56 protein-coding genes (1 of these 56 running past the window's edge) are annotated in these 57,671 nt (G+C 40.4%); 13 read left to right on the top strand and 43 right to left on the bottom strand.

Annotated elements, in window-relative coordinates; translation table 11 throughout:
• From IAE20_RS13920 to IAE20_RS13800, 25 genes are all read right to left on the bottom strand, one after another.
• Window positions 1-1,137: the 5' portion of an MMPL family transporter gene (locus tag IAE20_RS13920; protein WP_200482546.1), read on the bottom strand. It extends 1,194 nt beyond the left edge of the window; only the first 1,137 of its 2,331 coding nucleotides appear in the window; it begins with the start codon at window positions 1,135-1,137; the stop codon falls past the left edge of the window.
• A complete protein-coding gene (locus tag IAE20_RS13915; protein WP_413784501.1) occupies window positions 1,106-1,729 on the bottom strand; it encodes a LolA family protein in 624 nt (207 codons plus the stop codon). The genes IAE20_RS13920 and IAE20_RS13915 overlap by 32 nt, the downstream gene beginning before the upstream one ends.
• Window positions 1,730-1,764: 35 nt before the next feature.
• Entirely contained in the window at window positions 1,765-2,196 is a 432-nt protein-coding gene (locus tag IAE20_RS13910; protein WP_200460598.1) for an acyl-CoA thioesterase, read from the bottom strand.
• Window positions 2,186-3,745 (bottom strand): HAL/PAL/TAL family ammonia-lyase, encoded by a 1,560-nt coding sequence (locus IAE20_RS13905; protein WP_200460655.1) that lies wholly within the window; start codon window positions 3,743-3,745, stop codon window positions 2,186-2,188. Before IAE20_RS13905 ends, IAE20_RS13910 begins: the two co-directional genes overlap by 11 nt.
• A gap of 28 nt (window positions 3,746-3,773) precedes the next feature.
• Window positions 3,774-4,697 (bottom strand): acyltransferase, encoded by a 924-nt coding sequence (locus IAE20_RS13900; RefSeq protein ID WP_200460599.1) that lies wholly within the window; start codon window positions 4,695-4,697, stop codon window positions 3,774-3,776.
• A 2-nt stretch (window positions 4,698-4,699) separates the two neighbouring features.
• Entirely contained in the window at window positions 4,700-5,440 is a 741-nt protein-coding gene (locus tag IAE20_RS13895) for a glycosyltransferase family 2 protein (RefSeq protein ID WP_227611082.1), read from the bottom strand.
• Window positions 5,437-7,110 (bottom strand): AMP-binding protein, encoded by a 1,674-nt coding sequence (locus tag IAE20_RS13890; RefSeq protein WP_200482547.1) that lies wholly within the window; start codon window positions 7,108-7,110, stop codon window positions 5,437-5,439. Before IAE20_RS13890 ends, IAE20_RS13895 begins: the two co-directional genes overlap by 4 nt.
• On the bottom strand, window positions 7,094-7,657 hold the full coding sequence (locus IAE20_RS13885; protein WP_200482548.1) for a septation protein IspZ: 564 nt from the start codon (window positions 7,655-7,657) through the stop codon (window positions 7,094-7,096). Before IAE20_RS13885 ends, IAE20_RS13890 begins: the two co-directional genes overlap by 17 nt.
• Window positions 7,654-7,908 carry an acyl carrier protein gene (locus IAE20_RS13880; RefSeq protein WP_200460602.1) on the bottom strand — a complete coding sequence of 85 codons (255 nt, stop codon included), beginning with the start codon at window positions 7,906-7,908 and terminating at the stop codon, window positions 7,654-7,656. The genes IAE20_RS13885 and IAE20_RS13880 overlap by 4 nt, the downstream gene beginning before the upstream one ends.
• A 3-nt stretch (window positions 7,909-7,911) precedes the next feature.
• Window positions 7,912-8,172 carry a phosphopantetheine-binding protein gene (locus tag IAE20_RS13875; RefSeq protein ID WP_200460603.1) on the bottom strand — a complete coding sequence of 87 codons (261 nt, stop codon included), beginning with the start codon at window positions 8,170-8,172 and terminating at the stop codon, window positions 7,912-7,914.
• A complete protein-coding gene (locus IAE20_RS13870) occupies window positions 8,169-8,966 on the bottom strand; it encodes a lysophospholipid acyltransferase family protein (RefSeq protein WP_200482549.1) in 798 nt (265 codons plus the stop codon). Before IAE20_RS13870 ends, IAE20_RS13875 begins: the two co-directional genes overlap by 4 nt.
• Window positions 8,960-9,571 carry a beta-ketoacyl synthase chain length factor gene (locus IAE20_RS13865; RefSeq protein ID WP_200460605.1) on the bottom strand — a complete coding sequence of 204 codons (612 nt, stop codon included), beginning with the start codon at window positions 9,569-9,571 and terminating at the stop codon, window positions 8,960-8,962. Before IAE20_RS13865 ends, IAE20_RS13870 begins: the two co-directional genes overlap by 7 nt.
• A 164-nt stretch (window positions 9,572-9,735) precedes the next feature.
• Window positions 9,736-11,145, bottom strand: a complete 1,410-nt coding sequence (gene der, locus IAE20_RS13860; RefSeq protein ID WP_200460606.1) for a ribosome biogenesis GTPase Der — start codon at window positions 11,143-11,145, stop codon at window positions 9,736-9,738.
• 181 nt (window positions 11,146-11,326) lie between these two features.
• Window positions 11,327-12,475, bottom strand: a complete 1,149-nt coding sequence (gene bamB / locus IAE20_RS13855; protein WP_200460607.1) for an outer membrane protein assembly factor BamB — start codon at window positions 12,473-12,475, stop codon at window positions 11,327-11,329.
• Entirely contained in the window at window positions 12,475-13,176 is a 702-nt protein-coding gene (locus IAE20_RS13850; RefSeq protein WP_200482550.1) for a YfgM family protein, read from the bottom strand. Before IAE20_RS13850 ends, bamB begins: the two co-directional genes overlap by 1 nt.
• A 29-nt stretch (window positions 13,177-13,205) precedes the next feature.
• Window positions 13,206-14,498, bottom strand: coding sequence for a histidine--tRNA ligase (hisS, locus tag IAE20_RS13845; protein ID WP_200482551.1), 1,293 nt, complete (start codon window positions 14,496-14,498; stop codon window positions 13,206-13,208).
• Between the two features lie 3 nt (window positions 14,499-14,501).
• Window positions 14,502-15,620 (bottom strand): flavodoxin-dependent (E)-4-hydroxy-3-methylbut-2-enyl-diphosphate synthase, encoded by a 1,119-nt coding sequence (gene ispG / locus IAE20_RS13840; protein WP_200460610.1) that lies wholly within the window; start codon window positions 15,618-15,620, stop codon window positions 14,502-14,504.
• Between the two features lie 24 nt (window positions 15,621-15,644).
• Window positions 15,645-16,427 carry a helix-turn-helix domain-containing protein gene (locus IAE20_RS13835; RefSeq protein WP_200460611.1) on the bottom strand — a complete coding sequence of 261 codons (783 nt, stop codon included), beginning with the start codon at window positions 16,425-16,427 and terminating at the stop codon, window positions 15,645-15,647.
• Window positions 16,418-17,170 carry a type IV pilus biogenesis/stability protein PilW gene (gene pilW / locus IAE20_RS13830; protein WP_200460657.1) on the bottom strand — a complete coding sequence of 251 codons (753 nt, stop codon included), beginning with the start codon at window positions 17,168-17,170 and terminating at the stop codon, window positions 16,418-16,420. The genes IAE20_RS13835 and pilW overlap by 10 nt, the downstream gene beginning before the upstream one ends.
• Before the next feature lie 67 nt (window positions 17,171-17,237).
• Window positions 17,238-18,464 (bottom strand): 23S rRNA (adenine(2503)-C(2))-methyltransferase RlmN, encoded by a 1,227-nt coding sequence (rlmN, locus tag IAE20_RS13825; RefSeq protein ID WP_200460612.1) that lies wholly within the window; start codon window positions 18,462-18,464, stop codon window positions 17,238-17,240.
• 121 nt (window positions 18,465-18,585) lie between these two features.
• A complete protein-coding gene (gene ndk / locus IAE20_RS13820) occupies window positions 18,586-19,017 on the bottom strand; it encodes a nucleoside-diphosphate kinase (protein ID WP_004994861.1) in 432 nt (143 codons plus the stop codon).
• A 111-nt stretch (window positions 19,018-19,128) separates the two neighbouring features.
• Window positions 19,129-19,329, bottom strand: coding sequence for a Fe-S cluster assembly protein IscX (gene iscX, locus IAE20_RS13815; protein WP_004992669.1), 201 nt, complete (start codon window positions 19,327-19,329; stop codon window positions 19,129-19,131).
• Between the two features lie 105 nt (window positions 19,330-19,434).
• A complete protein-coding gene (locus IAE20_RS13810) occupies window positions 19,435-19,986 on the bottom strand; it encodes a phosphatase PAP2 family protein (RefSeq protein ID WP_200482552.1) in 552 nt (183 codons plus the stop codon).
• Between the two features lie 29 nt (window positions 19,987-20,015).
• Complete coding sequence (locus IAE20_RS13805) at window positions 20,016-21,293, bottom strand: glycosyltransferase family 4 protein (RefSeq protein ID WP_200482553.1); 1,278 nt, start codon at window positions 21,291-21,293, stop codon at window positions 20,016-20,018.
• 145 nt (window positions 21,294-21,438) lie between these two features.
• Entirely contained in the window at window positions 21,439-23,631 is a 2,193-nt protein-coding gene (locus IAE20_RS13800; RefSeq protein ID WP_200460616.1) for a carboxy terminal-processing peptidase, read from the bottom strand.
• Window positions 23,632-23,825: 194 nt separating this feature from the next.
• On the opposite strand from IAE20_RS13800, the gene nagZ reads away from it, so the two are divergent.
• Window positions 23,826-24,845 carry a beta-N-acetylhexosaminidase gene (nagZ, locus tag IAE20_RS13795; protein WP_200460617.1) on the top strand — a complete coding sequence of 340 codons (1,020 nt, stop codon included), beginning with the start codon at window positions 23,826-23,828 and terminating at the stop codon, window positions 24,843-24,845.
• Between the two features lie 107 nt (window positions 24,846-24,952).
• The gene (locus tag IAE20_RS13790) at window positions 24,953-25,810 is read left to right on the top strand and encodes a class I SAM-dependent methyltransferase (RefSeq protein ID WP_200460618.1); all 858 of its coding nucleotides are present in this window, start codon (window positions 24,953-24,955) and stop codon (window positions 25,808-25,810) included.
• 110 nt (window positions 25,811-25,920) lie between these two features.
• Here the strand turns inward: IAE20_RS13790 and IAE20_RS13785 are convergent, their stop codons facing one another.
• Entirely contained in the window at window positions 25,921-27,255 is a 1,335-nt protein-coding gene (locus tag IAE20_RS13785; protein WP_200482554.1) for an alpha/beta fold hydrolase, read from the bottom strand.
• A 342-nt stretch (window positions 27,256-27,597) separates the two neighbouring features.
• Between IAE20_RS13785 and IAE20_RS13780 the strand changes: the two genes are divergently transcribed.
• The 4 genes from IAE20_RS13780 to pta all read left to right on the top strand — a co-directional run bounded on the left by IAE20_RS13780 (window position 27,598) and on the right by pta (window position 33,079).
• Window positions 27,598-28,863 (top strand): glutamate-5-semialdehyde dehydrogenase, encoded by a 1,266-nt coding sequence (locus IAE20_RS13780; RefSeq protein ID WP_200482555.1) that lies wholly within the window; start codon window positions 27,598-27,600, stop codon window positions 28,861-28,863.
• A 111-nt stretch (window positions 28,864-28,974) separates the two neighbouring features.
• Window positions 28,975-29,382 (top strand): hypothetical protein, encoded by a 408-nt coding sequence (locus IAE20_RS13775; protein ID WP_200460621.1) that lies wholly within the window; start codon window positions 28,975-28,977, stop codon window positions 29,380-29,382.
• Between the two features lie 277 nt (window positions 29,383-29,659).
• Window positions 29,660-30,859 (top strand): acetate/propionate family kinase, encoded by a 1,200-nt coding sequence (locus IAE20_RS13770; RefSeq protein ID WP_200482556.1) that lies wholly within the window; start codon window positions 29,660-29,662, stop codon window positions 30,857-30,859.
• Between the two features lie 81 nt (window positions 30,860-30,940).
• Window positions 30,941-33,079, top strand: coding sequence for a phosphate acetyltransferase (gene pta, locus IAE20_RS13765; RefSeq protein ID WP_200482557.1), 2,139 nt, complete (start codon window positions 30,941-30,943; stop codon window positions 33,077-33,079).
• Between the two features lie 64 nt (window positions 33,080-33,143).
• On the opposite strand, the gene IAE20_RS13760 is transcribed toward pta, so the two are convergent.
• From IAE20_RS13760 to IAE20_RS13750, 3 genes are all read right to left on the bottom strand, one after another.
• Window positions 33,144-33,527: a hypothetical protein gene (locus tag IAE20_RS13760; RefSeq protein ID WP_200482558.1), complete on the bottom strand. Its 384-nt coding sequence runs from the start codon at window positions 33,525-33,527 to the stop codon at window positions 33,144-33,146.
• An 11-nt stretch (window positions 33,528-33,538) separates the two neighbouring features.
• Complete coding sequence (locus IAE20_RS13755) at window positions 33,539-34,159, bottom strand: M17 family peptidase N-terminal domain-containing protein (protein WP_200482559.1); 621 nt, start codon at window positions 34,157-34,159, stop codon at window positions 33,539-33,541.
• A gap of 90 nt (window positions 34,160-34,249) precedes the next feature.
• Entirely contained in the window at window positions 34,250-34,864 is a 615-nt protein-coding gene (locus IAE20_RS13750) for a class I SAM-dependent methyltransferase (protein WP_200482560.1), read from the bottom strand.
• 158 nt (window positions 34,865-35,022) lie between these two features.
• On the opposite strand from IAE20_RS13750, the gene IAE20_RS13745 reads away from it, so the two are divergent.
• Entirely contained in the window at window positions 35,023-36,549 is a 1,527-nt protein-coding gene (locus IAE20_RS13745) for a fumarate hydratase (RefSeq protein WP_200482561.1), read from the top strand.
• A gap of 88 nt (window positions 36,550-36,637) precedes the next feature.
• Here IAE20_RS13745 and IAE20_RS13740 read toward each other — a convergent pair whose 3' ends face one another.
• The 3 genes from IAE20_RS13740 to IAE20_RS13730 are packed head-to-tail and all read right to left on the bottom strand — an operon-like array spanning window position 36,638 to window position 39,558.
• The gene (locus IAE20_RS13740; RefSeq protein WP_200460628.1) at window positions 36,638-38,092 is read right to left on the bottom strand and encodes an NAD(P)(+) transhydrogenase (Re/Si-specific) subunit beta; all 1,455 of its coding nucleotides are present in this window, start codon (window positions 38,090-38,092) and stop codon (window positions 36,638-36,640) included.
• A gap of 12 nt (window positions 38,093-38,104) precedes the next feature.
• A complete protein-coding gene (locus IAE20_RS13735; protein ID WP_200460629.1) occupies window positions 38,105-38,419 on the bottom strand; it encodes a proton-translocating transhydrogenase family protein in 315 nt (104 codons plus the stop codon).
• A gap of 11 nt (window positions 38,420-38,430) precedes the next feature.
• Window positions 38,431-39,558 (bottom strand): Re/Si-specific NAD(P)(+) transhydrogenase subunit alpha, encoded by a 1,128-nt coding sequence (locus IAE20_RS13730; RefSeq protein ID WP_200482562.1) that lies wholly within the window; start codon window positions 39,556-39,558, stop codon window positions 38,431-38,433.
• A gap of 239 nt (window positions 39,559-39,797) precedes the next feature.
• Here IAE20_RS13730 and IAE20_RS13725 point away from each other — a divergent pair, with 239 nt between their 5' ends.
• Window positions 39,798-40,724, top strand: a complete 927-nt coding sequence (locus IAE20_RS13725; protein ID WP_200460631.1) for a DMT family transporter — start codon at window positions 39,798-39,800, stop codon at window positions 40,722-40,724.
• Here IAE20_RS13725 and soxR read toward each other — a convergent pair.
• Window positions 40,721-41,206 carry a redox-sensitive transcriptional activator SoxR gene (gene soxR, locus IAE20_RS13720; protein ID WP_200482563.1) on the bottom strand — a complete coding sequence of 162 codons (486 nt, stop codon included), beginning with the start codon at window positions 41,204-41,206 and terminating at the stop codon, window positions 40,721-40,723. The genes IAE20_RS13725 and soxR overlap by 4 nt on opposite strands.
• 73 nt (window positions 41,207-41,279) lie before the next feature.
• Here soxR and IAE20_RS13715 point away from each other — a divergent pair, with 73 nt between their 5' ends.
• Complete coding sequence (locus tag IAE20_RS13715; RefSeq protein WP_200482564.1) at window positions 41,280-41,696, top strand: RidA family protein; 417 nt, start codon at window positions 41,280-41,282, stop codon at window positions 41,694-41,696.
• Between the two features lie 14 nt (window positions 41,697-41,710).
• On the top strand, window positions 41,711-42,904 hold the full coding sequence (locus IAE20_RS13710; RefSeq protein ID WP_200482565.1) for an MFS transporter: 1,194 nt from the start codon (window positions 41,711-41,713) through the stop codon (window positions 42,902-42,904).
• Between the two features lie 2 nt (window positions 42,905-42,906).
• Here the strand turns inward: IAE20_RS13710 and IAE20_RS13705 are convergent, their stop codons facing one another.
• On the bottom strand, window positions 42,907-43,557 hold the full coding sequence (locus IAE20_RS13705; protein ID WP_200482566.1) for a hypothetical protein: 651 nt from the start codon (window positions 43,555-43,557) through the stop codon (window positions 42,907-42,909).
• A gap of 203 nt (window positions 43,558-43,760) precedes the next feature.
• Between IAE20_RS13705 and dusA the strand changes: the two genes are divergently transcribed.
• From dusA to IAE20_RS13690, 3 genes are all read left to right on the top strand, one after another.
• The gene (gene dusA, locus IAE20_RS13700; RefSeq protein WP_200482567.1) at window positions 43,761-44,765 is read left to right on the top strand and encodes a tRNA dihydrouridine(20/20a) synthase DusA; all 1,005 of its coding nucleotides are present in this window, start codon (window positions 43,761-43,763) and stop codon (window positions 44,763-44,765) included.
• A 169-nt stretch (window positions 44,766-44,934) separates the two neighbouring features.
• Window positions 44,935-45,360: a hypothetical protein gene (locus tag IAE20_RS13695; protein WP_200482568.1), complete on the top strand. Its 426-nt coding sequence runs from the start codon at window positions 44,935-44,937 to the stop codon at window positions 45,358-45,360.
• Window positions 45,361-45,537: 177 nt separating this feature from the next.
• Complete coding sequence (locus IAE20_RS13690) at window positions 45,538-46,017, top strand: hypothetical protein (protein ID WP_200482569.1); 480 nt, start codon at window positions 45,538-45,540, stop codon at window positions 46,015-46,017.
• Between the two features lie 33 nt (window positions 46,018-46,050).
• Here the strand turns inward: IAE20_RS13690 and IAE20_RS13685 are convergent, their stop codons facing one another.
• The 9 genes from IAE20_RS13685 to IAE20_RS13645 form a co-directional block, all read right to left on the bottom strand.
• Window positions 46,051-46,821 carry a ThiF family adenylyltransferase gene (locus IAE20_RS13685; protein ID WP_200460639.1) on the bottom strand — a complete coding sequence of 257 codons (771 nt, stop codon included), beginning with the start codon at window positions 46,819-46,821 and terminating at the stop codon, window positions 46,051-46,053.
• Window positions 46,822-46,941: 120 nt separating this feature from the next.
• Window positions 46,942-49,698, bottom strand: a complete 2,757-nt coding sequence (acnA, locus tag IAE20_RS13680; RefSeq protein WP_200482570.1) for an aconitate hydratase AcnA — start codon at window positions 49,696-49,698, stop codon at window positions 46,942-46,944.
• Between the two features lie 118 nt (window positions 49,699-49,816).
• On the bottom strand, window positions 49,817-50,638 hold the full coding sequence (locus tag IAE20_RS13675; RefSeq protein WP_200482571.1) for a TatD family hydrolase: 822 nt from the start codon (window positions 50,636-50,638) through the stop codon (window positions 49,817-49,819).
• Between the two features lie 3 nt (window positions 50,639-50,641).
• Complete coding sequence (locus IAE20_RS13670; RefSeq protein ID WP_200482572.1) at window positions 50,642-51,637, bottom strand: RsiV family protein; 996 nt, start codon at window positions 51,635-51,637, stop codon at window positions 50,642-50,644.
• Window positions 51,638-51,724: 87 nt separating this feature from the next.
• Entirely contained in the window at window positions 51,725-52,543 is an 819-nt protein-coding gene (locus IAE20_RS13665; RefSeq protein ID WP_200482573.1) for a hypothetical protein, read from the bottom strand.
• A 76-nt stretch (window positions 52,544-52,619) separates the two neighbouring features.
• Window positions 52,620-54,209 carry a peptide chain release factor 3 gene (locus tag IAE20_RS13660; RefSeq protein WP_200460644.1) on the bottom strand — a complete coding sequence of 530 codons (1,590 nt, stop codon included), beginning with the start codon at window positions 54,207-54,209 and terminating at the stop codon, window positions 52,620-52,622.
• A 681-nt stretch (window positions 54,210-54,890) separates the two neighbouring features.
• Window positions 54,891-55,829, bottom strand: coding sequence for a hypothetical protein (locus IAE20_RS13655; protein WP_200482574.1), 939 nt, complete (start codon window positions 55,827-55,829; stop codon window positions 54,891-54,893).
• 108 nt (window positions 55,830-55,937) lie between these two features.
• Entirely contained in the window at window positions 55,938-56,876 is a 939-nt protein-coding gene (locus tag IAE20_RS13650; protein WP_200529624.1) for a hypothetical protein, read from the bottom strand.
• Window positions 56,877-57,334: 458 nt separating this feature from the next.
• Window positions 57,335-57,589: a hypothetical protein gene (locus tag IAE20_RS13645; protein ID WP_200482575.1), complete on the bottom strand. Its 255-nt coding sequence runs from the start codon at window positions 57,587-57,589 to the stop codon at window positions 57,335-57,337.
• Window positions 57,590-57,671: the final 82 nt, after the last annotated feature.

Here is a 57,671-nt window from a genome sequence, read left to right as displayed (position 1 = left end):
TACGGCGATCTGTTTAAACCCAGGAAATGGTGTGAAACTCAAAAATACATAAGCAACCACGGTGGTCATCAGGCCCATAAACAAACTCGGCAATAGCGGACGTAGCACCTCAAAGCCACTCAGTTTGCGATGCTGTGATTGCATGGCCATAAAGTAAAATGAGAAATCGACACAGACACCAATTAAGCTTGCACCAAAGACCAATGTCATCAGGTGAATTTCACCAAATATCCAATGAGTGGCAGCGAAAGCCACTAAACAGCCTGTAGAAACAGCAACAAACTCTGTCAATAAAGGCCGCAACGAACGAAAACCAAACCAGACCAACAAAATTAGCCCTAGACTTGAACCTACGCCGATGGTCGAGATTTCCTGTTTGGCAGACTGCGTACCATAATTGGAGAATAGTAAAGTGCCCGTCCAATGACTTTGAACCTGCATTTTGGCAAGGTGCTGCGTTGTCGCATCTATCCATGCCGAGGCTTGTTCCTGATAATCAATGTTATAAGGACTTTGTTTTAATTTTAGGGTAAATAACCGTGAGATTTTGTCATGATCATGAATCGTAGCAAAACCATCTTCCAGTTCCACATTGTTATGCTGTACCTGTTGACTCACCCCAAGCAAATAACGGCTAAATAACATCAATGGATCTTGCTTTAAACTATCGGCACTTACAGGCAAACCTGGCGTAAACAGTTGCATCAAACTTTTTTCAGTTAGACTTGTATACTCTTTTTGATCAAGTAACTGTTGGTCGTCCTGACTGAGTAAACCAGCACGATGCTGATATAAAATTCGGCCTAATTGTTCAGTGTCTACTTGAGTTTGTAAAGGTTCAAACACATTACTTTGACTAACTGCACCTTGCAAATAATCCGTTGCCTGCTGTAACTGCTGACTATTTTTCGCATCAATAACGACAAAAATAGTGTTGTTTAGCTGCTCACTCACATAATTTTGCGTCTCGGCTAAATGAGTATTCTGATTGAGCTTAGGCAACAAGGCAAAAATATTAGTCTGAATATGAATCTCTTTTTTTAGCCATGCTACGCCCATCATCAGACTGATCAGCATAAGCATGATCAACCAGACAACGCTACATTTATTTTGCCAGTTGGAAAAGTACTTGTTCATCAGTCGTTAGTGCCGCGGGTTGTGAGTGTTGCTGGCTAAAATTGATCACGGTCGTATTACTACCTTGTTCTGCAATAATAATTTGATTTACATACTGTTGCCCTTGTACATCGACCTGTACAAATAACTTTTTAAATAAGCTACTTTTAGGACGCAGACTCATTGACCAGCCTTGCGCTGTGATAGTGGTTTTACTGACCGTAAAATGTTGATCCAGAAGTGCTGAGTTACCCGACATGATTTGTAAAAATAACGTTGCAACCGAACCATATGGTGACTTGCTAACATCAAGCTGACTCATGGTTTTTGCAGTTTTTTGTACCAGTTTTTTTGGAGTTACCACGAGATCTGCCTGTACCGGACGTTGTAACTGCCAAAGTACTCCGTTCGTTTTGGAAAAAACTACATCGCCATTGGACACAAAGGTTTTTTGTAGCGATGCCAATTTTTTCTTTTGTTCAAATTTGGCTCGTACCAGCGTGGTTTGAGAAAGTTGCTTGAAAATCTGTTCTGCCTGTGGCGAAGCTGCCCGTACAGAAGCAGACAAACTCAACACAAAAAGCATGAATGTCGCCAGTAAAACGAAAGTCATCCCTTTTTTATGTACATTTAAAATAGAAGACATTGCTATCGATCCTCCTGCGCGGGGTGAAACTCAGACCATGCATTCAGACAATCAAACAAGACTTGCGGAGACTGAAAACACATTTCTCGTGTTTGAATTTCAACAGCTACTTGTGTGGTATAACCTTTGGTCAGTCGTTTTCCAGTAGCCTCATCAAAAATCACATAATCGATTTTTAAGCGATTTTCCCATTCTTTTAAAATCGCACGTACCCGAATTTTTTGCTCAAACTGGATACCCTGTGCATAGCGTACATGGCTTTCTATCACAGGCCACGCATAACCTGAAGCTTGCATTTGCATATAGTTATAATGAAACTGATCCAAAAGCTTGCAGCGGGCGATTTCGAAATATTTGAGATAATGCCCATGCCAAACCACATTCATAATATCAACATCATGAAAAGGAACGTCAATGATGACTTCAGCTTGCATAGATTTGCTCCTGTTGCAGCATCCATTCTGTATTAGACAGCTCAAAATTGGCAAAACGATCAATCATTTGTTGTAATTCAGTTTGTAATGGTCGGTCTTCCACCACCAATGCAAAACTTTGTAACGTCCAGTTCATAAATGCCCCAAGCACTGGCGAGAGCTGTTGGCTCAGCCCTTTTAAATGAATCGCCTGCACACTGGCACAGCATAAAGCAGCGACCACTTGTTCAGTCAGTATAATCACGCGCTCGGCGTCTCGTGCAGCAATAGTCCCCATGCTGACTTTATCCTGATTATGACATTCGGTCGAACGTGAAAAAATTGAGGCGGATAAAGTCTGTTTCAGCGCTTCAGCTGTCCATGCAGACACGCCAATTTGTACCGCTTTAAAACCATGATTTAGAGCTAAACGTTCTGCTGTGGCACCTGTTAAATTACGTGGTAAACCATGATTCATTTTATGATCAACCAATTGTGCTAATTGGCGATCCAGTAAATCGGCAATATTGGCAATCATGATTTTTAAACTATCCATCGCCTGTGCAATATGTCCTCCATAGAAATGCCCACCATGTAAAACACGCAGGTTTACTGGGTCGATCAATGGATTATCGTTACTCGAATTCAATTCATTTTCAATAAATTGACGTAACCAAACTTTAGAATCTTCAAAAACACCAATAATATGTGGCGCACAGCGTAATGAATAACGATCCTGCAAACGCGGACTTTGGGGTGCTGTCTGGACTTCACTTTCTAGCCAGTCACGTAATTGTGCTGCAACTTTCTGTTGTCCAACATGTGGCTTTTGTGCAAATAGTACCTCATCAAAATGAGTCGGATTACCCTCTAACGCCAACACATTTAAAGCGGTAATTAGCGTCGCAGTATGAGCCACTTGCTCGGCACGTTTATAATTTAAACATGCCATCGCAGTCATCACCGCAGTCCCATTCATCAAAGCCAGTCCCTCTTTAGGACGTAGGGTCAACGGTGCGATACCTTTTTCTTCATAAACCTGATGTACAGGTACAATTTGTCCTTTGTAATAAACATCTCGCTCACCCACCAACACACCTGCAATATAGGAAAGCGGGGTTAAATCACCACTTGCGCCGACAGAACCTTCGGAGGGAATTACGGGAATCACATTTTCATTGAGTAACCAAACTAAACGTTCTAACAATGCCAATGAAACCCCTGAATATCCTCTTGCCAAAGAACATAATCGCGTTACCACCACAGCACGAGCTGTAACCAGTTCCAAATTTTTACCCAAACCACAACCATGAAAACGAGAAAGGTGTAAGGGCAATTCATTAACCTGATGTGCAGGAACTTCAACAAGACAGGAATCGCCATAACCTGTCGTTACTCCATAGATAACACCTTCCTGTTCTAATAACTCATCCAGAAAGTCAGCGCCTTTTTGAATAAAATCATGCCATGCTGGCTGTTGGGGTAAAGTAACTCGATCATGTCCATGTGCAACACGTACCACATCTTCAATACTTAATGGTTCAATTCCTACGGTGATTAACTGTCCGATAGCCGTATTTGATATACTGTTATTCAACTTATTTCGTCCAAAAATGATAAAAATTAAACCATTGGTAAGGTGCGCGTAAGCAATGCTGCTCAAGCAAAGTCACATATTTTCGGGTCACGGTTTGCATGGCATGTATACGATTTTTTCTTGGTAAATCAATAATATCTGTAATTTTATGAATATGAACTTCAAAGTGTTGATGCTGTCGATAACAAAACACGGCCAGAACAGGAACTTTGAGCAAACTTGCTAAAATCCATGCCCCTTGCGGCCATACTGCTTCCTGACCGAGAAAATCAATATGTTGAACGCGATTCGAATGCACTGGCGCACGATCCGCCGCCACAATGACCCATTCACCGTGTTGCATTTTTTCTTCTAATAAAATGGCTGTTTCTAATCCTAATTCATCCACAGAAATCAAATTAATATCTGCCTGATCATTGAGCTTTTTCAGAAAAGTATTAAATTGCGTAGCATGTTTTTGATAGACCAATACATTAATTTTCTGAGAATGCTGAGATTTGACAGCGCGCAATAATTCAATATTGCCGAAATGAGATACGACCAATAATGCGCCTTTCTGATAGGTTTGTTGAAAATGCTGATGACCAAATAATTGCAACTCTTGTTCAGGGATATGCCCAAGCCAGCCTTCCATTTTGTCCAAAATACTCGTCCCAAACTGGATAAAATGCTGATAGCTGTTTGCCAATGAAGGTCCATTTGGAAATGGAGAATTTACACCTGCGAACAAATGTAATTGACGCATATAATTGAGTGATGCCTGCCGTGCAGAGACTGCAAATAGCCAGTACCACAAAATAACAAAGTACAATACGATCCTACATAACCAACGTCCACCCAAGCGATAAAAATATAACACCAACGTCAGCAGACCCAGTCCACCGCGCTCTTTACTATTGCTCCAGTTAGAAGATGGGCGCTGCATGTCTAACCTTGCATTTTTTGTTTGAGGAGTTTGGGTAACCGCCAAAGCATACCCGCAAATAATCGTGCATGTGCTTGACTCATACCCAAGTTGTCGCGCCAGACATTAAAATGAGAAATTCCATGCTCTGGATAAATAACGGGGGTTGGAACATTAATAAATGCAATATTTTCCCATTTCAGACGGACTAGAATTTCACTGTCGAAACCCATGCGTGGCTGGAATTTTGCTTGTTTTAAAATCTTCAAAGTTGGCTCTAAAGGATATACTCGAAAACCACACATGCTGTCTTTAATATCAAAGGACAAACTGTTGATCCAGACCCAGATATGCGTCAAATAACGTCCATACAAGCGTTTCTTGGGGACTGATAAATCAAACATAGGTTGCCCAATCACAACAGCATGAGGTTGTTGCTGAGATAATTGCAAAAACTTATCAATGTCAGCCCAGTGATGTTGTCCATCAGCATCTAATTGTAAGGCATGGCTGAGACCCATTTGCCCTGCATAGTTCAAGCCAGTAATCACGGCCTGACCTTTGCCTTGATTCTGATCATGCTCGATTAAATGAAGCTGTGAATAATCCTGATCCAAAGCTTTCAATTGCTTTGTACATTCAGCATTACTGCCGTCATTCACCACGATCATAGGCAAATTATACTGGTTCAAGGTTGCTATAAGCTTATTGAGATAATGGGGATGATTAAATACTGGAATAACAAAACCATAAGCGTGCATCATATAGTCTCCCGATCCAAATCTTTCAATACAAACAACAAACGGCCAGAAGCCAGAGTTTGCTCTGCATCAGATAACTGAAAACTCACTTTATGCTGTTTACGTGTCAGCTTTAATTCAATGACATGATAAGGGCGAATCAGATGCTGAAATTTAAGTTGTTCATAACCATTACACCAATCCAGATCAGCCCAAATGTGTTTGGCAAATGTTTGAATAAATCCAATCTGCCCAACACCAGGATAAATGGGCTGGTTTGGAAAATGCCCTTTAAAACATAGTAGTTCAGGGGTAAATTCCAGTTTCATTTGACGGCATTCATCTACCTGCGAACGTGATAGAATCACAGGTTCTAACATAGGTTGAAACAAACTTTTTAAATATTGTTTATCCAGCTTAGACTGACTATTTTGTGGCAGTTCCGTCAGAAATCGCCATAAACGTGGAGTCGCAATATTTTCCAACTGACCATTCAATTGTTGTTTTAACCCAGATACAAATGCCTGTTTACCTATTTGTTGCAAGTGTTGATGTGCAGCATCGTGCAACACCACGATACAAGCCAAAAACTGACGCTGTTCCTGCTCTATTAATAGAGCATGACATTGTTTTATCTCTGCTAAGGTTTGGATGGTTTGTTCAATCGCATCCAGACTGAGGCGTTTTTCTTCTAGCTTAATCAAACGATCTGCACGCCCAAGCAATTTAAATCCTGATGCTAAATCAGTAACATCATGCCATTCCGCTAGATCGCCTGTTTCAATCCAATCTGTGCTAAATGCATGCTCAGTTTGTACTTTTAAACTTTGTTGCTGAATTTCAACTTTGACATCTGCAAAGGCTTGCCATGCACTTTCATCTTCAGTCCGATAGGCAATTCCACCCGTCTCTGAACTTCCAAAAATCTCAGTGATTGACTGATTAAGCAAAGGTCGGACGCCTTTTTCCAACTTACCGCCAGAAGAAAAAACTGCCAGACTGTTGACTAGCTCCAAATCCAATGTCCAGCGTTTGAGCAAAGCTGGACTTGAAATCACATAGTTTACTAATCCTTGTTCGGCAAAGTGCCTTTGTAGGCCAATCACATCTTCTGGGAAAGCCAGTTGTGGGCTATAAAAACTTCGCCCTGTAAGTAATGGCCAAAGCACTTTAAACAATAAACCGTAAATATGCTGATGACTTACGGTTGCTAATGCAATAACGGCTTCAGGCAATGAAAAAGTTTGATTCAGCCCTTTGACCTCATTGAATAATTGAAGGAGAGTACGCTGAATATGTTTTGGTTCACCTGTCGAACCAGAAGTGTAAAAAACGATCTGTGCTTGATCAATAAACTGATCGCTAAAATCAAGTGCAAAGCTAGGCGTAACTTCAGCCGAAGTCTGACGTGATAAAAAGTAAATATTTTGTGCAGCTAAATTCTGCTCAAGCTGTGCAACCCGGTGCGGAGGCAACAATATTCTTTTTTTTGCTTGAAGTGCAGCAAACAACAATACCAGAAACTCATAACTGTCTTGTTGCCAAAGCGCCCAAATGCTTTCAGGGTTTAAAGAAATCAATTGCGCTTGCTGCGACACATCCTGCCAAAAAGCAGCAAATGAAATGTGCTGCTGATCAGCAGTAATCGCTAAAGTCTGATGCGACTGAATAAAGGAGTTAAAAAACTTGTTCATCGTTATTGTTCAAACGCTGATGGCGCTTTCTTAAAATAAATTCACCGAGTAAAAGAATGCCCATTAAGACATAAGAAATAAAACCGTTATACAGTACCCAAATCTGTGTAGATGTATAAACAATGGTACACCATGCAATAGCAGCATTTCCAAGGAAAAAACCACACCACACCATAGTGACTTTCCGCGTCCATTGTACGCCAGATTCAGGCAAATCAGGCTGCATGATTCGTGCAAATCGCTCAATCATGGACGGTGGTCGCCATAATGTCGATGCAAATATACCCAAAGCTCCGAGGCTTATCAGAACTGGATAAAATTTAAGCCATGCATGGTCATTCAATATCACGCTTAAGCCGCCACATAAAATGGCAAACATGGCCAGTGGCCATAGCAATGCATTAGATTTAAACACCAGACGCGATAAACCCAAAGCCACTAGCAATATGCTGACGGCAAAAAAATGGCCGTGTGCTAGACTCCAGCCCACAACAAAAGGATAAGCGATAAAAAAGATCGCTGTGATCCATTTCAAAAGTTGATTCATTCCGTTGTCATGTTTTGAATCACAGTCACGACATCATGAACTGTTCTGACATTTTTAAAATCTTCTGGCTTCACTTGCTTACCAGTTAACTCTTTAATTTTTACAATTAAATCCACTGCATCGATGCTATCAACATCTAAATCCGAATATAGATTGGATTCGAGTTGAATAGTTTCTGGTTCAATTTCGAATAAATCTTCCATCCATTCACGCAAGGTAGAAAGAATATGTTCCTGACTTAACATAGTCACCTCTTATACTTTTTGTTGAGCTTCAACCAAAGTCACCAGACTTTGGATTGAGCGAAAATGCTGTTTGGTTTCATCCGACTCAGCATTTAAATGAATGTTGTAACGTTTCTTCAGGGCAAGTCCTAACTCCAAAGCGTCAATTGAATCCAGTCCTAACCCCTCTCCAAATAATGGTGCCTGATCATCAATATCCTCAATAGCGATGTCTTCAAGCGCTAAAACATCAATAATCATTTGTTTTAATTCGTTGGCCAAATTGCTCATTTAGATAACTCTTGTTTAAAAAAGTGGTGTAAATACTGATTGAGAACGCGAACATTTTTAGGACTGACCGTCAAATCAGAAAGTATCTCTGAAATATGGATGGCATCCAAAACTTTAATCTCAATATGAAAAGGTTTTGAAGGAATGTGATACCACTTTTCATTTTTGGTTAAGGTGGTAGGCGTACAACGAATTAACACAGGTCGAATCGGAACATCGGCACGAATGGCAATATTGGCGGCTCCACGTTGGAACTCATTAATCTGTTCATCTTTTTGTGTCCTTGTTCCTTCAGGAAAAATGATTAACGATGCAGCATTAGGCTGCTGCAAGCGTGTAACACAATCATGGATAAATTGATTAGATCCTGCATTTAAAATGTAACCCGCACTACGTACAGGCCCACGTGTAAATGGGTTTGACCAAAGTGACTGTTTCACTACACAATTGGCTTGCTGCATGAGTCCAATTAATATCACTACATCAATTAAAGTCGGATGATTAGCTATGACCAACTCTTTTTGGCTTTGCTGTAGTTTTTCCAAACCCTCCACCGAATAAGTCATAATACCCAGTTTGACCATCATCTCGGTAAAGCCCTTAAAACTGGTACGAATCACCTGCTGGGCGCGTTGTTGGCGAGTCGCCTGATCATGTGCAGTTAAATTCATTAACGGGGCAACTACCATTGCGATTGCCACGCCCCCAATCCCAAAACTGGCAAAGCTAAAACCTGTTGCCCCGACACGCCAAATATAATTGATTTTATTTTTTAATGATGCCCGATTTAACATTTTTGCCATCCTAGCAGTTTTGTCTGATGCTTATCTTGCCAAAACGCATAAAAATTCAGCGCGTCAATTTGTTGAGTCTGCTCAACGGCACTCAATTCAACATTGGCATGTTCCAGACGAATTAAGGTCGACATTGCAAATGGTTCAAAAACGTGTTGATCCTGATAAATGTCAGGCAAAGGCGCATCATAGTAAACCAGCAAAACTGTTTTGATCTGAGGCTGACTTTTTAAAATGGCATAGGCTTCGATCAATGCTTCTGACCAACCACAACTTAAACTGGTCGAAATGGTATCGTCTTTACATAGAATAGAATAAAGGCCCGCAATTGCATTATGAACCGAGGTTGAAAATTGTGTAGGTGACGGCGTTTGACTGGTTAAAACATCCTGCAAAATAGCCAGTGTTTTTGTTTCATCGCCATAACGCGAGACCCAAACAATATACTCAACAGGGTTCTGCTCTAACGTTTGCATGGCTATATTGATCGCCATTTTTGCCAAAGGCGAAAGTCTTCTGCGCTGCATGGCAGGCAAAGACTCTAGCGCCGTACACTCATCTTGTGTACAGCACAGTCGAAGCGCAGATAGATGAAGTCTGATCATGCTGAATGCGAGCCTATGACAAAGGGGGAAGAAATTGGTGCAAAATTATAGCACCAGTCTCCAAATTAACAAAAAATTACATTTTATCTGAAATAACAATGAGATGCAGTGCTTTTAAATAAAAAAACCCCGAAACTGAATCGGGGTTTAAAATTATGGGGAATTTAACGTTTAAATTTTTTCTCTGCTTTTTTGAATTTCTGAATATAACGACGACGACGTGCAGCCACACGTTCATCCAATTGCGACTTACGTCCTTCAAATGGGTTTTCAGAGGTTTTAAAATCAATTCGAACCGGAGTACCTTCAAGTTTATACACTTTACGGAACACATTCTCCAGATAACGACGATAATCAGCTGGCGTTTTGTCTACTTTATTTCCATGAATGACAATAGTGGGTGGATTTTGTCCACCCATATGCGCATAACGCATTTTTATTCGGCGACCACTGATCATTGGTGGCTGATGTGCTTCTGTCGCATCATTTAAAATCTGGGTCAATTTTGCTGGCGAAACTTTTAAATTCGCCGACTCATAAGCACGGTGAATCGATGGGTAAAGTTCACCGACTCCAGTTCCATGTAAAGCAGAAATCAAATGAATTTTTGCCCAAGGGATAAAGTCAAAACGACGTTCAACGTCCAGTTTACATTGTTTGCGATCGTATTCAGTCATGTTGTCCCATTTATTAATGGCGATCACCATGGCACGACCTGCTTCAAGCGCGTAACCAATTAAATGTAAGTCTTGTTCTACGATCCCATCACGAGCATCTGCTACCACCACAACAACATGCGCATCTTTCATCGCCTGTAACGTTTTCACGACTGAGAATTTCTCAATCATTTCATCAACTTTACCTTTACGACGTACACCTGCGGTATCGATCAACGTGTATTTACGACCATCACGCTCAAACGGAATATAAACCGAATCACGTGTAGTTCCTGGTTGGTCAAATGCCACCACACGATCTTCACCCAATAAGCGGTTGACCAACGTAGACTTACCGACATTTGGACGACCAATAATGGCTAAACGCAAGCCCGTATTTTTATCGTGTTCTTCTGAACTTTCATCCTCTGGTACATCTGCAAGCACATCTTCAAGCATCTGGGCTACACCACGCCCATGACTCGCGGCAACGTGTAAAGGTTCACCAAAACCTAGTTTATAAAACTCAACCACTGCCGCTTCCGCATGCACACCATCTACTTTATTTGCGACCAGATAAACTTTCTTGCCAAGACTACGTATTTCACGCGCAATTTGTTCATCTGAGGCTAAAAGCCCTGCACGTGCATCAACCACAAAAATAATAATATCGGCTTCATTGATGGCAGTTTTCGATTGCTCAGCCATGTAGGCGTCAATCCCCGCTTCACTCTCACCGATACCGCCAGTATCAACCACAATAAATGATTTATTTTGGTAAACGGCATCACCATATTTACGGTCACGAGTAAGTCCCGCAAAATCGGCAACAAGTGCATCACGACTCTTGGTAATCTGGTTAAATAGCGTTGATTTTCCGACGTTGGGACGACCAATGAGCGCAATAACGGGTTTCATAAATTAACCTACATTCAAGATCAGCCATTTTTTGGCATGAACAAGGAAATAATAAGGAAGATTTTAGGTCAAGGACCTGAATAAAAAACAACGGGGTTTTGAATATTGTGTATTCAAACACCCCGACGAATATGAAGCATAAAATTCGCTAGCTGCTAGTTTAGCACAAGCACGTCTAAAATTAACGATTTTGCCAAACAGTAAATGCACCTTTGCGTGTTGATACATAAAGCTGATTATCCACCACACGCAAAGTACGCACTTCACCGCTAGTTTTGGATCGGCCAACAAGCTCTCCACTGTTTGGATCAATCAGATGCAAATAACCATCCAAATCACCTACCACTAAGTCGGAACCTAACATCACTGGATTACTCAGTTGACGATGCATCAGAACATCACTTTCCCATGCTTTTTCGCCTGTGGTCAGGTTATAGGCCACCAGTTTTCCATCGGTTTGTGCCACGAATACTCTGTCATTGCTGACCTCAGCACGTTTATTACTGCTTGCATCTTCGCTCCAAACGACTTGCTGTGCAGCAACATCAATCACAGTAACTTGCCCCTGATAACTGGTCGTCACGAGAAACTGACCCACGACTACTGGATCACCATCGATATCAATCAGACGTTGTACATCTGAACGCCCTTCACTGACTGCAACACGGCGCTGAAAACGTGGGACACCACTAATCACATCAATCCCATAGACATATGCATTAGCAGATGCAACTATTACAGTATAATCATCCAACATCACAGGTGATGGCTGTCCACGCAGGCTGAATTGCACATTCGGCATTTTATAGGCCCAAAGCTGCTGCCCAGTTTTTACATCATGCGCAAATACCGTGCCATCATTGGCAATAGTAATCGCACGTCCATCATGCACCAGAGACGGACTAAGCAAAGCTCCACTTAGTTGAGCTTGCCATTTTTGTTGACCCGTTGCCTGATCCAGAGCAAACAATTCACCTTTGGCAGTTCCCACTAGCACTACGCCTTCTTTAGCTTCAACACCTGACGTCAAGCCGTGTTTATTTACACGAGTTTCCCATAGACGTTGTTTACCACGATAGGCAGAGACTTCACCTTTTGGATTGACAATAAAATTCACGCCATTATCAGAATCAAGCTGCAAACGTAGTGGATCTGCTTCGTTTGTTGAAGAAACACTTTGTGAAAATACTGGAACCAGCGTTTTTGCCTGTGCCAGTTTTGGCAAAGGATTCGGTTTCGGCTCTTCCACCTTAAGTTTATTACTTGAGCAACCAACTAAAGCTGCTGCAACCAATGCAAGCGCAAACGGGAGCGTAAATTTTCTATCCATTAAGACTTATCCACCTGTGTGTCTAAAATCGGGCGTTCAATCTCAGGATCATCTACTAAAACGCCAACACTTTCGAGTTTAATTTGTAAAATTTGACGCTCTTGCTTGCGCTTTAATAAATCATCCCATGCGCTTTGATACGCTTTTTTTGCAGAGGCAATATCTTTTTTAGCGACATAAATATCGCCACGAGCCTCTTCAGCCGTCGCTTTGAATGCAGGATCAGTGACTAAAGCCAATGTTCTCAAGGCATCATCATATTTATTTTGTGCAAGTTGAGCGTAAGCCAGACGAAGTTTAACCAGTTGTAATAAACCATCATCATTAAGTTTTGAGTTTTCAACTTTCTTCAATGACTTTTCTGCTGCTGCATAATCGGCTTTGTCATACGCCACTTTCGCCAGCATCAGTTCAGTTTGAATCGCTTGTACTGAATCTGGCGCATCTTTGGTAATTTTATCTGCTGACGCATATAAATTACTTAGAGCATCTGGGTTTGATTCAGCACCTTGCGCCTGATCTATTAACTGCTGTACTTTTGCAGTACGCACCTGATTTTCAGCTAGTGTTTTTTTCTGCCAATATTGCCATCCAAAAAAGGCGATGAGCGCAATTAAAATACCGCTAATAATGGCAGAGCCATATTTTTTCCCGAACGACTTTAAATGATCCAGTTGTTCTTCTTCAGTTAACGCACTCATCTACGTTCCTTATCCTTCAGCTTTTTCGCTTATTTTGCCAATTTTTCAGTTAAAAATGAAACCAGTTGATCAATCGCTACATTGGATTGTTCAGCTGTTGCCAGCTCTTTTACATTTAATTCACCAGCTTCCCATTCACGCTCGCCCAAAATCATGGCGTACACGGCACCTGACTGGTCTGCTTTTTTCATCTGGCTTTTCATACTACCCTGAGAACCCGTTTTGAGACGAAGCTGGCTATTAATTACTTCAAGCTGATCACGCAATTGTTCTGCCAAAATCAACGCACGTCCCTGATACGCAGGTTCAGCTACCAAAAATACGTCACAATCACGCGTTTCCTGAGCGTGTTCTACTTGTTCTAGAAGCAACAGTAAACGCTCCATTCCCATAGCAAAACCAACAGCAGGAACCGATTGATCCACTTTACCTTTCAACTGACCAACCAAACCATCATAACGTCCACCTGCACAAACCGTGCCCTGTGAACCGAGTGCTGTAGTCGTCCATTCAAAAACGGTTTTATTATAATAATCCAGACCGCGTACCAATTTTTGGTTAATCACAAAAGAAATACCCGCATCACTTAAATACTGTTGCAGTTGTTTAAAGTGATTCATGCTGTCTTCTTTAAGAAAGTCATGCAATTTCGGTGCATTTTCCAGAATTTTTTGAGTTGATTCAATCTTTGAATCTAAAATCCGTAAAGGATTGGTCGTCAAACGGCGTTGTGAATCTTCATCTAGCGCGTCTTTATGTTGGGTCAAAAACTCCACCAAGGCAGTGCGATATTCTGCACGCTCGTCCATCTCGCCCAGAGTATTCAGTTCCAATTGAACTTTATCTGCCACGCCCATACGTTTCCATAAACGTGCTGTCAATAAAATGACCTCAGCATCAATATCAGGCGTTGCGACCCCAAAGGTTTCCACACCAAACTGATGAAACTGGCGATAACGTCCCTTTTGCGGTTTTTCATAACGAAACATCGGTCCAAGATACCAGACTCGTGGAGTTGCACCCCGCAATAAGTTATGTTCTAGCATCGCGCGAACGCAACCTGCAGTACCTTCAGGGCGCAAGGTCAATGATTCAGGCGGAGTTCCTTTGTCAAAAAAGGTATACATTTCTTTTTCAACAATATCGGTCGCATCACCAATGGCGCGTTTAAATAAACCTGTTTGTTCAACTATCGGCAATCGAATTTGCTGATAGCCATAAGTATCCATTAAAGATGCCAGATGTTGTTCTAAACGTCTCCACGCAGCCGTCTGACTTGGAAGAATATCGTTAAAACCTTTAATTGCAACAATTGAACTCATGACCTACTCAAAACTTGTACGGATAATTTCTTTAGATTTAGCTTCTTCTAACGCTTTCACACGTTCACGAACCATCGATTCGATTTCTTCAACCAATTGATCGGTGTCAATCAAATGGCTTTTTTCACCATTGCGATAGACCAGTGAGCGAGGAGACGCGCCTACCACCCCAATATCTGCCTCTTTAGCTTCGCCCGGTCCATTGACTTTACAACCGATCACGGAAACATCCATAGGCGTACGCACATCTTCAAGACGCTCTTCCAACATCTGCATCACTTTAATCACATTAAATTCTTGACGTGAACAGCTTGGACAAGCAATAAAGTTAATGCCGTTAGAACGTAATCCCAATGATTTTAAAATATCAAAGCCGATTTTAATTTCATCTTCTGGCTCGGCGGCAAGTGAAATACGCATGGTATCGCCAATACCTTCCATGAGTAAACCACCTAACGCGATCGCGGATTTAACCGTACCTGTACGGTAGATACCCGCTTCCGTCACACCGAGATGTAAGGGATTATCAATCTGCTGGGAAAGTAGGCGATAAGCATCCATCGTCAGAAACACATTAGAAGCTTTGACGCTGACTTTAAACTCGTGAAAATCCAGTCGATCCAGAATATCAATATGACGTAGTGCAGATTCAAGCAATGCTTGTCCTGTAGGTTCGCCATATTTTTTCTGTAGATCTTTTTCCAGAGATCCTGCATTGACCCCGATACGAATTGAAATGCCATGATGGCGCGCAGCAGCCACTACTTCACGAACTTTCTGATCGGAACCAATATTTCCTGGGTTAATACGCAGACAATCAGCACCATAATCTGCAACTGCCAGTGCAATTTTATGATCAAAATGGATATCGGCAACCAAAGGAACCGTCACTCTTTTACGAATTTCACCAAAAGCTTCTGCTGCTTCCATCGAAGGCACAGACACACGCATAATGTCCGCACCCGCATCAGCACAGCGTTGAATCTGCGCTACAGTAGCATCTACATCACAAGTTTCAGTATTGGTCATGCTTTGCACACTTATAGGTGCATCGCCACCGACATAAACTGAACCAACACGAATTTTTCGTGTTGGTCGACGCTTGATTGGATTCTCGATCATTGTTTTTCTCTCATTTACTCTTCATTAACGAGATAAACGGAAATCTGCTTTCCCATTTACCGTATATGGAGACAATGAAATCGGTTCTTGGTTTAGGCTTAATGACACAGCAGCTGCATCATCCAGACGAATTTGAAATGGTGATTGACCATTTAGGCTTAAAGTAGATGCCTGACGACCAGTTGCCAGTACTTTTCCGGTTGAATCAACAATGTGTACTGAAGTCGGACGATTAAAATTAAGCACCAACTCATCTCCAGAAGTTGCTGCTCCATTATTTAATGGCAATACTTCAACACTTGAGCTTTGTGGCGCAACTGCATTCGTTTTCTTGGCCGACCAGTTTTGAAACATCGTTACGATAGTCCCAATAATGATCAAAGCTACAATCAAAATAAGGCTACGCTTTAACCATTTTCGATTACGATCACTTTTTGAACCTGGCAATTTCCCCATAATTTTAATGGGAGAATTGGTTAAGGCATGATTTGGTAATAGGCCTGTATCATTGGCATAAATTTCATCAAAACGCTGAATAATTGCAGTCGCATCCGTTTTTAAGTATTTCGCATAAGAACGATAATAGCCTTTGATAAACGCAGGTTCTGGCAAGCTTTTATAATCATCTTGTTCCAAAGCAGTCAATGTCTTAGGCGGCATATTTAAATCAGATGCCACATCATTCAGCTCAAGTTTCTGGCCAAGACGAATCTGGCGTAAGTACTCACCTGGACGTTGAACATTTCCTAATGCTGAAGTAGGTGAACTTGAGCCAGTTGGCTGCTGTGAATTAGGATTTATTTCCATACGGCCTCAGTACTGTACTGTAATTGCAAATAACGTTTATATTCTGAACTGTCAGGGAATAAAGCACGAAGTTGATTCACCAGTGCCTGCATTCCTAGTCGATCACCATTGGCTCGTGCAACACGAATACCGACCCAAAGCGCACGTGCACCTTGGTTGGTCTGCCCCACTGTACGCACATATTGTTCATACATTTGTGTTGCCGCTGGTATTTGCTGTTGCAAATAAAAAATCTCTGCCAACTCTAACATAGATACGTAAGAGTCGCGGTTTGCCTGTAAAGCTTGTTTGAACGACTTTTCAGCATTCACACGATCTTCAAGCAATACATATATACGCCCCAGATTTTCAAGGGCACGATAACGCTGATCATACCCAAGTGTTGCCCCTGCAATAGTGAATTGTTCAATCGCATCATTATAACGTTGTTGTTGATACAAGTACGTACCATAATTATTACGAGCCTGTGCATTATTCGGATCTTCCGAGATTGAACGTTTAAAATACGTCTCCGCTCGCTCCCGATTGGTTGCACTGCCTTCTTGTTGTAAGAGTACGCCCATCATCATATTGGCCATGGAGTCACGAGAATTAACTTCCAATGCCTGATCAAGTGAGCGCTTGGCAGCATCCAGATCACCTGACTTAATATATTCAGCAGCCAGTTGTGTCCGTACTTGCACAGCTTTTTTAGGGTCTTTGTTTGTTTTTTGAGATTGGCATCCCGTTACCAGCAACGCCATTAAACATGCTGCAATCCAGACTGTGGAACGTGAAGTAAATCTACTCAACAACTCTACCCCCAATGTATTATCCCTGTGAACGAATAATCTCTTGTCGCTCTGCGACTTTCTTTTTCCATTGTTCAGCACGACGGGTTCGATCTGCAACCTGTCCTACCAGTTGACCACATGCCGCATCGATATCATCACCACGTGTCTGTCGAATCGTACACACAAATCCAGCATCAGACAAAGTTTTTTGAAAGGCAATAATCCGATTTCGACTAGAACGACCATATGGTGCATGTGGAAACGGGTTAAATGGAATCAAATTTATTTTACTTGGTAAATTTTTTAATAATTTAATCAACTGCTGTGCATGTTCAGCATGATCATTTACGCCATCCAGCATTACATATTCAATGGTGACATGTTTACGCGTGCTTTCATTGCCATCTTTGGCCAAATAACGCTGACAGGCTGCGATTAATTGCTCAAGTGGATATTTTTTATTAATGGGAACCAACTCATTACGCAACTCATCATTGGGTGCATGTAATGAAATGGCAAGTGCCACATCAATATCCTGTGCCAGTTGATCAATCTTGGGAACGACACCAGAAGTGGATAAAGTCACACGGCGTTTGGACATGCCATACGCAAAATCATCCAACATTAACTGCATTGAGCTGAGTACGGCATTGTAATTTAACAATGGTTCACCCATGCCCATCATGACGACATTCGTCACAGAACGCTCACGTTCTGCCACAGGCACTTCTTCCATATAGGAATAGTTTGCCATCCAAAGCTGTCCAATAATTTCATCAGGTGTTAAATCACGTTGAAAACCTTGCTTACCCGTAGAGCAAAATGAACAATCCAGCGCACAACCTACTTGTGAAGAAATACATAGAGTTTTACGTGAACCTGTCTTATCTTCGGCAGGAATCAACACAGTTTCGACTAATGAACCTGCACCATCACCGACACGGAACACCCATTTACGGGTTCCATCTTTGGAATAGTGACGATGTACGACTTCAGGCGCTTTAATTTCACACACCTGTTCAAGTTTAGTGCGCAATTTACCAGAGATATTGGTCATCTCAGCAAAGTCAGTCACAAAATACTGATGAATCCACTTCATCACCTGACCCGCACGAAACTTTTTCTCTCCTAATTGTTCAAAAAATCCCTCTAGTTCTGTGCGAGACATACCCAATAGATTGACTTTGGCACGGACAGTATTTTGCACTGCATCAACAGGCTGTGCATGTTCTGTTGGTGCTGGGAGATCTATTACAGAAGTCATGAGATTACCTAAACCATAGAAGTGGCGAAGAAATATTGCCTAATATTTCAGCAAATTTATTCAGAAAAAAATAAAAAACCAGATAAGTATAATACCACTTATCTGGTTTGGATGCTCTCGATTAACGAGTGCGTGGGAAGATCTCTTCAGCAGCGAAGAAATATGCAATTTCACGCTCAGCAGATGCTACAGAGTCAGAACCGTGTGCAGCATTTTCATCGATGCTAGTCGCGAAATCAGCACGGATTGTACCTGGAGCCGCTTCTTTCGGGTTAGTTGCACCCAAAATTTCACGGTGAGCAAGAACTGCATTTTCACCTTCAAGCGCAGATACAACAACTGGACCAGAAGTCATGAATGCAACTAGGTCAGCAAAAAAACCACGTTCTTTGTGCTCTGCATAGAAGCCTTCAGCTTCTGCTTGAGACAAATGCTTGTATTTGATTGCAACTGGTTTCAAACCAGCTTTTTCAAAACGTGCAATGATTTCACCAATGTGGTTTTTACCAACTGCATCTGGTTTGATGATTGATAAAGTACGTTCGATTGCCATGAGTGGCTCCTCGCTTAAAATTTTAAACGTAAAAAATTGGGCGCATTATACCGATGTAAACAGTAATAATCAGCCTTGAATATGTAAAAGTTATAAATTTCCGATGATTTTTTAACGAACTTCGTCAATCCATGCCATTTGAATGGCTTCTAGCAGCCCTTCAGTCGATTTGGCAGGATCATCAGAGAAATCTGGCAAAGCACAAATCCATGCATGTAAATCAGTAAAACGGACCCATTGTGGATCAACATCTGGGTGTGCATCACTCAGCTCAATTGCAATATCAATGGTATCCGTCCAGCGTAAGCCCATGGTATGTCCTGTTGTCTCAATCAAATGAATGCTACTTTAGCAAATTTCAGACGAAGCGAACACGTGAACTGTTTGATTTATGAATGAGGTGATACTTCTTCAAATTTATAAATGAATACTCATTAAAGGTGCTGCAAAAATAATCCCGCAACCTACCACTGTCCCAATAACAGCACCGACGATCACATCGCTGGGATAATGTAAACCAAGCACCATACGCGACAAAGCCACCAAAATGGTAAATGGCAGCATAATAGCCACCAGAATAGGCTGAATATAACCCAACGCAATGCTTGCCATAACTGCATGCAAAGTATGGCCTGAAGGAAAGCTAAAATGATCCAGCGGACGTTCGCCCAACACAATCACTTGATGCACCTGATAAGGGCGTGGGCGTGTCGTTTTATGTTTTAAAAATTTGTAAATTCCGGTGCCTACGGAACCACCCAACAACAAGTAAATGATTTGTAAACCATAAAATAGCCCTTGTGATAGCCAAACCATAAACAGCATGACGTACCAAAATAGACCATCGCCGAGCCGGCTAATGATTTTAAAAAATTGGGCAATTCGCTGTGAATGCGAAAAATGGTTGAGATACAAACAACCTTTTAAATCCAAATCCAGTATTCTAATTTTAGCGTTTTTAAAATTCATGGTGACACTCCTCTCGCTTAAACGGAGATTTATACCCGGTAGAACTCTTTAACGACCTGATATAAGGCTTGTTCCATTTGATATACAGGTTGTTGCCAACCACTTTGCCGAACATGCTGAAGTGCATGTATTCCCATCTGCTTTAGCTGCTGTCGTGCCGGTAGCTGGTATAAAGCCTGAATAAATGCATTTACTTGACCTAACGGACTTAACCAGCCACTGATCCCATGCTCAACATACTGACTAGCACAAGCATAATCATAAGCAACCACAGGCAAACCACTCGCCATAGCTTCCAGTACAACATTACCAAAGGTTTCGACCTGACTTGCAAATACAAAAACATCAGCACTTGCATAAGCAGTTGCAAGATTCTTGCCAGTTAAACTTCCTGTAAAAATAACCTCACAATTTTCTGCTAATTGTTTTAAACGCATACGATCAGGCCCATCACCTACAATCACCAGTTTAAATTTACGATGCAGCATACGCTGTATACTGGCATAACTTTGAATTAATAACTCAATTTCTTTCTCAGGAGACAAACGTCCAACATACAACATAACAGTTGTATCACCAGAGGCATCCCAACTTGCTCGTAATTTCTGACAGCGATATTGCGGTGAAAACCTTTCTGTATCGACCCCACGTCCTACGATACTTAATGGACAGGTAATGCCAAAACCACGTAAGGCTTTTTCAGTATCCTTACTGGGTACACAAGTCATATCCGTACTGTTGTGAAACCAGCGTAAATAGCCCTGAATCGGTTTGAGCAAAAATGCGAGATCAAAGAATCGGCTAAAATCCTGAAAAGGAGAATGAAAGCCACTAGACACGGGAATATTTCGGGCTCTGGCTGCATGCAGTGCTGTTAGTCCCAACGGCCCCTCTGTCACAATATGTACTACATCTGGCGAGAATGTAGCAAAAGCCTTACTCACTTTTACATATTGAGGCCAACCAAATTGTAAGCCAGGATATTTAGGTAGGGTTTGTGATATCACTAGACATTCTTTATTAGGTGAAAATTCTTCACACTTCAGGCGTTGCTGTGGTCGTACCAGTAAAATTTTATGTCCCTGCTGCTGTAAACCCTTACACAATTGCAGTAAAGATAGTGCCACTCCATTAATTTCAGGTGGCCATGTCTCAGTGACAATAGCAATTTTGAGTTTAGGACGTACCAACTTATCTAGTTCATGCCAATCCTGTCTAATTTTTGTATGTCTGTTTTTAAAGTAGAATTTAAAATTTTCAGGGAAATTTTCTTGTTTTAGCAGCGTTGTAGCGAATGAACCTTGCATACAACTATCCATTTGATTTATTTTCATAGCTCAAATATTAGACAGCTGTTTTGACATTTTGATGATAATGGGATGACAGTTTTTTGACAGAAAAAAAAGAGCATATCGAAATATGCTCTTTTTATTTATTCAACTTGCTTAAGCATTATGGATGATTTTGCAATTTGGCATAATCCAGCAATACATTTGCCGCTTCATTTACAAAGGTTTCTTCCTCAGGCAAAGGCGGACGCGCATTAATCTTCATTTTGGCACGAGATTCGCTCAATGCATCTAAAGAAGCCTGATAACTTTCCCAATTACTAAATGGTTTTAGGCCTGTTGCTGCACGGCGCTGATTTTCAGCATCTAATGTTTGTTTTTCCAGTCTTAAAATTTCTGCCTTACGTTGATCAATATCTAAGACGATACGCTTTTGATCTTTGGTTTCATCAGCAATGGCACGGCGTGCTTCAAGATATTTGAATTGTGGATCGACCGCAACGCGAACTTTTGATTCCTGAGACAACTTTTCAACATAAGGCTGAATCGAACCTTCACGCTTAAATGGTGCAGTTGGAATAGTATCCCATTTCAACGCATTTTTAGCCTTACGTTCGCCAAACTCTTCATCATAAATATCGACCAGTTTAATGTCTGGAATCACCCCTTTATTTTGGGTACTTCCACCAGTAATACGATAGAATTTACGTTGGGTCAATGTTGCCTGACCATGAGCCAGTGTATCTAATTGAACCTGCGCCGTTCCCTTGCCCGTCGTGGTACTACCAATCACAATACCACGTTCATAATCCTGAATCGCGGCTGAGTAGATTTCACTGGCAGAAGCAGAAGCTAGATTCACCAAAATTGCGAGTGGACCCGCATAAGTCTGAGCGCCGCCATCATTATCTTCAAATACGCTCACATTGCCATTACCGTCACGAATTTGTACCACTGGCCCTGATTTAATCACTTGCCCCAACATACGTGCCACTTCTTCAAGTGAACCACCTGGGTTGTTACGCAAGTCAATAAGAATACCATCAACATTTTTAGCAGAAAGTGACTTCAAGGCATTATTGGTATCTTCAGAAACCGAACGATACTCCGTTCCCGCACGGCGCGCACGATAGTTTAAATAAAATGACGGGATTTCAATCACACCAAATGTATGTTTTTTACCATCACGCATAATGTCAATAGTACGTGAACGCACGCCGGCATCTTCTTCCTGAATCACATCACGTACCAGACTGACGGTACGCGCCTGACTCATGGATGCGCCCGGCCCTAGCAACTTAATGGTAACCTTCGTGCCACGCTTACCACGAATTAACCCGACAATTTCAGCACTTGACCAGCCAATCACATCGACCATTTTATCGCCATCTTGAGCAACCCCAATAATGCGATCACCAGATTTAACCTGCCCCGATTTACTCGCTGGGCCACCTTCTACGATGGTTTCGATTTTAATGTAGTCTTCATTTCCACGTTCAGGACGAATCGAAACGCCAATCCCCTCTAACTGTAAAGTGGTTTGACGATTTAACTCCATTGCATCAATCGGAGGGTAGTAATTACTGTGTGGATCGTAAGTTGCCATCATGGCATTCAACGTTTTGTCCAGCACATCGTCACTCTTGACACGACTAATGCGCTCAAGTTGACGGGTATAACGTTTTGTGAGGGTTTGAACAGGCGTTAAATCTTCGGGACTCGTTAAATCCTGACCATTTGCCAACTCTGGGTTGTCTTTCAAGGCTTTTTGTTTAGCCAGATCTTCTTCTTTACTAATGGTGAGGTTAATTAACTGCGACACCAACATTTTACGCCAGTAATCCTGCTGTTCAGCCGTATTTTTAAAATACGCTGCTTTTTCACGATCTGTGTCAATAAAGACATTAGGCTGATGCAAGTTTTGTGGTTTTTTCAATTCAGACAACATGTACTCATAGAAAGCACGTAAACGTTTACGATATTGATCATGAATTGCATAAGGCCCCGTCAAATTACCCGCTTTAAGCGCGGCACCGAACGTTGAACCATATTTTGTTTTGTAATCTTGAACTTCTGAAGCCAGAAATAAGGAATGATCAGGATCTAGACTGTCCAGATACATATCTAAAATACGATTGGACGTATTAGCATCCAAACGCATATTTAAATAATGCTGACGGTCTACTAAGGTCGCTAACTGGCGAGACACTAGCGCTTGTTCCTGAGTCGGTTGAATGGTTTGAGAGATGGCCGCAGGTGCAGTATCAGTTGCCGCAATTGCTTCGTTTATCGCATGTGTGAAGAACAATCCACCAGTCGCGACTGCAACTGCACAAGCTATCATTTGAAGTTTCATAAATTTTTAATACTTCCTTGGATTTTCCAATATTACATGCTGTGCCATCGACCCCGAATGTCACAGATTCAACATGTTACCCAACTTAATTTGTGTATGTCGTGTAGTTTTATCATATTCTATGCTGGCAGAATGTAGCAAATCATTGCAAAATTCAGCTATTGTTTTATCCAGAAATTAGACGAGCAACCTTTATGATCGGCGCTTTGATGCTAGACATTGCTGGCACAGAACTTACACAAGAAGATATTGAACTCTTACGCGCTCCGCAAGTCGGTGGCATGATTTTATTTGCAAGAAATATTGAATCGCCACAGCAAGTGCGTGCATTAACAGATCACATGCGTCAAATCCGTCCCGATATTTTGGTTGCAGTCGATCAAGAAGGTGGTCGTGTACAGCGCTTAAGAACAGGATTTACTTTATTACCAGCCATGGGACGTTTTGGTGAGTTATATCAACATCAGCCAGAACAAGCGATCCAACTAGCACAACAATGCGGTTGGTTAATGGCAACCGAAGTTTTAGCAGTAGGCATTGATTTTAGTTTTGCTCCTGTTTTAGACATTAATGATATCAGTGATGTAATCGGTGATCGTGGTTTTGCCAAAAATTCACAGGATATCGTGCCATTAGCAGCTGCATTTATGAAAGGGATGCAACACGCTGGTATGGCAACTACAGGCAAGCACTTCCCTGGTCACGGTTCAGTACAAGCGGATTCTCATGTTGCCGCGGCTGTTGATTCACGTAGTTATGATGATATTTATCAAAAAGATATGCAAACCTTTATCCAGTTGATGCCGCAACTGGACGCATTGATGCCTGCGCATGTAATTTATGAACAGGTTGACCCGAACCCAGCAGGTTTTTCTCCATTCTGGATTCAAGAAATCTTGCGTAAGCAATTAGATTTTGATGGGGTATTGTTCTCTGATGACCTGAGCATGCAAGCGGCCTGTGTTGCTGGAGGAGCAGATGCACGTTTACAGGCTGCGCTCTCAGCAGGCTGTGATATGGGTCTAGTATGTAATGACCGTTCATCGGCTTGTATAGCCCTAGATGCAATTAAACATCTGGCTTTACCAAATCAGGAACGCTTAGAGCGTATGCGAGGTAAGATTCCTGAGTTAGAAATAGGAAGTCAACTTTCGTTAGGATCTATCTGGCAGTCTCATAAAATGCAGATTGAGAAATTCAAAGATAGCTTTTAAAGTATTGAAGGTTATAATAAAGTCACTTTTACATCATGACTATACGGGTATATTCATGATGTCTAAAATCAAACATGGATGATAAATAAAATAATAGGCTCAGGAATATGACCCAACCCCTTTCAAAACATCGACATATCTCTTTTACAGCCCACTACACAGGTTATATCTGGTATCAAATGGGGATCTCCCATCAAGCATTTGCGACAAAGAAAGGAAAGTCTTTAGCCGCGCTTGTCCATCCGCTGGAAAGTTGGGCAGAAAAATATGTTGGTGGCAGTATGCGCAGCACTCTGAAACAGCGGCATACTTTACTGGATGATCAGCTCAAAACGCTAATTGAACAACACCCTCAGTTACAGGTATTAGAAATTGCCAGTGGTCTTTCACCACGAGGCTGGTGGTTTAGACAACATTACCCTAAGATTATCTATCGTGAGCTAGACTTACCGGATATGGCTCAAACCAAGCAGGCTGCATTGCAACAAATCGAAACCAATGCACCCGAAATGCTATCCGTTGATTTATTTACCGAAGAATTTAAACAGGCCTTTGATTTATTTAATCCCTCCTTTCCTTTGGTAGTGATTAGTGAAGGACTGATTAATTATTTTGAGAAACCTTTACTAGCTCAATTAGTACAATCAATTGCTCAATATGGGAATCAGTTTCAAGAACTCCATTATCTCACGGACTTATACCCTGAACCTGTCAAAAATAAACTGGCAAATATTATCTGGAGTAGCAGTAAACTTCTAAAATGGATGTCACGTAGCGCTTTTAGCTTTCACTTTACCACACCAGCGGATGTAGAGAAATTCTTTGCAGATAATGGCTTCAATGATGTAGAAGTGACACAGCCAAAAAGTTATTTTGACTCTGAAAGCACCCACCAACCTCATGCTGATGAGCATTTAGGCGATTTAGTCTGGACAATTCATGCCAGCAATAAAAATCAGCATTAAAAATGCTGTTTTACCCTCCATCTTTCCAATAAAAAACAGCGTCAAAAACGCTGTTTTTTATCCCCAAAATAACGCGGCAAGATATGGCTTCTTAGATACCCCTATTCGCGTTACACCACCTCAGCGTACTGAAGTTGATGTTCTTTTTGCCGCGCAACATAGCGCAGCAAACGATCAGCGACAGCAAAACTGCCATGCTTAAAGATCGCTCTCACTCCTGATGTATCAACCTGAAAAATCAGACATTCGATACTAAATACACCCTCTTCATCTTCTAAATGTAAAGCCAAGTCTCGTGGATAACCTTCAACACGTTGGGCTTCACTTGGCTGATCAAGTTGTAGTAATACCCCAAAGAAGCTTAAGTCGCTAATTGTCACATTAAACTGTTCTGACAAGTAACGATGCGTCAGTTGAGTATGTGGCTGCATAACCTCTATACGCTCTTCTCCACGACGATCCATATTTTTTATTTGTTCACGTGTCATTGGAATAATCCCATCCAAAGCGTGAATGGACTCACCATTTAAATACGTTGCAAACAAGTGCATGGTTTCTTTACGGCGTTGCAGTTGGGGTACGTGGTCGGCATTGGCAATCAACGCGAACTGCATATCAGGACATTGCAAAGCAAAATTGGCATTTTCAAAAGGCAAAGTAAAACTATCGTACTGACCTGCAGCCACTAAAGTTTTGCATTGTGGAATTGGTACATCTTTTAAACGCAATAGACGATTACAATTGATCTCATAACGCAAACGTTCAGTTTTGGTAAATTCAGCCATTTGGCGGAAAAACAAACGTCTGGCTGTCGGTGACATACGGGTTTTATCCATTTTGGCATGATTCACCAAATATAAAATCACCGCTTGACCAAATTCCTCCATCCGATCTTCTTGCATCAACTTAAGTGACTCTTCCAGAATCATACGCCAGCTTTTACGCGTCTTTTGCATGACTCCCATCAGCACCATACGATCAACCAGTTCAGGTCGCTGATGAGCAAATGAAGAGGCGACAACTGAGCCAAGTGACATTCCCATCATAGAGACTTTGGAAATCCCCACAATATCCAGCCACTCACCCAACATTCTAGATAAGTCTGACAGCTCAAGTGTTCCCGCAGAAACAGCCGTATCACGATTAGTGATTTGTTGATTAGCTCCCATCGAAGGTAAATCAATTAAAATGACGGGCCCACAAGCAAAAAGTTGCTCTACACAGTATTTATAAGAATTAAAATTTTGAAAAGCACCACCCACAATCACAATGGGCGTTTGATGAATTGTGCGTACATCAGCCATGGCCATGTACTCAACTTTCCATCCATCAATCCACGTTTCGCGAGCAGATTGTTTAAAAATATCTTTATGATAAAGATCAAAGAAACCAAAAGGTGAACCTGCTTGGTGAAGATCCGCGTCCATCTGGATAATGGAATTCATTTCCTGCCTCCTGCCTGCGTTGTTTTTTATCTATGCAAGCTCCGTTCCATGCGACACAACGGCTATGTATCCTTACTCAATATTTTTGTATAACGTCAATAGCCTTATTGTTTCATTCTATACAGATGTGACTTTTTTAAGCAACCCGTTTCATAACCGCTCATCTAGTTTCGTGATTTTTTCAAGTTTCAAAATATGAATGAGCACAGTAAACATGTCACATTTTTTTATAAAATAATTAATTTGCTCAAAGTTCCAGCCTGATGATGACTATACCAATCTAGCCATAGCCTGTTACTATGCATAATACTCTCATAGATTTTTAAACGATCAAAGACTGCTATGCACGATTCAATTGAACAATATATGCAAACAGTGGGTCAACATGCGCGTCAGGCTTCACGTCTGCTTGCCAGTGCATCAACCCTAGTCAAAAACAATGCGCTTTCCGCCATTTTTACAGCACTTGAAGATCGTCAACCGCAAATTTTAGCGGCCAATGTGATCGACATGCAAAAAGCGCATGAAAACAACTTGGATTGTGCCCTACTTGATCGTTTAGAACTTACCCCCGCGCGCTTTAAAGGTATGTTACAAGGCTTAAAAGATGTAATTGCCCTCAAGGATCCTATTGGTGAAATTACCGATATGTCTTACCGCCCAACTGGTATTCAACTTGGTAAAATGCGAGTTCCTTTGGGTGTGGTCGGAATGATTTATGAATCACGTCCCAATGTGACACTTGAAGCAGCATCTCTGGCACTGAAATCTGGTAATGCTATTATTTTACGTGGTGGCTCAGAAGCGCTTGAATCAAATAAGGCAATTGCAGAAGCAATTCAACATGGGCTAAAAAAAGCAGGCTTATCTGAACATGCGGTTCAAGTGATTGCAACATCTGATCGTGCCGCAGTTGGTCAATTAATTACCATGACTGAATATGTGGATGTGATTATTCCACGGGGTGGCAAAGGCTTGATTGAACGGATTACCCATGAAGCACGTATTCCTGTAATCAAACATCTTGACGGAAATTGTCACGTTTTTGTTGAAGCAGAAGCAGATTTACATAAAGCACTGCCAATTGCTCTAAATGCTAAAACTCACCGTTATGGTGTTTGTAACGCGATGGAAACGCTATTGGTCGATGAAAACATTGCCGAGGAATTTTTACCACGCATTGCAGAACTCTATGCAGAAAAACATGTGGAGCTGCGTGGCTGCGCAGAGACACGCCGTATACTCGGTGAAAATGTGAAAGTAGCGACAGAAGAAGACTGGTATACGGAATATTTAGCCCCCATTCTTGCCATTAAAGTGGTTTCAGGGATTGATGAAGCGATTGAACACATCAATAAATATGGGTCACACCATACAGATGCGATTATTACTGAAAATTATTCTCTAGTTCGTAAATTTCTGGCAGAAGTGGACTCCAGCTCAGTCATGATCAATGCATCTACCCGTTTTGCCGATGGTTTTGAATATGGTCTGGGTGCAGAAATTGGTATCTCCACCGATAAAATCCATGCACGTGGCCCTGTGGGCTTAGAAGGCTTAACTTCTCAAAAATGGATCGTATTTGGTGACGGGCAAATCCGCCAATAAATCACTAAATGCTAAGATATGCTGAGGGTTTTGTAGCAAAAGCGGCAAAACCCTTTTATTTGAATATGTATAATAAAACTCTAATAGTAAAAACAACAAACAGGTAAATTTATGTTTTTTTATCTCATTATTTCCACATTTGTTCTGGCAATCATCGTGTCTTTATTGGTGATGAAAATTTTTTCCAATTCTATTAACAGTATATTGGCCCGAATTATTCATGATCCCATTTATACCGCTTGGGCACGTTATACCAAATTTGCTGGAATGGTAGTGGGCGTATCTTCGGGTATCCGAATTTATGATATGGAAAAATATATTACGCCACTGACATATACTGGCAAAGATGAAAAGAATATTGTACTGCCATTAACCCATGAACGCTGGTTTCTGGAAATTTATCGTACCATCATTGAAACCCTACAAGGTCTGGCATGGATGATGCTGGTTTTTTTCATGGTCTCTTTGATTGCCTATGTGATCGTACGCTGGTCAGAAATGAAATATCAAATTAAATAAATTGCAACACACCCACGCTATAAAAGCAAAATGCTTCACGCTATATTGAGTTTGGAAAAAATAAAATTAGGTTGGAAATTCGTTGGTTTTAACTCATGAATGCTAACGATAAATTAAGTATTGTTCGATAGTGCTTAAGTCTAATCGGCTAAAGTCTAGCTTGGACAGAAAAACGACGCATGTTACAACATGTCACATTGATGATCAGACTGATAAAATCGGCCCTGAAAATCAATGTATTAGGGAATACAATTTACAATACTTTGGGTACAACACCGTGTCTACATCCGTTTTAGTTATTAACTGTGGTTCTTCCTCTATCAAATATGCCTTGGTTTCAGATCGCCGTGAAAATCGTATTTACGGTTTGGCTGAAAATCTGGGTACAGCAGAAGCTCGCATTAAAGGTATTACGGTGGGTGGTGAACCACTTGAACTGTTTATTCCCTATGCAGACCATGAAAAAGCATTGGAAACACTTCTGGCACGTTTAGCCAACTATAAGCCGCAGGCCATTGGACATCGCGTAGTACATGGCGGCACATTAACTAAAGCTGAATTACTTACTCCAGAAATTATTGAGCGTATTGTCTCAGCAACACCACTGGCACCTTTGCATAATCCTGCACATTTAATTGGGATTGATGCCACCATACGCTTGTTCCCTGAATTACCACAAGTGGCTGTATTCGATACTGCATTTCACCAAACAATGCCAGAACATGCTTATCGCTATGCGTTACCAAAGTTCTTTTATACCGAACACAATATACGCCGTTATGGTTTTCATGGCACCAGCCATGCTTATGTCTCAGACCGTGCAAGTGAACTGGCGGGTCAGTTTCAACAAGGGGGTTGGTTAACAGCACATTTAGGTAATGGTAGCTCGACCTGTGCTGTATGGAATGGTGAAAGTATCGACACCTCAATGGGATTAACCCCACTTGAAGGTATCGTCATGGGAACCCGTAGCGGTGATGTAGACCCTAGTATCCACAGTTTTATCGCCAATAACTTAGGTTGGGATATCGACAAGATTGATAAAATGCTGAATAAAGAAAGTGGCTTACTAGGTCTGTCTGACAATCTTTCCAATGATATGCGCACACTGATTGAAGCATCTGAAAATGGCAATGAAGACGCAGCACTTGCAATCGAAGTATTTAGCTACCGTTTAGCGAAGTCTCTGGCTGGATTAAGCTGTGGTTTGCCTCAAATTCATGGCCTGATTTTTACAGGGGGCATTGGTGAAAATTCGGCTTACATCCGTGAAAAAACCATGGCGTACTTGCCTCACTTTGGTTTCAGCCTTGATAAAGATCAAAACAATACACTTCAACGCGGTACTGAAGGTCGTATTGATGCGGGCCAAGGTCCACAAATCTGGGTAATTCCTACAGATGAAGAAGGTCGTATTGCCAAAGAAACTGAACAAGTGGTGCAGCAGGCAAAAAAGCTTGATGCCGTTATTGGCTAATCTAGGATTTATTGAGATTGAGTTAATTCTCGAAAAAAACTGAACAATTGTTAAAAATATAATTTTTTATTTAAGGTCATTATGAATACAATTTTAATGATTCCAACAGCTGAGGGCGTCGGTTTAACCTCAGCCTGTCTTGGCATGGTTTATGCATTAGATTGCAATGGAATTAAAGCGGGATTCTTAAAACCATTTTCTCAGGAAAATCCAAATCAGGTTGACCGTACCACTTCGCTTTTTCATCATCTATTTCAACGCAATACAGTTCAATCCATTTCACATGAAAAGTTACTGCAATACATCTCCGCAGGTGAAATGGATGACTTACTTGAAGAAGCAGTCAGCTTGCATCGTACCATTGCAGCACAGCAGGATGTGATTATTGTTGAAGGATTATTGCCCAACGGACAAGATCATTTTGCCAGTGAACTTAATGCATCTCTTGCACAGGCACTTGATGCCAAAGTGATTTTGGTCAGCACCGCAGACATTCAAAACCCACGTAAAACCGCTGAAAAGGTTGAAGCACATTTGCGTCAGTTTGGTGGCGTAAGTTCAAATCGGACCGCTGGCGTACTATTCATGCGTACTCGTGGCTTGCCTGAAGAAACAGCACAAATTCCTCTCACCATTGATCCCACATTGCGCTTAAGTGCTGAAATTGAAAAATTTAGTCTTGAACTACAAAAGTTTAATCGTCATTTAGGTACTAAAGAATTACCAATTATTGGTATGGTTCCTTTTAGTAATACCTTAAGTGTACCACGTACACTAGATATTTCTTCTGTCATAGATGGTGAATGGGTTCATTTAGGTGAGGCCAAACAGCGACGTATTTTACATTCCAGTTTAATTGCATCTAGTATCGAATACGAGCTTAATAAATTTGTGGCGGGCGAATTAATTATCAGTGCCTCAGAGAGAACTGATGTTTTACTTGCCAGTAGTTTGGCAACCAGTAATGGTATTCCACTAGCGGGTTTGGTGCTTACTGAACGCTCAGCTCCACAAACGCAAATTCTGGATTTTTGCCAACATGCCATCAAACGTGGCTTGCCTATTTTACACACCCAACTCAATACACTGGAAACAGCACAACGTCTGGCTGATTTTGGTAATGAAATTCCTGTAGATGATACCGAACGCGCAGAACAGGTCACGCGTTTCGTCTCTAGTCACATTGACACCGAATGGCTCAAAGTGCAAGTGAACGGAAATGTTCGTCCGCGCTTATCGCCTTCTGCCTTTCGTCATGAATTGGTACAAAAATCAGTTGCTGCTAAAAAGCGCATTGTCTTACCTGAAGGCGATGAACCACGTACTGTACAAGCGGCGGCTATTTGTCAGTCACGTGGACTTGCACATTGTATTCTCTTAGCCAAACCAGATGCTGTAATGGATGTCGCTAAAGCACGTGGAATTGAACTTCCTGATGACCTAGAAATTATTGATCCAGATACCATCCGCGATCAATATGTCGCCCCTATGGTGGAATTGCGTAAAGGTAAACTCAATGAGTTACAAGCCAAAGAACAACTTCAGGACACGGTTGTTTTAGGCACCATGATGTTGGCATTGGATCAAGTCGATGGTTTGGTTTCAGGTGCAATTCACACGACTGCCAATACCGTACGCCCAGCATTTCAGTTAATTAAAACGGCGCCTGAATATTCACTGGTTTCCTCTATTTTCTTTATGTTGTTACCTGATGAAGTTTATGTGTATGGAGATTGTGCGATTAACCCAGATCCAGATGCACAGCAACTGGCTGAAATTGCGATTCAATCAGCTGATTCTGCCAAAGCTTTTGGTATCGAACCACGTATTGCAATGATCAGTTACTCAACTGGCACATCAGGCACAGGCGCAGATGTTGAAAAAGTAGCCGAAGCAACTCAAATCGCCAAACAGCGTCGTCCAGATTTATTGATTGATGGACCATTGCAATATGATGCGGCATCAGTCGAAAGTGTTGGCCGCCAAAAGGCACCAGACTCACCCGTCGCGGGTCGGGCCAATGTATTTATTTTCCCGGATTTAAATACAGGCAATACCACTTATAAAGCAGTTCAACGTTCGGCAAATGTGGTCAGTGTTGGTCCTATGTTACAAGGCCTAAACAAACCAGTGAATGATTTGTCACGTGGTGCATTGGTCGATGATATTGTGTTTACAATTGCACTTACTGCAATTCAGGCAGAACAACAAAGCCATTAATATTGCTAAAATTAAAATCAACCCTTTAAGTTAACGCTTAGAGGGTTGATTTAAGCATAGAGACTTAAGGCTCAAGATGTAAATCACCTTGGGCAGTAACAGAAGCGGTAAATCGGCGTTGTTTTTTTGCATCCAGCATCACCATTCCAGACGTTCCAACATTATTTAAAAATACATAGCATGAAGAACCTTGCTCATGATCAAATTTCAAATGAGCGCCTTTAGAATCCATCTCAAGTTTTACATTAAGTAATTGGTCTGAAATAGGAAGTAGTTGAATAGAGGGATAACCCTCTTCACCAAGTGTTACTTGTATTGATACTTCACCACGTTCATTTAAAAACCCGATAGACGGAACATTACTTTTTACCGTCAATTGAATTCGGGTTTGATCATTTTCGTCAACAATCGCTAACTCTCGTAACTTTAATGTTTGGGTTATAGTCATAAATCACCTTTTTATTTTTCATGATTCAAAATGAGCTGTTGAAATGCCTGAATATAATGTTCAGCTTTTTCATCAAATTGATGATCTCCAGCGTCAAAAATCCAGTTTTGTATAGTCGCTTTTTTTACCAATCCCAGTTGTTCCATTTGTATATATGCATGATGGGCTTGAATCACCGCTTGCAATAAATGTCCGCCCAAATCCCCTTCAGGTTTCAATCCTGTATCCAGTAAACTCGGTGCAAAGGCCACACGACTTACGCCGAGTGAATTTCCTACTTTATAGGCAATTTGTACGGCTTTGACAGTATGTTCAAGTGTCCATTCTTCGGGATCACCCATGCCTATGAGCAATACTTGAGGTGCATAAATAGAAGTCTGCGATTGATTTAATAAAAGATGATCAAAACGAGTTGCATCAAATAGATTCTTGTCACGAATGGTATGGATATTTCCATCAAGGGCGTGATCCAAATCAGCTAGACCGCCTTGCATGGTCATACCATTTATTTCATGATGAAATAGGCAACCACAAGATAAATCTACTTCTGCTGTTACCCCATCCCAAGTGACAATTTCAATCTTTAATTTTTTATACGTCCCAATCGTTTTCCGCTTAATATCTTGAGTCACATTCTTTCTTCTTGACTAATCTTTGTGTCAATTTACTCGTTTTTTAAAACCGCTTTGTTGAGATCACGCCATAGTTTTGTATAGCTTCAATTAAGGTCGCATTTTCTGTGAGAGCCATATTGTATGGCCTGTACATTCAAAGTCTTCGACGATCATTTTCACCACCTCAAATCCATATTGTTTCAACAATGCTTGATATTCTGCAACATCTAAACTGGCATGGTACAAGGGTTCACCAAACATCTCTCCAATCGCTTCACCGTGACTCGGCCCGCTAGTGAACATTAATGCTGTCCCAGACTTGGAATGTACTGAAAATCTTGTAAACATGTGATGTTGATCTTCTGGAGTTAGATGAAAAAAACTATCCCACGCCAAAATACCATCAAACTTTTGCTCGGAATCAAAATAACGAATATCTGCATTGATCCATGTCTGTTCAGGAAAGCTTTGCTGCGCCATTTCTAGCATGACCTCTGAACGGTCCACTCCAGTCACTTGGCAACTATTTTCTATAAGATATGCAGCAATGGGTTTACCAGAACCGCAGCCTAAATCCAACACTGCTGCAGACACGGGCAATAACTCCAAAAAACGATCCAGCCAGACTTTTTCATAGAGGTATTCGCCCCGAAGCTGAGTCCAGTCACGCCCATATTTTTGATAAATCTGGATAATATTTTGAGCCAAATGTGACTGATTCATTTATTTTCCTTATATTCCCAATGTTATTAAAGGCTTGATAGATCTATTTTAAATAGCTTAGACCTTCGACCAAAATCTCAGCAAAACCGCCCACAGCAAGTCCATTTTGTCATATAATCTCTGCCGCTAGCTAACTGCCCGCTCAAGAGATTTTTGATATGACCACTATTATCAAACAAGATGACTTGATCACTTCGGTCAAGGATGCCCTTCAATTCATTTCTTACTATCACCCGCAAGACTTTATTCAAGCGATGAGTCGCGCTTATGATCGTGAAGAAAACCAAGCTGCTAAAGATGCAATTGCACAAATTTTGATTAACTCACGTATGTGTGCAGAAGGTCATCGCCCGATCTGTCAGGATACAGGGATCGTCAACGTTTTCCTTGAAGTGGGATTAGACGTTAAATTTGATTTAAGCATGAACTTAGATGATGCCATTAACGAAGGTGTTCGTCAGGGTTATTTAGAAAACTCAAACGTACTACGCGCTTCTGTTTTAGCCGATCCTGCGTTTGGTCGTAAAAACACCAAAGACAACACGCCTGCTGTCATTCACTATAAACTTGTTCCGGGTAATAAAGTTGATATTACAGTGGCAGCCAAAGGTGGCGGCTCTGAAAATAAATCAAAACTAGCCATGTTAAACCCATCTGACTCAATTGTTGACTGGGTACTTAAAACAGTTCCAACAATGGGTGCAGGCTGGTGTCCACCAGGCATGCTCGGTATTGGTATCGGTGGTACTGCCGAGAAAGCCATGATGCTTGCAAAAGAGGCATTGATGGAAGAAATCAACATGGACGAATTACTCCGTCGTGGCCCTCAAAGCAAGATGGAAGAACTTCGTATAGAGATCTTTGAAAAAGTCAACGCGCTCGGAATTGGCGCGCAAGGTCTAGGTGGTTTAACCACGGTATTGGATATTAAAATCAAGGATTATCCTTGTCATGCAGCAGGCAAACCTGTGGGCATGATTCCAAACTGTGCCGCAACTCGTCATGCACATTTCCAGCTTGACGGTTCTGGTGTTGCTCATATTCAAGCCCCAAAACTTGAAGATTATCCTGCTGTGACTTGGGATGCATCTAAATCTAAACGCGTAAATTTAGATACGATTACTCAAGAAGAAATGAATTCATGGCAACCTGGCGATACTCTATTGCTCAGTGGCACCATGTATACAGGTCGTGATGCGGCGCACAAACGTATGGTGGATATGATCGACAATGGTGAAGAATTACCTGTTGATCTTAAAGGTAAATTTATCTATTACGTTGGACCAGTTGATCCAGTGGGGGATGAAGTGGTTGGTCCTGCAGGCCCAACAACAGCAACACGTATGGACAAATTTACACGTAAGGTGCTTGAACATACAGGCTTATTTGGCATGATTGGTAAAGCGGATCGTGGCCCAACTGCTATTGAAGCGATTAAACATAACAAAGCAACGTATCTCATGGCAGTAGGTGGTGCAGCTTATCTTGTTTCTAAAGCGGTTCGTGAAGCTGAGGTCGTTGCATTTGCAGATTTGGGAATGGAAGCGATTTATAAATTTGTAGTCGAAGATATGCCTGTTTCAGTCGCTGTCGATGTAAATGGTACTTCGATTCATGCGATTGCTCCAAAAATCTGGCAAGCCAAAATTGGAAAAATTCCAGTAACGGACGCTGCGGCAGTCTAAAAAGTAAGATAAGAAAAGCACCTTTCGGGGTGCTTTTTTATACCTATAAAAAAACCACCCGAAGGCGGTTCTTTTAAATCAAGATAAATCAGTGACCACTACCATTAATGGCTTTGGTCATATCTTCCACAACTTTTTTGGCATCACCAAATACCATCATGGTTTTTTCATTATAGAACAAGTCATTATCCAAACCTGCATAACCAGTTGCCATAGAACGCTTGATCACCATAATCGTGCGTGCTTTATGGGCTTCCAAGATTGGCATACCGTAAATTGGAGAACTTGGGTCATCTTTTGCCGCAGGGTTCACTACGTCATTCGCACCGATAACTAAAACCACGTCAGTCGCCGGGAAATCAGAGTTAATTTCATCCATTTCCAGAATATCTTCATAAGCAACGTCAGCTTCTGCCAAGAGTACGTTCATGTGACCCGGCATACGACCAGCAACGGGGTGAATCGCAAAACGGACTTTTACGCCTTGTTCTTTTAGGATTTCACACAATTCTTTCACGGCATTTTGCGCACGGCCTTGAGCCATACCATAACCAGGTACAATCACCACACTGTCTGCATTTGACATCAGGAAGCCTGCGTCATCCGCCGAACCTGAACGGTAGTTCCGCTGAACTTGCTCACCTTTAGCCGCACTCGCAACAGCAGTGCCACCCATCGCCCCACCAAATAAAACATTGATGATGTTACGGTTCATGGCTTTACACATAATGTAAGACAGAATTGCACCGGATGAACCTACCAATGAACCTGCAACAATCAACATGTTATTTTCAAGAGTAAAACCAATACCGGCAGCAGCCCATCCTGAGAATGAGTTAAGCAATGAAACCACAACTGGCATATCGCCACCGCCAACAGGTGCAATCCACACCCAGCCGAAAGCAAGCGCAAGAATAGTCATCGCCCAGAATGCAGTCATGTTGCCAGTCGAGAAGAAGTAGAAACCACAAGCCAACATCGCAAGGAAGATGATTGCCTGAACCGGTTTAACCCATGCGCCGGATATAGTTTTTGCCCATTTTTTTGCGGCTAATTTACCGTAAGCAAAAACAGATGCTGTAAAGGTAATCGCACCTACAAAGCAACCTACAAACAATTCAAATAAATGCACTGGACTCATATGTGCATGTTGAACACCCGCAGCAGTCAAAGCCGTTTCGTTTTGTTCAAATAGCACATTCAATTGGTTATTGTGCAAAATCGCAGCAATCGCAATCAATACCGCAGCCAAACCAACCAAAGAGTGCATCAAAGCAACTGTTTCAGGCATTTGAGTCATAGGTACGGTACGTGCACGTACAATTCCGACAATCGCTCCCAGCACCATTGCACCCACGATCATCCAAACCACAGGATGATCTGCAACAAAGAAGGTAGTTAAAACTGCAATCGCCATACCAATCATGCCATAACGGTTACCCGAAATAGCAGTTTTAGGGCCAGATAAGCCACGAAGCGTCATAATAAACAGGACAGCACCAACGAGGTAGAACCACTCTGCATTCGCTCGAATAAATTCCATGTTTCAGTCCCCTTATTTCTTTTGCTTTGGCTTAAACATTTCCAGCATGCGCGCAGTCACTGCGAAACCACCAAAAATATTAATACTGGCCAAGAACACTGCAATCGTGCCAAGTACACTCACGACATTAATTGTTTGAAAATCCACATTACCTTCGACCCCGATCATTGGCAGACCTACGGTCTGAATCATCGCACCTACAATAATGATCGAAGATAATGCATTGGTTACTGCCATTAATGGCGTATGCAATGCAGGCGTAACGCCCCAAACCACGTAATAACCTACGAAGATGGCAAGGACGAAAATTGTAATCGTTTCAACCATGAGAGATCTCCTTAACCACGTTTGAGCAGTACTTGACCGCCATGAGTGACCAACAGGGCTTTTTGAATTTCTTCTTCTGGATTAACTGAGAAATTCTTATCGGCATCAAATAATGTCTCAACAAAATTAAAGACATTACGCGCATAAAGGGCAGAAGCTTCTGTCGAAAGTGTCGATGGGATATTTGGAACCCCCAAAATTTTCACGCCATTTTCAGTGAATACCGTTTCACCTACTTTAGAGCCTTCAACATTTCCGCCAGTTTCAACTGCCATATCCAGAATGACTGAACCTGGTTTCATTTTGGCAACTGTTTCAGCTTTAATTAGACGTGGTGCATCACGACCAGGCAATAAAGCAGTGGTAATCACGATATCCGCATTGGATACAGCTTTATCAACAATGGCAGCTTGATCCTTGATGTATTGTTCGCCCGGCATCCAGCCATAACCATTTTTAGCGGCTTCATCAGCACGAGCTTGTTCTTCTGGTGACATTGGGACGTCTAACCATTTACCGCCCAAAGACTCAACCTGATCTTTTGCAGTCGGACGCAAATCCGTAGCTTCCACTACAGCACCCAGGCGTTTCGCAGTTGCAATCGCTTGAAGCCCAGCAACGCCTACGCCCATAATCACAACACGTGCTGGCTTTACTGTACCTGCCGCGGTCATTAGCATAGGGAACATACGTTGATATTCAGCCGCTGCTAACAATACAGACTTATACCCCGCCAAGTTAGCCTGAGAGGATAAAACATCCATATTTTGTGCGCGTGACAAGGTTCGTGGTAATAGCTCTAACGCAAATGCAGACACGTTTTGACTCGCAAACTTATCCAGATCTGGATTACGATATGGGTCAAACATTGCCACAACAGTTGTATTGGCTGATAGTTTTTGAATTTCCTCACCTTGTGGTGCGCGAACTTTCAAAAGCAATTGGCTGCCCTGATAGGCATCATCCTTGATGGTCGCACCAACCTGTTCATAGGCACTGTCGATATAGGCAGCTTTTACCCCTGCTCCACGTTCAATGACTACGCTGTGGCCAGCGCTAATCAACTTTTTTACTGTCTCAGGTGTCGCGGCGACACGATTTTCACCCGCGACCGTTTCAGTTGGGATTCCGATCTGCATGAGCGTTCCTCAAGCTAAGTTCCTTAAGTGTAAACATCGTTGTAAACGACGTTTCCCCCAGAGTGTGTTCTTGTTGAATTTTTGGATTTTAAGCAAACTTTTAGAAAATGCTACCCATTATTTATTTAATAAATACCTATATTTTGAACTAATGATTCACGTTTAATTTTTACCAATATATAATTCATCGGTTTTGCCTTAAATTTGAGGCAAACGATGCCCTCCAACATGGCTTTTTAATGAAACGTTTTCTATCTGCAACACAGGTCGGTTCTTTATTTGCACTCTGTGCCGCATTTCTGTTTAGTACCAAAGCAATCTTTATTAAACAAACGTATGCACTCTCACCATTGGTCGATGCAACTGTCCTAATGGCATTACGTATGGGAAGCGCGTTACCATTTTTCCTTATCATTTGCTGGTTGAATCGGCATCATAATCAGGGTATCAGCAAGAAAAATTGGCTGGTTTTAGTTTTAGCTGGGCTATTAGGCTACTACTTTGCCAGTTGGCTAGATTTTAAAGGGTTGATGTATATCAGCGCGTCCTTAGAGCGGATTATTTTATTTTTATATCCCACTCTCACCGTTCTCGCTTCAAGTTTGATTTATCGTCAAAAAATAAATGCAAAAAGTTGGTTTGCCATTTTTTTGAGTTATGGAGGGACGGTTTTGGTGATGTTACAAGAGTACAATATTGCACCAATTCAGGGCGGTTTTTGGCTTGGCGTCAGTCTGGTTTTTGCCAGTGCTGTAGCATTTGCTGCATATTTATTAATGACACCTCCATTAATTCAAAAATTTGGTTCGTGGAATTTCACTGGTCTTGCCCTTAGCGTTGCCTGTGCTGGAACGTTACTGCATTTTTTTATAGAAACGGCGCAACCATTCCAACTCTTACAACAATTACCACTCAATGTATGGTGGTATGGATTGGGACTTGGATTCTTTGTCACTGTTTTACCCACTGTATTATTAATGCAGAGTATTCAACGTTTGGGCGCCTCTCAATCTGCCATGATTGCTTCAATTGGACCTATCCTGACGATTTTATTGGCAGTTGCATTTTTAGGTGAACACTTAAACACATGGCAATGGTTAGGTTGTATCCTGAATATTATTGGGGTACTCATGATTAGCTTAAGCAAAAATAGACTTAAACATTAAATTTCTGTTTGATCAAACTGCTCTAATGCGAGCAAAATGGGCTGAAAATGGGCGCCTGAAGATTGTTCGGCAAGATAATCATCGGGATTACGCAGCGGACATTGTTGCATCGAAAGGCAACCACAACCAATACACCAATCCAATTGTTGCCTTAATTGCAACAATGTCAATATTTTGTCATCAAGCTGTGCTTTCCAGAGCTTAGACATATTTTGCCAATCTTGTTTAGAAGCAATTTGATCCTGAGGTAGTACAGCAAACGCTTGTTTAATTTCTTCTAAACGCATTCCAACAACTTGTGCAATTTTAATAATCGCGACACGTCTTAGCATTGCTCTCAAATAACGTCGCTGATTACCATTGGTTCGGATACTCCAAATCAATTGCTTTTCTTCATAAAAACGTAAAGTTGCAACGCTAACACCACTACGTGTTGCCAGCTCCCCAATACTAATCAGCTGCTTAATATGATTTTTTTGCATTACACTCTTGACCTCAAGTTAACTTGAGCTTTGATACTAGCATAATGTTTATTTTGTATTGAGAATATCCTGAATGTCACAGCAAACATCGCATCTAAACATTATAAATCCTGAAAAATTGTATAATCCCCAGCCATTTGGATATAGTCATGTGGTTGAAGTGCAACATTTTCGACGTATCATACATCTTGCAGGTCAGGGTGGTGAAAACCTTCAAGGCAATTTATCAAAAGATTTTTCAAGACAAGTCTTGCAGGCATTTTATAATTTAAAAATAGCATTAGACAGTGTAGATGCCACGCTTCAAAATATTGCTATGTTACGTGTCCTTATCGTTCATCATGATGAAGATAAACACCATATTTTGGTTCAGACCATGCGACAACTTTGGCCTGACCAAAAATTTCCAGCTTGCACACTCATCCCGGTTTCACGGCTTGCAATACCCAATATGCTTTTTGAAGTTGAAGCAACAGCCTATCTAAATTAATAAGAGAGCAAAACATGCAACACAACTCTGACATCAGCCAAAATAAAGCCCTGCTATGGTTGATGGCAATTGCCTGTGGCCTGTGTGCCGGCGCGAATTATTATTGTCAGCCATTAATTCATTCCATACAGGCTGATTTTGCAATACCAGAAGCTCAAGCGGCACTTACCGTGACCTTTGCCCAAGTTTCTTATGCACTTGGTCTGTTATTTATTGTTCCTTTAGGCGATGTCGTTAATAAAACCAAGTTCATTCCACTCTTAATGTTTTTGGCTGGTATCGGTTTATTGCTCTGTGGTTTTGCAGTTAACCTCCAGATGTTATGGGTCGGAACTATCATGGCAGGACTTTTTTCAGTGGCTGCACAAGTGCTTATTCCTTTGGCGACGATGGCCGTGAAACCCGAAAAAATAGGTGAAGTCGTTGGCTTCTTAATGAGTGGTTTACTGGTCGGTATTTTGCTTTCAACCAGTTTAGCTGGGTTGTTATCAAATTTATTTCACTGGAAAGTAATTTATTTGCTCAGCGCAGTACTGATGTTCTTCATCGCTTATTTACTTAAAGGCAGATTACCTTATGTCATGCGTTTTCAATTAAATTATGCGCAAATTTTCAACTCTATGCGCTATTTGCTGATTGAAGAAAAACGTTTGATTCTACGTGCTTTGGTTGGTGCTTGTGCTTTCGCTTCGATGAGTACCTTATTTTCTACAATGGCTCTTTTATTATCTTCCCCGCCATTTAATTTAAAAGACTTTATGATCGGCATTATCAGCCTGATTGGGGTATTTGGTGCATTATCAACGTCTTATGCAGGAAAACTGGCCGATCGCGGTTACACTCTTACACTGACTTGGGCGGGTTGTTTATTACTGGTCATCAGTTGGACATCTTTTTTCTTTGCCAAAATCTCCCTTATTTTTTATGTGATTGGGTTCGGCCTTATTAACTGGGGACTAGCACTGATTCATACGAGCAATCAGAATATTATTTTTAATTTACGCCCCGATGCTAAATCCCGCTTAAATGCCATTTATATGACTTTATATTTTGCTGGGGCGGCTAGTGGTTCGGCCATTGGTATCTTTGCCTGGCGACATGGCGGGTGGGTCATGACCTGTAGCGCTGGATTAGGGCTTACAATTTTTGCTGCATTGTTTGCATTCATCGATCGCATCTATTTTTCTCAAAAAAAGCAAAAAGTTTGATTTCAGGAAAACTGAACAATTGGAAAAAACTGGACACGCCCATCAAAGTCTTGGGCGTTTTCCAGCATAATATGCATAAAAACAGGTAATAATGCAGTCAAAATCTGGCAAGCAGAATCAATCAATTGGCGAAAAATCTGACTTTGATTCATCATGCCTCCAGAATTCATCTGCGTTTGCAACATGGCAATCCGTGAAAAAATGAAATTGAGAATTTCTGCCTCACTGGATTGCTGTATTGCATTTTTGAGTTGAGTTTTTTCTTGTAATCGATATTGTTGCCATTCGGCTTCATTAAGTTTCTGATGTTGAAACTGCCAAAAATGATAAGACAAATAAGGGCTTTCTAAAAAAGGTTGCATGGCTGAGTTTAGTTTGGAAGTAAGAGTACGCATAATTTTGCCCTCATGATCTAAATCGACTAATCGGTTCAAGAGTAGAAACAATTGCTGTAACTGCTGTGAATAATTTAATTCGATATCCTGGATATATAGAGTATTCAAGGCAATCCAGTTATAGAGCAGTTTTGCCTCTAGTTCATGCAGGATTTGACCGGCTTGTTTAACCCAACTCAAAGCTCGTTGTAATCTCAAATCCAACTCTGGAGAAAGTGATGACCGCTTTTCCTTAAAAACTTCTTCAAATACAAACATAGTTATTCCTATTATTGTCATTATGTTTCACAAACTTAACCTTAGCTTGAAGTTCACATGTGTTTCAATATTTTTGTCTTCATAGTCATTTTAAATTTTGGGAAGATAACACCAAGACGGAATCTGCTTATTTTTTGCTAGGGTCATTTGCCAAAAAAAAGTATACTGCAACACTTTCGCTTTAGCATGCTTTGGGTACGGACATGTCTTCAATTTTATCGTTAACACCACGCATTTCGGTTGCACCGATGATGGATTGGACTACAAAAGACTATCGTTTCTTCGCTCGGCTATTTAATCCAAATGTAGTGCTCTACACTGAAATGGTGACTACAGGGGCGATTATTCATGGGGATGCAAAACGCCATTTGGACTTTAATTCGCCAGAACATCCACTGGTTTTACAACTCGGTGGATCAAATCCTCAAGATCTGGCAACCTGCACAAAAATGGCGGAGGACTGGGGCTATGATGAAGTCAATCTGAATGTCGGATGTCCAAGTGACCGTGTTCAAAACAATAAAATTGGCGCTTGTCTAATGGCCGAACCCGATCTCGTTGCTGAATGTATTGGCCAAATGCAAAAAACTGTTTCTATTCCAGTGACAGTCAAACATCGTATCGGTATTGACGAAATGCAATCTTATGAAGAAATGCTGCATTTTGTAGATACAATCGCTGCCACGGGTTGTAGTCATTTTGTCGTGCATGCCCGCATCGCTATTTTGCAAGGTTTATCGCCTAAAGAAAACCGTGAAGTCCCTCCGTTACGCTATGAAGACGTGTACCGTTTAAAACGCGAACGTCCACATTTAACCATTGAAATTAACGGCGGTATCAAAACTTTTGCAGAAACACAGCACCATTTACAATATGTCGATGGCGTGATGATTGGCCGCGAAGCCTACCATAATCCTTATTTATTGGCTGAAATAGGCCAAATATGGAATTTAGTAGCACCTGATCGTTTTGAGATCATGCAACAAATGCTACCCTATATCGAACAACGTTTGGTTGAGGGTGCACCTCTTTCAATTATCACCCGACATATTTTAGGTTTATTTCAAAATCTTCCGGGTGCACGAAAATGGCGACAGGCTTTGAGTGGTGGTAATGCTAAATCATTAAGCGATATTGAACACGCATTATCCAATGTTCACGAAGTCCTTCAACGCTCAGAAGAATATCAGCAAGAACAGCTTATTTAAAAGAATTCAGTCTTTTTAGAGTATCATTTCACAAAAAGGCTGAGTTTTTTATATGACTATTCAAGTATATTTTTAGCATTAACATTTGATGAGATTTCACACTCAAAATAAATTAAATACGCATTAAAAATCAATTTTTAATGCGTATAACAATAAAGATATTAAAATCATGAGCAATTTTTTCTTCATTCTGGGCTTAATACTTTCTTTATTTTTACCTATTATTGTTCATATGTATTTTATTGATAGAAATAGAAGTATTTCTGAGCAAAAAAAGATCTCCTATTTAAGTGTATTGCCTGGATTTGCAATGCCATTTTTGTCGAGAGGCCTTCAACCTTCTTCAGAACTGATTCTGAGCAAAGAATGTGGGGTGGTTAAACAATATCGTTCTTACTCAACAAAACATAGTAAAAGCTTTGAACGTATTGCCATTTCGATGGATCAATCTGGCTATATTCGTTATTTTCTTTTTGATCAAAATTTACCCCGACTAAATAGCAATCAACCTATTTGTTTTGATTTATATGATCGGTTTAAAAATAAAAAATTAGCGGAATCACGTATTATTCGATATTATCCTAATAAAATTTAACCAACAAATACATTGATAATTAGATGATAAATCAATATATTTTTATAAATGTTTCAAAGTTGTGAAATATTATTACATTTCTTAAAACGCTTTTTAAGGTTCAGAGGATAGCATCACTCAGCCAAGCAAATACATTGTTATTGATATGTGTGAATGATGTAAGAACGAGTTTGAACGATGATTTATGACGGACAATTAGCAGATAGTTATCAAACACAGAATGCCCCTCAGATAAGTGTGAGTGAAAACAAGGAAAGATCAGCGCCTTTTTCTTTTTCATCAGATGGTTCACGTAGCCAAATCGATATTCATAAATTTATTGCGAAGTTAAAAAGTATCAGCGGTAGCTACAGTACAGCTAAGTGTGCCAAAAGTGTTCGCATAGCCTTGCAGTCTGCGGGTGCTAAAATCGTGACTCATCCCATTGCAGCGTCTGACTGGGGGGATACTCTGACCAAAATTGGCTATCGACAAATTCAGCCAGAGTTTGATCATCCACAAAAAGGTGATATTTATATTATCAAACGCACGCCAAATCATATCTATGGGCATATTGCAGGTTATAGCGGCAGTCAGTGGATTTCTGATTTTAAGCAGCAAAGTTATGATGTGTATAAAGATCGCAATGTAACTTATACTTATTATCGTCCTTTATAATTTAAAATCTTATAACGTGACTCGAAACGAAGCTTATTTAAGCTTCGTTTTTTTCATGTCCAGTTTTTTCAATACTTCAGCTACCGCAATCATACCAAAGCTAGAAGTTACGATTACAGCAGAACCATATCCCCCGCAGCGCAAACCAGCCGCAGCGCAAACATCCGCACTAGAGAAAGGGTTATCAATAGAATAAATACAGGTAATACCAAATTTTTCCTTTGGTTTTTTGCAAATACCTTGGGCTCGTAATTGACTACGCAATTTTGCCAACATCGGATCTTGTTCAGTTTTAGATAAATCAGCCACACGGATCTTAAGCGGATCAATTTTTCCGCCAGCACCGCCCGATACAATTAAAGTAAGTTTGTTAAAGCGGCAATGCAACATAAGGGCCAATTTAGCTTTGACGTCATCAATACAATCCAGAACCACATCAGGTTTTGACATAAGTATTTCAGCGACATTTTCAGGCGAAAGAAAATCATCAATCACATTGACTTGAATACGTGGATTAATCTGACGACAACGTTCTGCCATTACTTGCGCTTTTTCTTGCCCCAAAGTTGAAGATAATGCGGGTAATTGACGATTGATATTAGATGCCGCCAACACATCCATGTCCACCAATGTTAGTTGACCAATTCCTGTGCGTGCCAAAGCCTCAACTGCCCAACTGCCCACGCCACCAATTCCAATCACCATGACATGACTTTTTTCATAATGAAGAAACGCATCATCACCATAAATTTTGGCGACACCTGCAAAACGGCGGTCATATTCATCGGTTTGAAGATCAGTCATTACATCAAGTTTCACATTTTTTAGGCACGCTATTTTACTTGGTTTAATTTAAGAATGTTAGTGCCTGAATTTGACAAACGCCCTCATCCCAAGAAGAAGGCGTTTTAACGAGAGGGATGTTTATGCTGCAATCAAATTACGTAGTACATAGTGCAAAATACCACCTGCCTTGAAATATTCCACTTCATTTAATGTATCAATACGACATAACACTTTAAATGTATCGGTTGTACCATCTTCACGTTTAACCGTGATGTCTAGTGTTTGATGGGGCTGGATATCATCTGAAAGTCCTGAAATTGACAGTTGTTCTGTACCTGTTAGATTCAAGGTTTGACGATTTTGCCCATCAATAAACTGAAGGGGTAACACGCCCATACCGACTAGATTCGAACGATGAATTCGTTCAAAGCTTTCAGCAATTACAGCTTTCACACCCAAAAGATTGGTTCCTTTTGCCGCCCAGTCACGAGATGATCCCGTGCCATATTCTTTACCTGCAATAATCACCAATGGTGTTTTGTCGTCTTTATAACGCATCGCTGCATCGTAAATCGCCAGTTTTTCACCTGTTGGAATATAGAGGGTATTCCCTCCTTCTTCGCCACCAAGCATTTCATTTTTAATACGAATATTGGCAAATGTCCCGCGCATCATTACTTCATGATTACCACGACGCGAACCATAGGAATTAAAGTCTTGAGGTGCAATACCATGTTCTTGCAAATAACGGCCCGCTGGACTGTCTTTTTTAATATTACCGGCTGGAGAAATGTGGTCAGTCGTCACAGAATCACCCAATACCGCTAAAATTGATGCTGAATCAATGTTAGTAATGACTTCGGGTGGCTGATCAATTCCATCAAAAAATGGCGGGTGACGAATATAAGTTGAATCATCTGCCCATTCATAGGTTTTACTTTGAGGAATTTGAATCGATTTCCAGCTTTCATCTCCTTCAAACACAGCGACATATTCCTTATGGAACATTTCTGTATTTACTTTTTGCAAAACTTCTGCAATTTCTGCATTTGTTGGCCAGATATCTTTTAAATAAATATCCTGACCATTTTTACCCTGACCCAACGGTTCGGAGGTTAAATCCTTACGAATCGTACCTGCCAGACCATAAGCCACAACCAATGGAGGAGAAGCCAACCAATTGGTTTTGACCAATGGATGCACACGCCCTTCAAAGTTTCGGTTACCTGAAAGTACCGATGCAACGTTTAAATCAGCGCATTGAATCGCTTCTTCAATTGGATCTGGTAATGGTCCAGAATTCCCAATACAGGTGGTACAACCGTACCCGACAAGGTTATAACCCAACTCATCCAAATACGGTGTTAAACCCGCAGCAGCTAGATAATCGGTCACAACTTTAGAACCTGGTGCCAAAGAACTTTTTACCCATGGTTTACGTTGTAAGCCTTTTTCAATCGCTTTTTTAGCTAATAAACCCGCTGCTAACATGACACTTGGGTTAGAGGTATTTGTACATGAAGTAATTGCTGAAATCACCACATCTCCATGATTCAGCGTATACGTTTTACCTTCAATAGAACAACTGGCTGCTTCATTTGGAAGATTGGCTTTTTGTGCATCGACCGCCGTACCACCGCCGCCTTCATTTTCAAGACGTTCTTTTTCAGGTTTCGCTGCTTTTAAAGTCAAATCCATCACAGCCTGGAAAGTTTCAGGGACTTTAGCCAAGACCACACGATCCTGCGGACGTTTCGGCCCAGCCAGACTGGCTTCAACAGTCGCCATATCCAAGGTTAAAGTATCAGTAAAAACAGGTTCATCCCCTGCATGTCGCCATAAACCTTGTTCTTTACTATAAGCCTCAACTAGAGCAATACGTTCAGCTTTACGTCCTGTTAGACGCATATATTCAAGTGTAATTTCATCGATTGGAAAGAAACCACAAGTTGCACCATATTCAGGAGCCATATTGGCAATCGTTGCCCGATCTGCCAAAGGCAAGTCGGCCAAACCGTCCCCGTAGAATTCAACAAACTTACCCACCACACCTTTTTGACGCAACATTTGAGTAATTGTGAGAACTAAATCTGTTGCGGTGATTCCTTCTTTTAATTTTCCTGTGAGTTTAAACCCGATAACCTCTGGAATTAGCATCGAAATCGGTTGCCCCAACATGGCGGCTTCAGCTTCAATTCCACCTACACCCCAACCCAATACACCTAATCCATTAATCATTGTTGTATGCGAGTCGGTTCCCACCAGTGTATCTGGAAATGCAAAAGTTTGTCCCTGTTCATCTCCCGTCCATACAGCTTGTGCTAAATATTCCAGATTGACCTGATGGCAAATTCCCGTTCCCGGCGGCACAACACTAAAATTATTAAATGCAGACTGTCCCCAACGTAAAAATTGATAACGTTCCCCATTGCGCTGCATTTCAATTTCAACGTTTTCCTCAAATGCACGATCATTTGCAAAATGGTCGACCATTACCGAATGGTCAATCACCAGATCAACAGGAGATAGCGGGTTAATTTTCTCTGGATCTCCACCCGCCTTTGCCATTGCAGCGCGCATCGCTGCTAAATCAACCACGGCAGGAACACCGGTAAAATCTTGCATCAGTACTCGCGCTGGACGATATTGAATTTCCTGATCCGATGTTTTGGTCTTTTGCCATTCCACCAGTGCATGAATATGCGCAGCTGTCACGGTTTTATCGTCTTCAAAACGTAATAAATTTTCTAATAATACTTTTAAAGATTTGGGAAGCTTCTGAATATCACCCAACTGAGGATTGGCTTGTTGCAAACTAAAAATCTGATATTGAGCTGAACCGACATTGAGTGTTTTTAACGCATTAAAACTATTGATTTTACTGTAGCTGGCCATACGGCTATCCTCCGGTTTGGCTATGTTCTTTTAAAGTTTCATTGGCTCCTTTTACTTTATGCCACTTTTAAAGTCGGTATGTTTTCTTTTGGTTATACTTTTGAATGAGCTTGTTTTTTTATTGAACTAGCTTCAGTGCATTCAATGAATTTTCCCATACTTTTGCTGCCACAGTTTCTTCATTCATTCCTAAACTTGTGGCTAAACCCTGTAACACAAAAGGTAAGTTCACGGGTGTATTTCGGGTTCGATATTCTGTTGATTCTTGACAACATAACGGTGTCATATCTGGACAGTCCGTTTCTAACACCAAATGCTCAAGTCCAACTTCAGTGATCACTCGATGTAATTTTTTGGCATTTGGATTTGTAATTTGTCCTGTAATCCCTAGCTTGAACCCCAATTGAATAAATGCTTTGGCTTCTTCAATTCCCCCACTAAAAGCGTGGGCAATACCACCCAACTTAAAATGCTGGTGTTTTAAAATATGTAATACATCCGCATGTGCTTTACGGATATGTAACAGTACAGGTTTGTCATATTGTTTAGCTAAATTCAACTGATGAATAAAATATTGCTTTTGCTTTTGATAAATATCCGCCTGTTTATGCGGCGGCAAAAAAGTGTCTAAACCAATTTCCCCGATCGCAATACAAGATTGTTGTTTTAAGATTTGTTCAAGTCGTTCAAGATGCGCGGGTAAATGCTGTTCGATATAAAAAGGATGCAAACCGGGAGCCAAATAGCTGATGGGCGCATCCTGCAATTGGTTTAATTCATGCTGGATTTTCATTAAATCTGAAAATCTGGACTCAGTAAAACCAATCAAAATTAGTCTTTCCACACCCACTGCTTTGGCTTGATGCGCCAATTGATTTCGATCATGATCAAAATCTGGCACATCAAAATGCGTATGCGTATCAAACAAAGGAAAACGCATCACTTAACTCTGTGATTTAGTCGCTGGTTCAGAGGCAGCCTGAATATGTGGCACATATTCAGGTTTTAAAATACCAGACAGTTGATCAAACGGGATCATTAAACGTGGCAAGCCCGCTGAATAAGGTCCAATTTCATATTCAGCATATTGCAGAATCAAACCTTTCTCCCCTAGCAAGAAATTATCTGAGAGCTTAAATTTCCATGCCTGCTCATATTCATTAACATTATCGGCAAGTTTAGAATCTGTCACCCACACTTTGAAGGCCTCATGTGCTTTAGCTTCCAATGCTTTTCTTTGATTCGGTAATAGCAAATCATTGAGCTGTACTTGCTTTTGCTGTTTCAGATCAAAATTATAATATTGTTGTGCCGATGAACCATGCGCCCCCCCAAGATAACTACTGGTATTTAAGACAACCGTTGCGATTGGTTCTTGCGATTTTAAAATCGACGGTTTAATCATGATATTAATCTGATGATTAGCACTCAAAGCTTTTAGCTCTTTATCTAGCTCTACAAAAGATTGAACATAGGGTTCGATTTGTTGCTGCATTTTCTGATCGGCAGATAATGGCTCAGAACTAGAGGCATTTTCATGCAAATTTTTCTGATCTGTCTCTGGGGCAGAAGCAGCGTGTTCATTTTGATTAATCGTAGAAATATCAAGAATTTGTTTTAAGTTCTTTAAAATTTCCTGATCAATAATTTGATCAATAAATGGAAAATTACTCTGCAATCGCTCTACGACAAATTCTGGACAATTATTACCAGAACATTCGGGCAAATTCACTTTTAAACGCACGGCTGAACCATCTATTGCCAAAACCTGTGGTTGCACTTCTGAGGCCGCATTCTGCTTTTGATTAGCATCTTCAGGTTTAGACTTGGGTTGGCACGCAGTCAGTAACAACATGCTGACGGCAATGGTCAAAACAAGTTTTACGTTAGGTTGTTTTTTTTGTGGAGATGAAAACATAGAGCCTTTAGATTGCAACATCGTGATTGCCTAACAAAAAATAATTTTCAATTCATGCTAATGTAACTTGATCATACTTGACCAGTGTTGTCTAAATTTCAATACAGATTAAAACATTTTGTGATAAATTTCGGGCTGTAACACTGCTTTGGTTTGTGCTGTTGATAAATAAATATCAAATTGACCAGCCTGCTTGCTAATTTGGTTCGCGCGATAATGCAGCCCAATACCTTCACTATCGAAAAACCAGTCTGCCTGTCCCCAATACAGTTTTGCTGGAGCTTCAGCCTGTACGTCCGAAGACTGCTGCTTTAACCATTTTTGATAATGATCCTGTACAATCTGGTTCATATTGGTTTGCTGATTTTTCTGTAATATATCCAATATATTGACTTCTTTTTGCCTTTTACGATCAGCCACAAAGAAATAGTAACGATCTTTTACCGTCACTTCTTCTTGCTTAGAGTTTAATCCAATTTGTAATAACACATATTCATTGCGCTGTGATGCAATCCGCGTTGTCATATGTAATTCATAGGCCTGATTTCGCGAATATTGATCTTGCCATGTATCTGATTTGGCAATATAGGCATTAATGGCTTTTTGCAAATTTATTTTCTGATTTTGACCCACTTGAGCCTGCACCACATAAGCCAACTTTTGCTCAACCCATCCATTTAACCAACTGTCCTTGGTCTGAATACTTTGTAAATCAATATCAATACAGTTTTTCTTTTCACAAAAAGGCAAGGCATATTTAGCTTTACTTTCCTGAATATCAAGATAAGGTAAAATCTCTGTTTTTTCTTGTGCTAGCGCTGGTTTTTCATGTTCAGGTGTTTGATCATTTTTATTTTTTGTACAAGCACCCAGCATGGACAATGTCCCGATTAAACCGACCAGCAAGAGCTGTTTTGTCATCTGCATGATGCTTTCCCAAACCAATCCAAACGTCTACTTTAAAATAAAAAACAGCTTCCCGAAAGAAGCTGTTTAAGTCAATTTAGTGTTCTCGTGTATTACGGAACTCAATATCAGGCCAGCGCTCCTGCATAATTTGCAGGTTCACACGACTTGGGGCCAGATAAGTCAAATGCCCCCCACCATCCAGTGACAGTTGATCGTGGGCTTTTTTCTTAAAATCATTGAGTTTTTTATCGTCATCACAATAAATCCAGCGCACTGTATGGATGTTAACAGGCTCATAAATACAATCGACCTTGTACTCTTCTTTTAAGCGATACGCCACAACATCAAACTGCAGGACACCCACAGCACCCACGATTAAATCATTGCTGTTTTGTGGCATAAAGACTTGTGTTGCGCCTTCTTCAGACAACTCTTTTAAACCTTTTTGCAACTGTTTAGACTTGAGTGGATCACGCAAACGAACTCTACGGAACATTTCAGGAGCAAAGTGTGGAATCCCTGTGAAATGCAACTTTTCACCACTAGTAAAGGTGTCTCCAATCTGAATCGTACCGTGATTATGTAAACCGATAATATCCCCCGGCCAAGCCTCTTCTAAATGTTCACGCTCACCTGCAAGAAAAGTCAATGCATCAGAAATACGCACTTCTTTACCCAAACGTACATGATTCATCTTTAGACCTTTTTCATACTTACCTGAGCAAATACGCATAAAGGCAATACGGTCACGATGTTTAGGGTCCATATTGGCCTGAATTTTAAAGACAAAACCACTAAAACCTTCTTCAGTCGCTTCAACCGTACGTTCCTGAGTCGGATGGGCTTTAGGTTCAGGGGCCCATTGAATAAATGTATCGAGTACATGATCGACTGCAAAGTTACCTAAAGCAGTACCAAAAAGTACAGGTGTTTGCTTACCTTGTAGGAATAAATCACGATCCAAAGGTTCATTCGCCATTTGTACCAATTCTAGTGACTCTTCAAATGAAGCCCAAGCCAATTCACCGACTTTTTCACGAATATCCGCATAGTCATAACCATCACGCACGTCAATGTCCGTAATAGTAGAACCAAAACCCGCCTTATAAACATACAGTTTGTCTTCAAGAATATTGTAGACACCTGCAAAATCACGCCCCATACCCAATGGCCATGTGATTGGGACACAACGAATATTCAAAACGCTTTCAATTTCATCCAGAAGCTCTAGAGGCTCACGAATTTCACGGTCCATTTTGTTGACGAAAGAAATGATGGGAGTATCGCGCATACGACACACTTCCATCAATTTAATAGTACGTTCCTCCACCCCTTTCGCACCATCAATTACCATAAGCGCTGAATCAACCGCCGTTAAAGTACGATAGGTATCTTCCGAGAAATCTTCGTGTCCTGGCGTATCCAGTAAGTTGATAGTGTGTTTTTTATAAGGGAACTGCATTACGGAAGTGGTAATGGAAATTCCACGTTCTTTTTCCATTTCCATCCAGTCAGAAGTTGCCGCACGGTCAGATTTACGGCTTTTCACCATACCTGCAACCTGAATTGCCTTACCCCATAACAGGAGTTTCTCTGTCATGGTGGTTTTACCCGCATCGGGGTGGGAAATGATGGCAAAGGTTCTACGCGCATTAACTTCTTGCGCTAATTGATCTTTAAACATGTATAAATCTTCATATTGAACATCTTTGCGATAACAATATTTATTACGCAGATGTAAGAAAAGCTAAAATTGGCGCAATTGTAGCAGATTTAGATAAGATTTTAGTGATTGTTGATAGGCCTAAATTTAGCCAAAAGCCCTAAAAAATACTTATCTTTTAATCTGTGCCTCTATTTAGGATGCTTTGGTTTATCTGGAAAAGGACGCTCAATAAAGTTAGCTTTTATTGCAAGGATTAAGATAATTCTGCGAAAAGGTTGCGCCATGAGATAAGCCTAGTAAACACATTGATTATGTTAAATTATATTTTCTCTGCCCCCCCAAAAAATCAAATGTTAAACATGATCACCCTCTTGTAGCGTGGCTTGATCGGTCGTTAAAGAACTTTAAATCGTATAGAAAATCATTTGTAAAATAAACTCTAGATAAAGGTGCAAAATTAGTCTGATCTCTACTCGCCTGAAAAACATCTTAAATCTTAATGAGCTCTTTGGTTCTATTAAATTAAACTTTTAACAAGAATATTAGCAAAATTGGATTCCATATTATCAGGATTAAGGTGTGTCATCTTCTTCATTCATCGGGGGCATCCTCAGGTTTGGTTATTTCACCCTATAAATAATAACTAATGATTTGATATATATTTGGAATAGTACTCATGTTATTTTCCTATTAATTAATTTACTTTTTTTCTACAATGGTGCCACAGGCAGTGATAGATATTTCTTGCTTCATATTTTTTTTATACACTGGTTTCCTTAGACCACCTGCACTCCAAAGTAGTCCATATTTTTGTACTTGCTGGGGTTGATTTAACAATGAATCAGCGTATAAATCTGATACATAGAAGTCATCAATTATTACCCCATCAATTTGATCTAAACGTAATTCAGGCTCCGGTGTAATACCAATTTCCCCTCGACGATAGGCTGCATATTTTTCTGGATGCCTACTAATATTCGTAAGATTGTTACCTACAAATGGGGTCCATCTTTTGATTTCTTGTTGATCACAACATCTCTGATTTATACTATACCTTGATATTTTGTAGTGCTTGGCATCGATCTGTTGCAGTGTAGATAATGGATAAATATCTAAGTTAACGCCACTTCCTTCTCTCGTTATTATTGAATAATTTTCAGGCAGTGATCTTAGATATTCGATATTGATGCTGTTATCATCGCTCCATAATGTCACAAAACCCTTATTAGATTGATTAATATAACAACGTTGACGGTCACGTAGACATTCACGTCTACCAATGTATTCTGGAATTGAACCGATTGCGATGATGCCCAAATTTTCTTTCCACGATTTATTAAAATCAGCCTGTGTCATCAGATCGATGACTTTTTCCTCATTTGAAAGATCATATTTTGATATTCCTACAATGCTAAAATTATAGTCATCATAATGTTTAGATCGGCTTTGCAAATGATGAACAATCAAATTCACACGTATATTTTTTAACTTTTCTTTATCACTTAAAAACTTCCCTTCTGCTGTACAATATCCTCTTCTTTCATTATATTCCTCATACTGCAAAATAATAAATTCGACGACTAAATAGGTTAGTAATATCAAAACACTAACAAGAATAACCTTATGTGATAGCTTCATTACTTTATTCCTAATAATCTTCTGATTTTTTATTTTCCATAAAAACACCATAATAAAATTTCAAATATCGTTTGGATTGTACTCATTTTAATTTTCCTATTAATTAATTTACTTTTTTTCTACAATGGTGCCACAGGCAGTGATAGATATTTCTTGCTTCATATTTTTTTTATACACTGGTTTCCTTAGACCACCTGCACTCCAAAGTAGTCCATATTTTTGTACTTGCTGGGGTTGATCTAACAATGAATCAGCGTATAAATCTGATACATAGAAGTCATCAATTATTACCCCATCAATTTGATCTAAACGTAATTCAGGCTCCGGTGTAATACCAATTTCCCCAAGGCGGTATGCTGCTGTCTTCGCAGGGTCACTATTATTAACAAGATTGTTACCTATAAATGGGGTTCGTCTTTTGATTTCTTGTTGATCACAACATCTCTGATTTATACTATACCTTGATATTTTGTAGTGCTTGGCATCGATCTGTTGCAGTGTAGATAATGGATAAATGTCTAAGTCAACACCACTTCCTTCTCTCATTATTATTGAATAATTTTCAGGCAGTGATCTTAGATATTCGATATTGATGTTGTTATCATCGTTCCACAAACTCGGCAAACCGTTACGAGCTTTACTAAAGTCATAACAACGTCGAGGATCGCGTAGGCATATACGTCTATCGATATATTCTGGAATTGAACCGATTGCGATGATGCCCAAATTTTCTTTCCACGATTTATTAAAATCAGCCTGTGTCATCAGATCGATGACTTTTTCCTCATTTGAAAGATCATATTTTGATATTCCTACAATGCTAAAATTATAGTCATCATAATGTTTAGATCGGCTTTGCAAATGATGAACAATCAAATTCACACGTATATTTTTTAACTTTTCTTTATCACTTAAAAACTTCCCTTCTGCTGTACAATATCCTCTTCTTTCATTATATTCCTCATACTGCAAAATAATAAATTCGACGACTAAATAGGTTAGTAATATCAAAACACTAACAAGAATAACCTTATGTGATAGCTTCATTACTTTATTCCTAATAATCTTCTGATTTTTTATTTTCCATAAAAATACCATAATAAAATTTCAAATATCGTTTGGATTGCACTCATTTTAATTTTCCTTTGTTACTATTGATTCGCTTTAAATACTTATTTTTACATCATTTAACTATATGTATTAATCCATTAAGAATAAAGCCATTTTTATTAAAAAATTTGATTTATAGTATCATAAATATTGATGTGCTTAATATTTTCATATTTTCTTCGCTAAAAACCATCTCGAACAATTACATGTTAATTCTACACACCCAATAAAGAATATTTTTCCTAAAAGGACACTTTTTCCTTTAAAATTTCCAATTGATAAGGCAATTTATAGAGCATTACAAAGAAATTTAATTTAATTAGTTTCATTCTATTTCTGTTCAAATATGCTTAAGAATAATAAACTTAAGTAATTTACTATTATTTTTTATTTAATCACATTTTTTTTGAAAATAATATATTTGATCTAATTTTTTCTACTTCATTAAATATCGAACTACATCCTACATTGGCTTTTATTGGGTCACGTAACCACAATACTGTCGGATCTGTAGATGTATAGCCGTAATCACTTTTTAGTAAATCGGCTAATGTTGCATAAATAACATAATAGCCAATTTGCCCATTTCGCACCTGTATACGTAAGGTAGAAATTTGATCCATGTGTACTTGGCTGAGTTTAGTTAACATAGTGTATCTCCTTCACTTGTTCATTTAAAATTTTTAATGCAGTTAAACAAACATCTAAATATTGATTATCTGTAATTTTTTT

This window comes from Acinetobacter sp. S54 (assembly GCF_016624945.1).
GTDB lineage: Bacteria > Pseudomonadota > Gammaproteobacteria > Pseudomonadales > Moraxellaceae > Acinetobacter.
This window is presented reverse-complemented; position numbering and strand designations above follow the sequence as displayed.

Coding starts and splice junctions, on each gene's coding strand:
- IAE20_RS13775 (WP_200460621.1), top strand. CDS start 28,975: ATGTTTTTTTATCTCATTATTTCCACATTTGTTCTGGCAATCATCGTG.
- acnA (WP_200482570.1), bottom strand. CDS start 49,698: ATGGCCAGCTACAGTAAAATCAATAGTTTTAATGCGTTAAAAACACTC.
- IAE20_RS13805 (WP_200482553.1), bottom strand. CDS start 21,293: ATGCAAGGTTCATTCGCTACAACGCTGCTAAAACAAGAAAATTTCCCT.
- IAE20_RS13695 (WP_200482568.1), top strand. CDS start 44,935: ATGAGCAATTTTTTCTTCATTCTGGGCTTAATACTTTCTTTATTTTTA.
- pta (WP_200482557.1), top strand. CDS start 30,941: ATGAATACAATTTTAATGATTCCAACAGCTGAGGGCGTCGGTTTAACC.
- IAE20_RS13810 (WP_200482552.1), bottom strand. CDS start 19,986: ATGAATTTTAAAAACGCTAAAATTAGAATACTGGATTTGGATTTAAAA.
- IAE20_RS13865 (WP_200460605.1), bottom strand. CDS start 9,571: ATGATCAGACTTCATCTATCTGCGCTTCGACTGTGCTGTACACAAGAT.
- IAE20_RS13885 (WP_200482548.1), bottom strand. CDS start 7,657: ATGAATCAACTTTTGAAATGGATCACAGCGATCTTTTTTATCGCTTAT.
- IAE20_RS13710 (WP_200482565.1), top strand. CDS start 41,711: ATGCAACACAACTCTGACATCAGCCAAAATAAAGCCCTGCTATGGTTG.
- IAE20_RS13750 (WP_200482560.1), bottom strand. CDS start 34,864: ATGAATCAGTCACATTTGGCTCAAAATATTATCCAGATTTATCAAAAA.
- soxR (WP_200482563.1), bottom strand. CDS start 41,206: ATGCAAAAAAATCATATTAAGCAGCTGATTAGTATTGGGGAGCTGGCA.
- IAE20_RS13760 (WP_200482558.1), bottom strand. CDS start 33,527: ATGACTATAACCCAAACATTAAAGTTACGAGAGTTAGCGATTGTTGAC.
- bamB (WP_200460607.1), bottom strand. CDS start 12,475: ATGGATAGAAAATTTACGCTCCCGTTTGCGCTTGCATTGGTTGCAGCA.
- IAE20_RS13670 (WP_200482572.1), bottom strand. CDS start 51,637: ATGTTGCAATCTAAAGGCTCTATGTTTTCATCTCCACAAAAAAAACAA.
- ndk (WP_004994861.1), bottom strand. CDS start 19,017: ATGGCAATCGAACGTACTTTATCAATCATCAAACCAGATGCAGTTGGT.
- IAE20_RS13895 (WP_227611082.1), bottom strand. CDS start 5,440: ATGATGCACGCTTATGGTTTTGTTATTCCAGTATTTAATCATCCCCAT.
- IAE20_RS13665 (WP_200482573.1), bottom strand. CDS start 52,543: ATGCAGATGACAAAACAGCTCTTGCTGGTCGGTTTAATCGGGACATTG.
- IAE20_RS13780 (WP_200482555.1), top strand. CDS start 27,598: ATGCACGATTCAATTGAACAATATATGCAAACAGTGGGTCAACATGCG.
- IAE20_RS13735 (WP_200460629.1), bottom strand. CDS start 38,419: ATGGTTGAAACGATTACAATTTTCGTCCTTGCCATCTTCGTAGGTTAT.
- hisS (WP_200482551.1), bottom strand. CDS start 14,498: ATGAGTTCAATTGTTGCAATTAAAGGTTTTAACGATATTCTTCCAAGT.
- IAE20_RS13900 (WP_200460599.1), bottom strand. CDS start 4,697: ATGCAGCGCCCATCTTCTAACTGGAGCAATAGTAAAGAGCGCGGTGGA.
- IAE20_RS13685 (WP_200460639.1), bottom strand. CDS start 46,821: ATGACTGATCTTCAAACCGATGAATATGACCGCCGTTTTGCAGGTGTC.
- IAE20_RS13870 (WP_200482549.1), bottom strand. CDS start 8,966: ATGTTAAATCGGGCATCATTAAAAAATAAAATCAATTATATTTGGCGT.
- IAE20_RS13875 (WP_200460603.1), bottom strand. CDS start 8,172: ATGAGCAATTTGGCCAACGAATTAAAACAAATGATTATTGATGTTTTA.
- IAE20_RS13730 (WP_200482562.1), bottom strand. CDS start 39,558: ATGCAGATCGGAATCCCAACTGAAACGGTCGCGGGTGAAAATCGTGTC.
- IAE20_RS13745 (WP_200482561.1), top strand. CDS start 35,023: ATGACCACTATTATCAAACAAGATGACTTGATCACTTCGGTCAAGGAT.
- pilW (WP_200460657.1), bottom strand. CDS start 17,170: ATGGCGTTGCTGGTAACGGGATGCCAATCTCAAAAAACAAACAAAGAC.
- dusA (WP_200482567.1), top strand. CDS start 43,761: ATGTCTTCAATTTTATCGTTAACACCACGCATTTCGGTTGCACCGATG.
- IAE20_RS13890 (WP_200482547.1), bottom strand. CDS start 7,110: ATGAACAAGTTTTTTAACTCCTTTATTCAGTCGCATCAGACTTTAGCG.
- IAE20_RS13675 (WP_200482571.1), bottom strand. CDS start 50,638: ATGCGTTTTCCTTTGTTTGATACGCATACGCATTTTGATGTGCCAGAT.
- IAE20_RS13655 (WP_200482574.1), bottom strand. CDS start 55,829: ATGAAGCTATCACATAAGGTTATTCTTGTTAGTGTTTTGATATTACTA.
- der (WP_200460606.1), bottom strand. CDS start 11,145: ATGAAACCCGTTATTGCGCTCATTGGTCGTCCCAACGTCGGAAAATCA.
- IAE20_RS13790 (WP_200460618.1), top strand. CDS start 24,953: ATGACCCAACCCCTTTCAAAACATCGACATATCTCTTTTACAGCCCAC.
- nagZ (WP_200460617.1), top strand. CDS start 23,826: ATGATCGGCGCTTTGATGCTAGACATTGCTGGCACAGAACTTACACAA.
- IAE20_RS13785 (WP_200482554.1), bottom strand. CDS start 27,255: ATGAATTCCATTATCCAGATGGACGCGGATCTTCACCAAGCAGGTTCA.
- IAE20_RS13850 (WP_200482550.1), bottom strand. CDS start 13,176: ATGAGTGCGTTAACTGAAGAAGAACAACTGGATCATTTAAAGTCGTTC.
- iscX (WP_004992669.1), bottom strand. CDS start 19,329: ATGGGCTTACGCTGGACGGATACCATTGATATTGCAATTGAGCTGAGT.
- ispG (WP_200460610.1), bottom strand. CDS start 15,620: ATGATCGAGAATCCAATCAAGCGTCGACCAACACGAAAAATTCGTGTT.
- IAE20_RS13835 (WP_200460611.1), bottom strand. CDS start 16,427: ATGGAAATAAATCCTAATTCACAGCAGCCAACTGGCTCAAGTTCACCT.
- IAE20_RS13645 (WP_200482575.1), bottom strand. CDS start 57,589: ATGTTAACTAAACTCAGCCAAGTACACATGGATCAAATTTCTACCTTA.
- rlmN (WP_200460612.1), bottom strand. CDS start 18,464: ATGACTTCTGTAATAGATCTCCCAGCACCAACAGAACATGCACAGCCT.
- IAE20_RS13660 (WP_200460644.1), bottom strand. CDS start 54,209: ATGTTTAAAGATCAATTAGCGCAAGAAGTTAATGCGCGTAGAACCTTT.
- IAE20_RS13725 (WP_200460631.1), top strand. CDS start 39,798: ATGAAACGTTTTCTATCTGCAACACAGGTCGGTTCTTTATTTGCACTC.
- IAE20_RS13715 (WP_200482564.1), top strand. CDS start 41,280: ATGTCACAGCAAACATCGCATCTAAACATTATAAATCCTGAAAAATTG.
- IAE20_RS13650 (WP_200529624.1), bottom strand. CDS start 56,876: ATGAAGCTATCACATAAGGTTATTCTTGTTAGTGTTTTGATATTACTA.
- IAE20_RS13910 (WP_200460598.1), bottom strand. CDS start 2,196: ATGCAAGCTGAAGTCATCATTGACGTTCCTTTTCATGATGTTGATATT.
- IAE20_RS13690 (WP_200482569.1), top strand. CDS start 45,538: ATGATTTATGACGGACAATTAGCAGATAGTTATCAAACACAGAATGCC.
- IAE20_RS13800 (WP_200460616.1), bottom strand. CDS start 23,631: ATGAAACTTCAAATGATAGCTTGTGCAGTTGCAGTCGCGACTGGTGGA.
- IAE20_RS13740 (WP_200460628.1), bottom strand. CDS start 38,092: ATGGAATTTATTCGAGCGAATGCAGAGTGGTTCTACCTCGTTGGTGCT.
- IAE20_RS13705 (WP_200482566.1), bottom strand. CDS start 43,557: ATGTTTGTATTTGAAGAAGTTTTTAAGGAAAAGCGGTCATCACTTTCT.
- IAE20_RS13915 (WP_413784501.1), bottom strand. CDS start 1,729: ATGACTTTCGTTTTACTGGCGACATTCATGCTTTTTGTGTTGAGTTTG.